Raw genomic sequence first — 57,671 nt, forward strand, 5'->3', positions numbered from 1 at the left:
TTGACATTGTCGCAGTTGGCGATTTATTTTGAAGGGCGGCTGAATAATGTGATGACGCTGTAGAATTTTTAACGTGACACAGAATTCTGAACGCTCTCGCTGTGTTAGACGTAAACTTTATCGCCGCATCGTATTGATACCGGATAAAAAACCACACAATCACGACATTGACTTGTCACCCTATCCAATATGCTTCCTGCCTGTGTATACCACTGTAACGTTCAGGCGGCATCTCTGAGTCAGATAATATGAAAAATCGTTATTTCCCTACCGCTGTAGGGTTGTATTTTAATTACTTTGTACATGGCATGGGGGTTATCCTGATGAGCCTGAACATGTCATCGCTTGAACAGCAATGGCATACCAGTGCCGCAGGCGTATCTATTGTGATCTCTTCGCTTGGTATTGGCCGGCTAAGCGTTTTGTTAATCGCCGGTATGCTTTCCGATCGCTTTGGTCGCCGTCCTTTTATCATTCTGGGGACCGCCTGTTACCTGATTTTTTTCATTGGCATTCTTTATGCTCAGACGATTTTTGTCGCTTATGCCTGTGGCTTTTTAGCGGGTATGGCCAACAGTTTTTTAGATGCAGGTACCTATCCCAGTTTGATGGAAGCCTTCCCTCGCTCCCCCAGTACGGCAAATATTCTGATCAAAGCATTTGTCTCTGGCGGGCAATTCTTGTTGCCCATTATTATCAGTTTATTAGTCTGGGCTAATATGTGGTTTGGCTGGTCCTTCCTGCTTGCCGGGGCGATCATGCTTATTAATGCTCTGTTTTTATTACGCTGCCCTTTTCCACCCTATCCTGGTCGGATATTGAAACCCAAAATCTCGCAAGCGCCTGCTGCAGGCGTACATCATTGCTCCCTCATCGATCTGATCAGCTACACCCTTTATGGCTATATCTCGATGGCAACCTTTTACCTTATCAGCCAGTGGCTGGCGCAGTATGGACAGTTCGTCGCAGGAATGTCGTATACCCAATCCATCAAACTGTTAAGTATTTATACCTGCGGCTCGCTACTGTGCGTTTTTATAACCGCCCCGCTGGTCAGAAAAACAATTCGCTCTACCACATTATTGATGTTTTATACCTTTATCTCTTTTATTGCGCTTCTGACGGTCTGCCTGCATCCTCAGGCCTATGTTGTTATGATCTTCGCATTCGTCATTGGATTCTCTTCCGCCGGTGGCGTAGTACAAATCGGCCTGACGCTGATGGCGGCCCGTTTTCCACAGGAGAAAGGTAAAGCGACCGGCATTTATTACAGCGCCGGCAGTATCGCGACGTTCACTATTCCGTTGATCACAGCGCGGATTTCAGAAATGAGCATTGCACATATTATGTGGTTTGATACCGGTATCGCCGCAGCGGGATTTCTCCTCGCACTGTTCATCGGTTACCGAAGTCGGGCTGAATCACAACATCACGCTGAAGCAGCGTCAACTGCGCAATAAATGTTAGCGTGCCAGTTGCAATATTATTGCCTTGCTATGCAAAATAAAACGTTAGCCATTATCACCGGGAAACAAAAAATGTAATTTTCGTGTTAATTATTATTCATTATCTTCACACTTATCAGAAAAATTGCGATGAGCATCACGAGTTATATGTGTTAAACAACAAATTCGCAGCAATTTTTATATTTCCCGGCTAACAAATGAAATGCTATCAATGCAATAAACCTGGCATTTTAAACGCCATGTTATGTACATATAACGACAATACCGACTTATAGTGTTACTGAACAATCGCTGCATGTAGTAAAGCAGTAATAAGCAGGACATTGAATCAAACCATCAGCAAGGAGCTGTGAACAAATGTCTCAGAACAAGGCTCGCAACATGCCATATTTGCTGGCTGTTATCTGCATTTATTTTAGTTACTTTCTCCACGGCATGAGTGTTATTACACTAGCCCAGAACATGACCTCCCTTGCACAGAAATTCTCCACGGATAGTGCCGGTATCGCCTATTTAATCTCTGGCATTGGTCTTGGCCGTCTGGTCAGTATTTTATTCTTTGGCGTACTGTCCGATAAATTTGGCCGTCGGGCAATAATACTGCTTGGCGCCGTACTATATATGCTGTTTTTCTTCGGTATTCCCGCCAGTCCTAACCTGATGATCGCTTTCATATTAGCGGTGTGTGTCGGCGTGGCGAACTCCGCGCTGGATACCGGCGGATACCCTGCATTAATGGAGTGTTTTCCCAAAGCATCGGGCTCGGCAGTTATTCTGGTTAAAGCGATGGTCTCTTTTGGGCAAATGATTTATCCCCTTATCGTCAGCGCCTTGTTAGTCAACCATATCTGGTACGGCTACGCGGTGGTAATCCCCGGTATCCTTTTCGTCCTCATCACGTTGATGCTGTTGAAAAGCCGTTTTCCCAGCCAACTTGTCGATGCCAGTATTGCGAAAGAATTACCCCAGATGAACAGTACTCCCCTCGTCTGGCTGGAAGGCGTAGCTTCCGTTTTATTTGGCGTCGCCGCGTTCTCAACCTTCTATGTGATTGTGGTCTGGATGCCTAAATATGCGATGGCCTTCGCCGGAATGGCGGAATCCGACGCGCTGAAAACCATCTCTTATTACAGTATGGGATCGTTGGTTTGCGTGTTTATTTTTGCCGCATTGCTGAAAAAAATGGTTCGCCCTATCTGGGCCAATGTTTTCAATGCCGGGCTGGCGACACTCACCGCTGCGGCAATTTACCTGTATCCCTCTCCACTGATCTGTAATGCTGGCGCCTTCGTGATTGGTTTTTCCGCTGCTGGAGGTATTTTACAATTAGGTGTATCGGTAATGTCGGAATTTTTCCCTAAGAGTAAAGCTAAAGTCACCAGTATATATATGATGATGGGGGGCGTAGCTAACTTTATTATTCCACTGATCACCGGTTATCTCTCTACTATTGGCCTGCAATATATCATTTTGTTAGATTTTGCCTTTGCACTACTGACATTTATCACCGCCATTATTGTATTTATTCGCTATTATCGCGTATTTAAGATCCCGCAAAACGATGTCCGATTTGGCGAGCGTTATTTCCAGTAAAAATGTTAACGATGCGCAACAGGCATGCGCCCTGCTCTGCACTGTCCACTTATTAAGGAGTATAAAATGGATGTTACCGCAAAATATGAATTAATTGGTCTTATGGCGTATCCTATCCGTCATAGCTTATCGCCCGAAATGCAAAACAAAGCGTTAGAAAAAGCGGGGCTACCGTATACCTATATGGCTTTCGAAGTGGATAACACGACGTTTGCCAGCGCCATTGAAGGACTGAAAGCATTAAAAATGCGCGGTACGGGCGTCTCCATGCCAAACAAACAGCTCGCGTGTGAGTATGTCGATGAATTAACGCCAGCAGCAAAACTGGTTGGCGCTATCAACACCATTGTTAACGATGACGGCTATCTACGCGGCTACAACACGGATGGTACGGGCCATATTCGGGCAATTAAAGAAAGCGGTTTCGATATTCGGGGAAAAACCATGGTGCTGCTCGGCGCGGGAGGCGCGGCTACCGCCATTGGCGCCCAGGCAGCCATTGAAGGCATTAAGGAAATTAAACTGTTTAACCGTAAAGATGACTTTTTCGAAAAAGCGGTTGCCTTTGCGAAGCGGGTGAATGAAAACACCGATTGCGTCGTTACCGTCACCGATCTTGCCGATCAGCACGCTTTTACTGAAGCGCTTGCCAGCGCAGATATTCTGACGAACGGCACCAAAGTTGGCATGAAACCATTGGAGAACGAATCCCTGATCGGCGATGTTTCCCTGCTCCGCCCTGAATTGCTGGTCACCGAATGTGTTTATAATCCGCATATGACAAAGTTATTGCAGCAGGCGCAACAAGCTGGTTGCAAAACAATTGATGGTTACGGCATGTTGTTATGGCAAGGAGCCGAACAGTTTGAACTGTGGACAGGAAAAGCATTTCCATTGGACTATGTGAAGCAGGTGATGGGATTCACAGCCTGACCGGTAAAATTATAATTGCGACGAATGACAATGAAGGGTACCAAATGAAAACCGTAACTGTAAGAGATCTCGTGGTTGGCGAAGGCGCGCCAAAGATCATTGTGTCGCTAATGGGAAAAACCATTACCGATGTGAAATCGGAAGCACTCGCCTACCGTGAAGCGGATTTCGATATTCTGGAGTGGCGCGTTGACCATTTTGCCAACGTGACAACGGCGGAAAGCGTACTTGAGGCCGCCGGCGCCATCCGGGAGATTATCACCGATAAACCCTTGCTATTTACCTTCCGCAGCGCGAAAGAAGGCGGCGAACAGGCACTAACCACCGAACAGTATATCGCTCTGAATCGTGCAGCGGTTGACAGCGGTCTGGTCGATATGATCGATCTTGAGCTTTTTACCGGCGACGATGAGGTGAAAGCCACCGTCGGCTATGCTCATCAACACAATGTTGCGGTGATCATGTCTAACCATGATTTTCATAAAACGCCCGCAGCGGAAGAGATTGTTCAGCGTCTGCGTAAAATGCAGGAACTGGGCGCCGATATTCCGAAGATCGCCGTCATGCCACAGACTAAAGCCGATGTCCTGACCTTACTTACCGCCACTGTAGAAATGCAGGAGCGCTATGCGGATCGTCCGATTATTACCATGTCGATGTCGAAAACCGGGGTAATATCTCGTCTTGCCGGCGAAGTGTTCGGTTCTGCAGCAACGTTTGGCGCGGTGAAAAAAGCATCTGCGCCGGGACAAATATCGGTAGCCGATCTGCGTACCGTATTAACTATATTGCACCAGGCGTAATACTTTATCGTGTGGCAGAATATTCTCTTTCTGCCACAATAAAAATAAATAGTTATCTGACATGAATATGTTCCATATTCATTGAAAGCCGCTGTCTTTATTACCTTAACACGGTTATATCGATATTGCTTTCAGGGATAATAGTGGAGTAAATATGAAACTCAATAAGCCATCACGCATTAATGGCCGCGTTCCCGTGCTCTCTGCACAAGAAGCAGTAAATTATATTCCAGATGAGGCCACTTTATGTATTCTGGGCGCTGGCGGCGGTATTCTCGAAGCGACAACATTAATTACCGCACTGGCAGATAAATATCAAACAACCCAGTCACCACGAGATTTATCTATTATTAGCCCTACCGGATTAGGTGACCGCGCCGATCGCGGCATCAGCCCGCTGGCGCAGGAGGGATTGGTAAAATGGGCGCTATGCGGACATTGGGGGCAATCTCCCCGTATTTCTGAACTGGCTGAACAAAATAAAATCGCCGCCTATAACTACCCACAAGGCGTATTAACCCAGACGCTGCGCGCCAGCGCCGCACACCAGCCGGGTATTCTGAGCGATATCGGTATTGGTACCTTTGTCGACCCTCGCCAACAGGGCGGAAAATTAAACGACGTGACTAAAGAAGATCTCATTAAGCTGGTAGAGATCGATAATAAAGAATATCTCTATTATAAAGCGATAGCGCCTAATGTGGCTTTTATCCGCGCCACCACCTGCGACAGCGAAGGCTATGCATCATTTGAAGATGAGGTGATGTATCTTGATGCGCTGGTGATCGCCCAGGCCGTTCACAATAATGGCGGTATTGTAATGATGCAGGTGCAGAAAATGGTAAAAAAAGCCACGCTGCATCCAAAATCCGTGCGTATTCCCGGCTATCTGGTGGATATTGTGGTTGTCGACGCCGACCAGACGCAACTGTATGGCGGCGCGCCGGTGAACCGATTTATCTCCGGGGATTTTACTCTTGATGATAGTACCCAGCTTACCCTGCCCCTTAATCAGCGCAAGCTGGTAGCCCGACGCGCGCTGTTTGAAATGCGTAAAGGCGCGGTAGGCAATGTGGGCGTAGGCATTGCCGACGGTATTGGTCTGGTCGCTCGCGAGGAAGGCTGCGCCGATGACTTCGTGCTGACCGTAGAAACTGGCCCGGTGGGCGGTATTACCTCTCAGGGCGTGGCCTTCGGCGCCAATGTCAATACCCGAGCGATCCTCGATATGACCTCACAATTTGATTTTTATCACGGCGGTGGGCTCGATGTCTGCTATTTAAGTTTTGCCGAAGTGGATCAACACGGTAATGTCGGTGTACATAAATTCAACGGCAAAATTATGGGCACCGGCGGGTTTATCGATATTAGCGCAACGTCGCAAAAAATTATTTTCTGCGGAACTCTGACGGCCGGAAGTTTAAAAACTGAAATTACCGATGGCAAATTAAATATTCTGCAGGAAGGTCGCGTGAAAAAATTCGTCAGCGAACTGCCGGAAATTACGTTCAGTGGAAAAATTGCGCTTGAGCGCGGGTTAGATGTGCGTTACATCACTGAACGTGCGGTTTTCACTCTCAAACAAGATGGCCTGCATTTAATTGAAATTGCGCCTGGCGTCGATCTGCAACGGGATATTCTTGACAAGATGGATTTTTCACCGGTTATCTCACCAGATTTAAAACTGATGGACACAAGATTATTTACCGATAGCACTATGGGATTCACGCTTCCTGACGCAACACATTAAAAGGAGTACAAATATGGATTTTTCATTAACTGAAGAACAAGAACTATTACTGGCCAGTATTCGCGAGTTAATCACCAGCAATTTTCCGGAAGAGTATTTCCGTACCTGCGATCAAACGGGCACCTATCCCAAAGAATTTATGCAGGCGCTGGCGGAAAACGGTATTTCGATGCTGGGCGTCCCGGAAGAATTCGGCGGCATTCCGGCTGACTATGTAACGCAAATGCTGGCGCTGATGGAAATCTCAAAATGCGGCGCTCCGGCCTTTTTGATTACCAACGGCCAATGCATTCACAGTATGCGCCGTTTTGGTTCCGCAGAACAACTGCGTAAAACAGCAGAAAGTACTCTGGCCACCGGCGATCCAGCATATGCGCTAGCCTTAACAGAACCTGGCGCGGGCTCTGATAATAATAGCGCCACAACAACCTGGACGCGTAAAAACGGCAAGGTTTATCTTAACGGCCAAAAAACATTTATCACCGGTGCAAAAGAATATCCTTACATGCTGGTTCTGGCGCGCGATACGGAGCCAAAAGATCCTAAAAAAGCGTTCACGCTTTGGTGGGTGGACTCAAATAAACCGGGCATAAAGATTAATCCGCTGCACAAAATTGGCTGGCACATGTTGAGTACATGCGAAGTTTATCTCGATAATGTCGAGGTGGACGAAAGCGACCGGGTCGGTGAAGAAGGCATGGGTTTCCTCAATGTCATGTACAATTTTGAAATGGAGCGTTTGATTAATGCGGCGCGCAGTACAGGTTTCGCCGAATGCGCATTTGAAGATGCCGCCCGTTACGCCAACCAGCGTATCGCCTTTGGTAAACCCATCGGCCATAACCAGATGATCCAGGAAAAGCTGGCGTTAATGGCCATCAAAATCGAAAACATGCGCAATATGGTGTTGAAAGTCGCCTGGCAGGCCGATCGGGAAGAGTCACTGCGTACCAGCGCCGCGCTGGCTAAGCTGTACTGCGCACGCACAGCGATGGAAGTGATTGACGATGCGATTCAGATTATGGGTGGGCTTGGTTATACTGACGAAGCCCGTGTCTCCCGCTTCTGGCGCGATGTTCGCTGCGAACGTATCGGTGGCGGCACGGATGAAATTATGATCTATGTGGCAGGACGCCAGATTCTGAAAGACTATCAGAACAAGTAAGGATCGTACCGGAACGTCTTATTCGGCCTGACTGCTTTACGGCATCAGGCCGAATAAATCAGATAAATTTCGCCGTCAGGTATTTGGCAGCAAATACGCCTGCTCAACCAGACTATTTTTAAATTGCTTACGATAATCGTTGGGAGAACATCCTACATGCCGCATAAACAATTTGGCAAAATGGTCCACATTTTCATATCCTACCCGCCATGAAATTTCTGCCAGTGGCGACTCAGTGTTTGTCAGCGCAAACTTGGCCTCGGTCATACGTCGTTGAATAACATAGTTGATAGGGGATATATGATATTCTTTGGCAAATTCATGGCATATATAACTGACGCTGGCACGAAATTTTTTCGATAGCTGGTCAAGCGTGATTTTTTCACGATAATTATTATTGAGATAAACAAGCACATCCTTAATTAATACATCTTTTTTAATGTAGCCTTGTTCAGAACGATAGGCATTTTTAAAATTTTCATAGTAAAGTGCGGTCAGAGTGTAAGCAAATGCATCGTATACAGAGGAAGCCAATACGTTTTTCCCCTGCGGAAGTAACACGCTTAATTCATTAAAGATACTTTTAATGACCTCTTTCCCCTGAACCACGGAAACCACCGGACAGGAATGACTCTGCAATAGTTGGTTTTCTTCCCAACCTGGAAAACAAAACCCATACAGCGCACAGGTATAGGTGGTAGCCGGCGAATTGCTGTCGGATGCTACAGCGTGTAGCCGCCCCCGCTCAACGACGACAATATCGTCCGCATGCGCGACGTAGAGTGAAGAGTCAATAATTAACCTGGCTATCCCTTTTTTGACGTAAATAAGCTCTGTTTCATTATCATGCATATGATGGCCAGACTCCCAGTTTGGATCATCGCTAATGACAAAACGTGAAAATCGAGGGGTCTTGTCCTGTTCAAAAATCGTCTCCGCGGCGGAGTCAAAACAGCGCTGATACATAATAACCTCTGTCAGGTTTAAAAAGATAACCAGGATAAAATAAAGCGAGCGTCAGTGTTGTACAACCGTGGAGATTACCAGCAAAACAAGATTATTCGTTCCGAATGCAAGATATTATGTTCTTTTGCAGACAGCTCAGATTACCTGTCGATAGCGTATTACCAGACAAAAATACATAGCCGACATATCTTTGATGTTTTCTTTTAACCTCACAGAAACAACATCGCACGTTTCATGTTAAAAAATGATGATATGCTTCGCACTTATTATTCTCACTACCGTATTTATATTTTTATGACGCCCTTTTCAGATGGTTGCTAACGATTCTCTGTTCGCAGATTTTTCGTGCAAGATTGTTGGCAAGGAAAACAGATTGACCCATCGAAAACCTCTTCAGACTGCCGCAGACTATTTTCAGTCAGATTTACGTTACTTATCCGCACGCGACTCACTGGAGATGCAATGAAAATAATAACCTGCTTTAAGTTGGTGCCTGAAGAACAGGACATTACCGTGACCCCGGAGCATTCGCTCAATTTTGATCGTGCCGAGGCCAAAATCAGCCAGTTTGATTTAAATGCAATTGAGGCCGCCGCGCAGTTAGCTGGCGATGGCGACGAGATCGCCGCGCTCACCGTCGGCGGCTCTCTGTTACAAAATTCAAAAGTCCGCAAAGATGTGTTATCCCGCGGGCCAGATGCGCTTTTTATGGTTCAGGATGCGCAACTGGAGCACGCCCTGCCCAAAGAAACCGCGCTGGCGCTAGCATCCACGGCGGAGAAAATCGGCTTTGACCTGCTGCTCTTTGGAGAGGGCTCCGGCGATATTTATGCCCAACAGGTGGGCCTGCTGACTGGCGAACTCCTGAAACTCCCCGTCATCAATGCAGTAAGCCATATTCAACGCGACGGCGACAAAATCATCGTTGAACGCACACTGGAAGAAGACGTTGAAATTATCGAGCTCACGCTGCCCGCGGTACTTTGCGTGACCTCAGATATTAACGTTCCACGCATCCCGTCAATGAAAGCCATTCTCGGCGCCGGGAAAAAAGCCGTTACGTCGTGGCTGGCGAGCGATATCCACTGGACCCCAACCACGCCAATGGCGGAACTGGTCGCCATCTCGGTACCGCCGCAGACAGAACGCAAGCATATCATTCTCGATAACGATTCGCCGGAAGCCATTACCGCACTGGCCGACCATTTGAAAAAATACCTGAACTAAACCCAACGGAGAAAAATTATCATGAATCATTTAGCTAACGTATGGGTATTTAGCGATAACGTAGAGCGTTATGCCGAATTAATGACCGGCGCGCGGCAGTGGGGAGAAAAAGTTTACGCCATCGTGCAAGGAAACACGGAGATCGACTACGTGAAAGCGCTTGGCGCTGATGAGATAGTCATTCTTGAATCGCATACGGATTTGCAGCGCGTGGAAAACTATGCCGAAACGCTGGCCTCGTTATTAGGCGACCAAAATGGGCTGCTGCTCATGGCGGCGACCAAGCGCTGTAAAGCGCTGGGCGCCCGGCTGAGCATCCAGCTTGACGCCGTGATGGTGAACGACGCGACGTCTATTGACCTCCTCGACGGGACGCTACACGCAGAGCATCGCATGTACGGCGGACTTGCTTTCGGCAAAGAGAAATTAAACAGCCCGCAGGCGATTATTACGCTGGCACCCGGCGTGCTGGAACCCGCCGCCCCTCTCCCCGGTCATACTTGCCCGCAGACCACGCTGGCATATATTGCCCCACGCCACGAGGTATTGTGCCAGCAGCGGCGCGCAAAATCGTTAAGCAGCGTCGATTTGAGCAAAGCCAAACGGGTCATCGGCGTAGGACGAGGCCTGGCGGCGCAAAGCGATCTGGATATGGTGCATAAACTGGCGACCGTCCTCGGCGCAGAAGTGGGCTGTTCCCGCCCCATTGCGGAAGGTGAAAACTGGATGGAACGCGAGCGTTATATTGGCGTATCCGGCGTTCTGTTGAAATCCGATCTCTATCTGACGCTGGGCATTTCCGGCCAAATTCAACATATGGTGGGTGGGAACGGCGCAAAAATTATTGTCGCAATTAACAAAGATAAAAACGCGCCCATTTTCAATTATGCCGATTATGGTCTGGTGGGCGATATCTATAAGGTTGTTCCTGCCCTCATCGACCAGTTAAGCCGCTAATTCCTTTTTCAACGCACATCTCCCGTCGTCGATACGGCGGGAAAGGAGCATAAAGCATGTCGGATGATAAATTTGACGCTATTGTGGTGGGCGCAGGCGTAGCAGGAACGGTCGCTGCGTATGTGATGGCAAAAGCGGGACTGGATGTACTGGTTATTGAACGCGGAAACAGCGCGGGCAGCAAAAATATGACCGGTGGGCGGCTCTACGCTCACAGTATCGAAAGTATTATGCCGGGATTCGCAACGTCCGCCCCCATCGAACGTGTCGTTACCCGTGAAAAAATCTCCTTTTTAACCGAAGAAAGCGCCGTCACACTTGATTTTCACCGCGCGCCCCCTACTCCGCCCCTTACGTCATATACCGTACTGCGCAACAAACTGGACCCGTGGCTAATGGCGCAGGCGGAACAGGCTGGCGCGCAGTTTATCCCAGGTGTACGGGTCGACGCTCTGGTACGTGAAGGCAATCGCGTCACTGGCGTTCAGGCCGGGGATGATATTCTGGATGCGAATATTGTGATTCTCGCGGACGGCGTGAATTCCATGCTGGGCCGTTCGCTGGACATGGTGCCTGTCTCTTCTGCGCATCACTATGCCGTCGGCGTAAAAGAGTTGATTGGGCTCTCTCCGGCACTTATTGAAGAGCGCTTTAATCTGGCGTCCCATGAAGGCGCCGCCTGGTTATTCGCTGGCGCGCCCTCCAACGGGCTCATGGGCGGCGGGTTTCTTTATACCAACCGCGATTCGGTTTCTCTGGGGCTGGTATGTGGCCTGGGCGACATTGCTCACGCGACCAAAAGCGTACCGCAAATGCTGGAAGATTTTAAACAGCATCCGGCAATACGCCCTTTGATTCAGGGGGGAACAATGCTTGAATACTCCGCTCATATGGTGCCCGAAGGCGGCATAGCAATGATGCCGGAGCTGGCAAATGACGGCGTGATGATTGTCGGCGACGCCGCCGGTCTTTGCCTGAATCTCGGTTATACCGTCCGCGGCATGGATTTAGCCATCGCGTCCGCGCAAGCGGCCGCTCAAACCGCCATTGACGCTAAAGCGCGGCAAGATTTTTCCGCCGCGAGTCTTGCCGGTTACAAACGCGCGCTGGAGAAAAACGGCGTGTTACGCGATATGCGGCATTTCCGCAAACTCCCCGGATTAATGGAAAACCCACGGCTTTTTACCGAGTACCCGCGAATGGCGGCAAACATTGTGGGCGATCTGTTCACCGTTGATGGCGGTCCAGTCCCACCGTTGCGTAAAACTATCCTGTCACATGCGAAAAAAATTGGACTGGTGAATCTATTAAAAGACGGCATAAAAGGGGCTACGGCATTATGAGTTCGGACAATAAGGTGAATGTTGACGTCAAATTGGGCGTAAATAAATTTTACGTAGATGAAGGACACCCACATATCATTTTGCGCTCCTCGCCTGACATGCAGGAGTTTAATAAATTAATAAAAGCCTGCCCTGCCGGACTCTATAAGCTGGACGATGCGGGAAATATTCATTTTGACTCCGCGGGCTGCCTGGAATGCGGGACCTGCAGGGTTCTCTGCGGCAATACTCTTCTCGAAAAATGGGAATACCCGGCGGGAACGTTCGGCGTTGAGTTTCGCTACGGCTGACGCTCTGAAACACCGGATAACGACGCTACGGCGTCTTATTCGGCTTGCCCCCGGAGATTACGTCATTTGTATTAATAGAGAACAAGTCAATGAGTGTTACATTAACGTTTGACGCCGCAAGGCGGAAAACCTATCGCGAGTCCGGCTACTGGGGCGATGCTTCACTGGGCGACTACTGGCGGCAAACCGCACGCGCCGTACCCGATAAAATCGCCGTGGTCGATAATCATGGCGCGTCCTGGACCTACGCCGCGCTCGACTACGCGGCAAGCCGCCTGGCAAACTGGTTACTGTCTCAGGGGATTCAACCGGGCGATCGCGTGGCCTTTCAGCTTCCGGGCTGGTGTGAGTTTACCCTCATTTATCTGGCCTGCCTGAAAACGGGCGCGGTATCTGTCCCGCTACTTCCCGCCTGGCGAGAAGCAGAGCTGGTTTGGGTGCTGAACAAATGTCAGGCTAAAATATTCTTCGCCCCCACCGTATTCAAACAGAATCGTCCGGTCGATCTTATCCTTCCGCTACAAAATCAACTGCGCCATCTGACGCATATTGTCGGCGTGGATAAACTGGCGCCTGCCACCACAGCGCTTGCGCTTAGTCAAATCATCGACCGCAGCGAACCGTTGCAGTCAGACATTAACATTCACGGTGATGAGCTGGCGGCAGTGCTGTTTACCTCCGGCACAGAAGGAATGCCGAAAGGGGTGATGTTGACCCACAATAATATTCTTGCCAGCGAACGGGCGTATTGCGCGCGGTTGAATTTAACCTGGCAAGATGTGTTCCTGATGCCTGCGCCACTGGGCCACGCCACCGGATTTTTACACGGCGTCACCGCGCCCTTTTTAATCGGGGCGCGTAGCGTATTGCTGGACATCTTTACCCCAGAAGCCTGCCTTACCTTATTAGCGCAGCAACGCTGTACCTGTATGTCAGGCGCGACGCCGTTTATTTACGATCTGCTTTGTGCCGTTGAGCAACAGCCTGCCGACCTCTCCTCACTACGATTCTTCTTATGCGGCGGCACGACTATTCCCAAAAAGGTTGCCCGCGACTGCCAGCAGCGCGGTATCAAATTATTGAGTATTTACGGTTCTACAGAAAGTTCTCCACACTCGATGGTTAATCTGGGTGATTCGACTTCACGCATGATGAATACCGATGGTTATGCCGCCACCGGTGTAGAAATTAAAATCGTGGATGAAGATCGCAATACGCTTCCAGCAGGCCACGAAGGCGAAGAAGCCTCGCGCGGGCCGAACGTTTTTATGGGATACCTGGACGAGCCGGAACTTACCGCCCGCGCACTGGATAATGAGGGCTGGTATTACAGCGGCGACCTCTGCCGCATGGATGAAGACGGTTATATCAAAATTACCGGGCGCAAAAAGGATATTATTATACGTGGAGGTGAAAATATCAGCAGTCGCGAGGTGGAGGATATTTTATTGCAACACCCCCGCATACACGATGCTTGCGTCGTTGCTATGCCTGATGAACGCTTAGGCGAACGTTCATGCGCGTATGTAGTCTTAAAACCGCCGCACCTTTCGCTGACGCTGGAAGAGGTGATCGCTTTTTTCAGTCGAAAACGGGTAGCGAAGTATAAATATCCGGAACGGATCGTCATCGTAGAAAAACTGCCCAGAACCGCCTCTGGCAAAGTGCAGAAGTTTCTGTTGCGGCAGGATATTATTGAGCGGCTGCGCCAGGAGCACACTGCGGTATAAATTGCCGGATGGCGACGTTAACGCCGCCATCCGGTATTACACTACTTCTTCAGTTCCGCCAGACTCAGCCAGGTCTGAACCACGGTGTCCGGGTTCAGCGACAGGCTGTCGATCCCCTCTTCCATCAGCCAGGCGGCAAAGTCTTCATGGTCGGACGGACCCTGACCACAAATTCCAACATATTTGCCCTGTTTTTTCGCCGCGCGGATCGCCATAGACAGCAGCGCTTTCACCGCGTCGTTACGCTCGTCAAACAGTTCAGACACCACGCCGGAATCGCGATCCAGCCCCAGCGCCAGCTGCGTCATGTCGTTAGAACCAATCGAGAATCCATCAAAATACTCGAGGAACTGTTCAGCCAGCAAGGCATTGGACGGGATCTCGCACATCATGATGATCTTCAGCCCGTTCTCGCCGCGTTTAAGCCCCTGGCGCGCCAGCTCTTCGATGACCGCTTTCGCCTGGTCGACCGTCCGCACGAACGGGATCATGATTTCGACGTTGGTAAGGCCCATATCGTTGCGCACGCGTTTCACCGCTTCGCATTCCAGCGCAAAACAATCGCGGAAACTTTCTGCGACGTAACGACCCGCGCCGCGGAAGCCCAGCATCGGGTTTTCTTCATGCGGCTCATAGCGTTCGCCGCCGACCAGGTTGGCGTATTCGTTGGACTTAAAGTCAGACAGGCGAACGATGACGCGTTTCGGGTAGAAGGCGGCGCCTAACGTCGCGATCCCTTCCGTCAGTCGACCAACGTAAAATTCACGCGGCGAGTCAAACCCTTTCATCATCTCACGAATGTCGTTTTGCAGCGCGGCATCCTGGTCGTCAAACTCCAGCAGCGCGCGTGGGTGAACGCCAATCATACGGTTAATGATGAATTCCAGTCGCGCCAGACCTACGCCTTCATTCGGCAGGCAGGCAAAGTCAAATGCCCTGTCCGGGTTGCCGACATTCATCATGACCTTCAGCGGTAGCTCTGGCATGGTGTCTACGCTGGAGCTTTTTACGCTGAAATCCAGCATGTCGGCATAAACATAACCGGTATCACCTTCTGCGCAGGAGACGGTTACTTTTTCGCCATCTTTCATGCGTTCGGTGGCGTCGCCGCAGCCGACTACCGCCGGAATGCCCAATTCGCGGGCGATAATCGCCGCGTGACAGGTGCGCCCGCCACGGTTAGTGACAATCGCCGCCGCTTTTTTCATGATCGGTTCCCAGTCCGGGTCGGTCATATCGGTGACAAGCACATCGCCAGGCTCAATACGGTTCATTTCGCCGATATCGTGAATAACTTTTACCGTACCTGCGCCGATACGATGCCCAATGGCGCGACCTTCGGCAATGATTTTCCCTTGCGCATGTAGCGTATAACGCTCCATCACCTGGCCACGGGAGCGCACGGTTTCCGGACGTGCCTGCACAATAAAGAGCTTACCGGTATGACCGTCTTTCGCCCATTCGATATCCATCGGACGACCATAGTGCTGCTCAATCTGCACCGCTTGTTTCGCCAGCTCCTGCACTTCTTCGTTGGTGAGCGAGAAAATGTCGCGCTGTTCCTGCGGCACATCCTCAATCTTCACTTGCTTGCCGTGCTCCTGGGTGGCGGCGTAAACCATGCGGATTTTTTTCGACCCCATGGTGCGGCGTACGATGGCCGGACGGCCTGCCGCCAGGGTTGGCTTATGGACATAAAATTCATCCGGGTTAACCGCGCCCTGCACCACCATTTCACCCAGTCCCCATGCCGAGGTGATAAAGACCACCTGGTCAAAGCCGGATTCGGTATCGATAGAGAACATCACCCCTGACGAGGCGAGATCGGAGCGAACCATCCGCTGCACGCCAGCGGAAAGCGCTACGCCGCGATGATCATATCCCTGGTGAACGCGATAAGAGATGGCGCGATCGTTAAACAGAGAAGCAAATACGTGTTTCACTGCCACCAGCACCGCGTCGAAGCCCTGAACGTTAAGAAACGTTTCCTGTTGACCCGCAAACGAAGCATCTGGCATATCTTCCGCCGTGGCGGAGGAACGCACGGCAAAAGAGGCATTTTCATCATCCGACGAAAGCTGTGCATAGGCATCGCGGATGGCGTTTTCCAGCTCCGGCTGGAAAGGAGTGTCGATAATCCACTGGCGGATCTGCGCGCCCGCTTTCGCCAGCTGGGAGACATCATCAATATCTGTCTTATCCAGCAGCTCATAAATGCGCTGGTTTACGCCGCTTTGATCCAAAAACTGGTTAAACGCATCGGCAGTGGTTGCAAAACCATTCGGAACGGATACGCCCATGCCGGAAAGGTTAGTAATCATTTCACCCAGGGAGGCATTTTTGCCCCCAACTCTGTCTACATCATTCATGCCGAGTTGGTTATACCAAAGCACCAGCGGTGACGAGCCATTGTTGGACATCGAACAATCCTTTTGTGATAAATGAACGAGTTTAAGAAACACATAGTTGCGTATTTATCCTGGCATACTTAAACCCGCGAAAAAAACGGTGAATCGTTCAAGCAAATTTATTTTTTCATTTTTTCAGATTGTTTACGTAGTTGCGCAAACCCGCGCATAGCACGGCATTCCCTGAATAACCCCCGGTATAAACTGCGTTTCCAGGAAATGAAACACACTTTTCATTAATTATAAAAAGCGCCTGTCATTTTATAAAATAAGCGACAAGTTATACGTTTCCCGTTACTTTTAATTTATGCTTTCAGATAATTATGTTTACTCTTCAGGATGAACAGAATGGATAATGTTGTTGATCGCCATGTTTTCTATATTTCTGATGGTACCGCCATCACCGCCGAGGTCCTGGGTCACGCGGTTATGTCGCAGTTTCCGGTGACGATCAGCAGCATCACGCTGCCATTCGTGGAGAACGAAAGTCGCGCCCGCGCCGTCAAAGACCAAATTGACGCCATTTATCAGCAAACCGGCGTTCGCCCGCTGGTGTTTTACTCGATTGTTTTACCTGAAATTCGCGCCATCATCTTACAGAGCGAAGGTTTCTGCCAGGATATCGTCCAGGCGCTGGTGGCGCCGCTTCAGCAGGAGATGAAACTGGATCCGACGCCGATCGCTCATCGTACTCATGGGCTTAATCCGGGTAACCTGAACAAGTATGACGCCCGTATTGCCGCTATCGATTATACCCTGGCGCATGATGATGGCATTTCATTGCGCAATCTCGATCAGGCCCAGGTCATTTTACTTGGCGTTTCGCGCTGTGGAAAAACGCCCACCAGCCTCTATCTGGCGATGCAATTCGGCATTCGTGCGGCTAACTATCCTTTCATCGCCGATGATATGGATAATTTGACGCTGCCCACATCGTTAAAACCGCTACAACATAAACTGTTCGGCCTGACAATTGACCCTGAACGCCTGGCGGCAATTCGCGAAGAACGCCGTGAAAACAGTCGCTATGCCTCGTTGCGTCAGTGCCGCATGGAAGTGGCGGAGGTCGAAGCGCTGTATCGTAAGAATCAGATCCCCTGCCTGAACAGCACTAATTATTCCGTTGAAGAGATAGCCACCAAGATTCTCGATATTATGGGGCTTAACCGCAGGATGTACTAGCAAACTAGTTTAATGGGTTAGTTTTTGTTATCATGCCGTTCTGCCTGCGAGGTGTGACACGCCTCGCACTTGAAATCAGCAGGGATTGGTTTATCGTGATGCCCATCACTTCCCGGTAGTCCTGCCGTTGAAGCAACAAATTTCTGAGACTTGTAATGAACAGAACCGACGAACTCCGTACTGCGCGTATCGACAGCCTGGTAACACCGACCGAACTCGCGCAGCGGTATCCTGTATCGTCCTCCGTCGCCAGTCACGTTACCGACTCCCGACGCCGGATAGAAAAGATTTTAAATGGTGAAGATCCACGGCTACTGGTCGTCATTGGCCCCTGTTCGATTCACGATCTGAATGCTGCCATGGAATACGCGACGCAGCTCCAGGCACAACGCCAAAAGCATCAGGCGCGTCTGGAAATCGTCATGCGCACCTATTTTGAAAAACCGCGCACCGTCGTGGGATGGAAAGGCCTGATTTCCGATCCCGACTTGAATGGAAGTTACCGCGTCAATTATGGGCTTGAACTGGCGCGTCGCTTGCTATTGCAGGTGAACGAACTGGGAGTACCGACCGCCACAGAGTTTCTTGATATGGTCACTGGCCAGTTTATTGCCGATCTGATCAGTTGGGGAGCGATTGGCGCGCGTACCACCGAAAGCCAAATCCATCGGGAAATGGCTTCTGCGCTCTCTTGTCCGGTCGGCTTTAAAAATGGTACGGATGGCAATACTCGCATTGCCGTTGACGCTATTCGCGCCTCCCGCGCCAGCCATATGTTTCTCTCGCCGGATAAAGACGGACAGATGACCATCTACCAGACGAGTGGCAACCCGTATGGGCACATCATCATGCGCGGCGGTAAAAAACCGAACTACCACGCTGAAGATATTGCCGCCGCCTGCGACACGTTGCATGAATTTGATCTGCCGGAACATCTGGTCGTCGACTTCAGCCACGGCAACTGTCAAAAACAGCATCGCCGCCAGTTGGAGGTATGTGATGATATTTGCCAGCAGATTCGTAATGGCTCCACGGCAATTGCCGGGATTATGGCCGAGAGTTTTTTACGGGAAGGCACGCAAAAAATTATCAGCGGTCAACCATTAATCTATGGTCAGTCCATTACCGATCCCTGCCTGAACTGGGAAGATACGGAAGTTTTGTTGGAAAAACTTGCCGCGGCGGTAGACAGCCGCTTTTAATAGCTCGCCCATCCTGCCGGGATGGGCGTTTCTTCGATGCGTTACCCGCCCTTTTCTCTCCGCGCGCGTATATCACTCCGCAGAATTAGCACTTGCTGTTATCGCATTAATTATTGATAATAATAATCATTGTGAGTTTGATTATTAATAAATAGCATGTCGCGTATGGATAACACCGAGCTGCCTCACCCTAAGGAAATAGACAATGAAACGCTTCTCCCTGCCGCTGAACGGCGCGTCAACAGTCAGGCGCTATTAGGTCCGGACGGCAAAGTCATTATCGATCACAACGGTCAGGAGTATCTGTTGCGCAAAACTCAGGCCGGGAAGCTACTGTTAACCAAATAGCGCTGCGCCAGCAGACGATGCTGCTGGCGTCAGGCTAACTTGAACAACTGACCTCCAGCCGCTTTCCCCACTCCGGTGGTCGGCTGGCATAGTCATCATCTCGATCGGTAAAAGGTTGACGTAAAACTTCATGCAACCGATGCAGTTCCGCCATGTCTCCCTGTTCAGCCGCATCTATCGCGCGTTGCGCCAGCCAGTTGCGCAACACAATCGCAGGATTCACGCGTTGCATCTGCTGCTGGCGCAGCGCGTCATCCACCGCCTCTGTGCGCAATCGCGCCCGGTAGCGGTCGAACCAGGCATCGAACGCCGCGCGATCGATAAACGTATCCCGCAACGGCGAGGAAGCGCTCTGTTGCTCCGTATGGCTTAACATCCGAAATGTACGGGTATAGTCACTCCCTTCGCGCGCCATCAGACTAAACAATTCATTCAGTAAAGCGTTATCGTCTTTTTGCTCGGTAAAGAAGCCCAGCTTCTGGCGCATTCGCTGCCCATAGTGCGTTAACAACGCGTCCTGGTAGCGATCCAGCGCTCTGTTTAACGCGTCGATCTCAATAAAAGGGGTTAACGTCTGCGCCAGACGTTGTAAATTCCACAGCGCCACCGACGGTTGATTATCAAAGCGGTAACGTCCCTGATGATCGGAATGGTTACCAATGAAGCCGGGATCGTAGTCGTCGAGAAAACCAAAGGGGCCATAGTCGATGGTCAGCCCCAGAATCGACATGTTATCCGTATTCATAACGCCGTGCGAAAAACCGACGGTTTGCCACTCGGCGATGAGTCTTCCGGTACGCGCCGCCACCTCTTCAAACCACAAAGCATATTTTTCCGGGACATCCTGCCATTGCGGCCAATAATGACGAATAGCGAAATCAGCCAGTTGCTGAACTTTTTCCGGCTCACGGCGGTAATAGAAATGTTCGAAATGACCAAAACGCATATGACTTTGTGCCAAACGCATTAACATCGCGCCCGTTTCCTGCGTCTCTCGCAGAACCGGCGTATCGCTGGCTACGATAGATAACGCGCGCGTCGTGGGAATACCCAGATAATGCATGGCTTCGCTGGCAAGACTTTCTCGTATGGTTGAACGCAGGACGGCGCGTCCATCCCCCATTCGCGAATAGGGTGTTAATCCGGCGCCTTTCAGATGCCAGTCGAGGGTCGAGCCATCCGCCAGGAGCTGTTCGCCCAGCAAAATACCGCGTCCGTCGCCGAGCTGTCCCGCCCAGACGCCGAACTGATGCCCGCTATATACCTGCGCGACAGGCGACATACCGGGTAATAAGGTTTCGCCGCCCCAAACGCCAGCGCCATTAGTAGCGTCAAATAACGACGCGGGAATGGCTAACTGCTGCGCCAGTTCGTCGTTATACCAAATCAGTCGCGCATTTTTTAACGGTGTGGGTAAAAGCGCGGTATACGTTGCTGGCAGTTCATCGCGCCAACGGGCAGTAAAAGACAGGGTCATAGGGCCTCCTGTCTTCAGTGTAGACGGTTAATCACCGGTTAAACACCGGCAAACAGAAAGGTTATCGCTGAACGAGTTTAATGAGCTGGCTTACCGGCACCGAAGGCCATAGTCCGCCCTGGAATGCGCTAAACCCCAATGGCGCTGCGCGCGCAAACATCGCCTCAGTATCAATACCGGCAATCATCAGCGACTCGCAGCTGGAGGAGATCTGGGCAACGATAGCGTGCATGAATGGTTCGAATGAGATCATTTCAGCTCGCTGCTGAATAAAATTTTTATCCAACATGACTCGTTTGAAAAGCCCATCGAAAATAGCTTTAGTCGACGCCTCGCCTGCCCCAAAATTTGCCAGCATTAATGGGAAATGCATTGCCAGATTAGCTAACGTTTCATTGTTTTTGCCCTGGTTTAACCCAGGATAATTCTCATTTATAGCTAATTCAAGAAACGGAAAGCGCGCTGCCCGGGAAAAAAGTTCGCTATCTAATAATAATAAGTCACTAATTGCAGGCGGTAAATTAAGCCATGCAATAAGTTTATGCTGAATAAAAAAGTGCTGACAGGTTTCTAACAACGCCAGTTTTTCAACAAACAGACAGTATTGTTCCTCCACCGAAAGGCGAGGCGCTACCAACTCAGTCGGCATCCGCACGGCGCCGTCTTCAGCGGCAAACGTTGCAATAATCTCTAAACCAACAAGCCGAGCGTTTTCATCCATGACGGGAAGGAAAAAGAGTTCGGAATGGTAAAGCTCATCAAGTGAAGCAATCATTACGCCAGTCCCATGGTTAGGGCGCTATTCGCCATCCAGTCACTACGGACGGAAACAGACGTAACTTCAGATACTAATTGAAGCGTCATCATTTTTCTTGTTTACCGGTGAACCGGTTCCTTTTTTTAACTTACTCTGATTATAAACCAATATCCAATGTTGTACTTTTAACAGGGCGTGAGCACGCCCGTTTTTAATAAAAGTACGTTTGTAAATGCTACGGTTATATCATTATATATGATGACAACAGATGTCATAAGTTCAACCGGCGATATGTTAAAAATAGACTATAAAATTTATATCGTCTGCGGGGTTAAATTCGCCGTGCCTGCCAGAAGTTTTTTCGCCAGTACACATTATCCAGCGATGAACGCATCACGCCACGACTGGTAGAGGCATGAATAAACTCATTATTTGTATCGTAAATACCAACATGTAAACCACTTTCGCCCGAACCGGTTTTAAAGAAAACCAAATCTCCGGGCATCAATTCATCTTTATCGATTCTGGTGCCGATTTTTGATTGTTCACGCGTATCACGAGGCAACTGCAAATCAAACTTGTCGCGCATAGTGACTACCACAAAGCCGGAACAGTCCACGCCTCTGCGACTCATGCCGCCGTAGCGGTATGGCGTACCGCGCCAGGACTGCAACTGATCGTTCAGACCCGCAATGACGGTAATGGAGTCTGATAATCTGGCATTTGGCGCCGGTGCCCGATGAGTACTGCATCCTGCCAGGAACAATGCTGTGATAACAAGAAGCCAAAAACGCATGCCGCAACAATCCTCTGTTTTTATTTTGGTATTAATTTAGCGTCGAAATTACCTGCTTTTCAAGAAACGATTTTACTTAAGTGGCCGAAATGAGCATTGGATGCCCCTCGACGTCGAGTCGTCGAAAGCGCAAACCGTAGGCTTGCGCCAGATAAGAGGGGGTGAGCACCTCTTCCCGGCGGCCGCAGGCAATGAGTTTACCGCGCTTTAGTAACCAGGCTTTATGCGCATGGCGCAGCGTGTGGTTCAGATCGTGGCTACTCATCACAATCGCAATTCCTGCCTGACATAAATGATGTAATACCCGATCCAGAGCGTTTTGTTGCGCAACATCGAGACTGTTCATCGGCTCATCAAGCAGCAATAATTGACCGACCGGATTAGCGTCGGGATGAATTTGTAGTACAACGGCAGCAAGACGAACACGTTGCCACTCGCCACCGGAAAGCTGATTCACGCTTCGCCCCAGTTTGTCGCCCAATCCAAGCATATCGGCCACCTCGTTAAGCTGCCCGGTTCGCGTTTTATCAGGTTGATGCAATGTCAGGTAATGCCAGACCGGCATAGCAAACGGCGGATTTTGCTGTTGCGCAAGATAAGCGCGATGTTGGGCAAGCGTTGCCGTCGCCCATGCCTCCAGCGGCGCTCCGCCAAACCTGATGCTCCCCTCGCCGGAGGTTAACCCCGCCATACGCGCCAGTAGCGTGCTTTTCCCGGCACCGTTCGGCCCGACAAGATGAAGGATCTCTCCTGCGCTTACTTCGCCGGAAAGCGGCCCCAGGCGGGTGCTCTCGGCGACATCCTTTAATTGCATCAATTGAGACATTATTTTGCCAACGCGATTTTTATGCTTTCCATCACAATAGGATCTTCAGGCGTCATATCCGGCGAAAAACGCTGTACCACCTGACCATCCCGGCCTACCAAAAATTTTTCAAAATTCCACAGAATATCATCCGGATAGAGTGGCGTACGGCCTTTGCTTACCATCCGTTCGTAAAAGCCGCTCTTCTCCGGCGCGACTGCCGTTGGCGCAGCGGCTATCAGTTTTTGATACAGCGGATGGCGCGCGTCGCCATTCACATCAATTTTACTGAACATCGGGAACGTGACGCCCCAGGTGCTGGCACAATAGGTTTTAATCTCCTCTTCGCTGCCTGGCTCCTGCCCCATAAACTGGTTGCAGGGAAAACCCAACACGACAAACCCCTGATCTGCCCACGCCTTCTGGATATTTTCCAACTGTTCATATTGCGGCGTCAGGCCACATCTGGAGGCGACGTTTACAATGAGCAGCACTTTTCCGGCGTATTTTTCAAGTGTAGTGACCTCTCCATCAATCGTCGTAACGTGAGTATTAAGAAGCGAGTTTTGCATGGTGTCTCCCTGATGTCGGTAGAATAGCGGGTTTCATCGCTAGCCTTTAATCATAGACTGCGAATGATGAAAGCAGTTGTTTACCGATGCGCTAACGCGCGGATTTGAGTAGCAGCCAGATAAACACTGGTGCCCCCAATGTGGCGGTGACCACCCCGATAGGCAGTTCAGCCGACGCCAGCGCCAGTCGGGCGACCACATCAGCCAATAGCAGGGCGATAGCCCCGGCCAGCGCGCAGCCGGGAAGTAAAACCCGGTGATCGGTTAAACCACATAAGCGCAGGATGTGCGGAATAACCAGACCGATAAAACCAATCGCCCCCGCCATCGCCACGCTGACGCCCACCATCCAGCCGGTGGCGACGACCAACAAATTGCGCCAGAACCACAGCGGCAGGCCAAGCTGCCGCGCCGAGGTTTCCCCTAGCGCCAGCATATTCAGCGGTTGCGACTGGCAACATATCCAGATCAGTACCGGGATGAGCGCAATCATTAGCCAGCTCTGCTGCCAGTCAACGCCGCCAAATCCTCCCATCATCCAGTACATTAATTGCCGCAGATCGAAAGAGGTGGAAAAATAGATAGCCCACGTCATCAGCGCGCTACAGATAATGCCTAGCGCGACGCCCGCCAACAACAAGCGGCTGGTAGAAAGATGGCGACGCGCAAAACGCAGCAGGATTAACGTAATAATGAGCGCGCCGGCTATAGCGCACAGCCCCAGCGCCCATCCTGGCAGTTGCCCCTGCCCCAGTAAGACGGCGGCAATAAGCCCAACACCGGCCCCATTCGAAACGCCGAGCAGACCCGGTTCAGCAAGTGGGTTTTCAAACAGCGCCTGCATCACAGCGCCAGATAGCGCCAGCGCAGCGCCAACCAGCAATACCGCAAGCGTGCGGGGAAGGCGAATTTGCCAGACAAACAGTTCCCCCCGGGCGCTTAACCAGTCACCGGGGGCAAGCCACTGTTCGCCTGCGCATAAGCTCAGAAGTGTAGCCAGTAGCACCAGCAGTGACAGGCTCAGAAGCCAGCGAACGTTTCGTCGCTGTTGTTGGCGGGCAAAAGTCAGCATGTTATCCATTCAGCTGAAAAGAGGTAGCGTGATTTTACGGTGGGTATCCTTTACTTGAAAGAAAAAAGGCCGCAATGCGGCCTTTTTAGTTATACGGGTCATCTTTCAGGCTGACAAATACGCTGTCATCCCGCTGATCTACTTTCGGGATGGCAGCGTATCTGCCGCAATACACCCTGATGGATGTTATGCCTGGATCTGATTACTCTTCTTTGGGCGAAGCGTTTTCGACCCGGCTCTTTAACTTCTGCCCGGGTCTGAAGGTCACCACGCGCCGTGCTGTAATAGGAATATCTTCACCCGTTTTCGGGTTACGCCCCGGACGTTGATTTTTATCACGCAGATCGAAGTTACCAAAACCAGAGAGTTTCACCTGCTCACCGTTTTCCAGAGCACGACGGATCTCTTCGAAAAACAGTTCAACCAGTTCTTTGGCATCCCGCTTGCTAAGCCCAAGCTTATCAAACAGATATTCTGACATTTCAGCTTTTGTAAGCGCCATAGGTTCAATCCCTCAATGATGCCTGGAATCGCTCTTTTAATGCCTCTACACATTTGGCGACGGTAGCGGCAATCTCCTCTTCTTCGAGTGTACGGTTGGTATCCTGAAGGATCAGGCTGATAGCGAGGCTCTTATAACCCTCCGCAACACCCTTACCGCGGTACACGTCAAATAAGTTTACGCCAACTACCTGATTTACGCCAACTTTCTTACATTCGGATAAAATATCCGCTGCGGGAACGTTTTCTGCAACAACAACCGCAATATCGCGACGGTTGGCCGGGAAGCGTGAAATCTCCCGCGCCTGCGGCACGATACGGTCTGCGAGCTTATTCCATTCCAGTTCAAACACCAGCGTACGACCATTCAGATCCAGTTTACGTTCCAGTTCAGGGTGAACAACCCCAATAAAACCAATACGTTCATCTTTCAGATAAATCGCCGCAGACTGTCCCGGATGCAGAGCCGGATTCATCTCCGCCTTAAACTGGATATCACCCAGTTTGCCGGTTAAATCCAGTACTGCTTCCAGATCGCCTTTCAAATCATAGAAATCAACGGTCTCTTTTGCCAGGTTCCAGTGCTCATCATAGCGGTTACCGCAAATCACGCCAGCCAGCATCAGATCCTGTCGAATACCCAGATTGGCTTGTGTATCCGGAACGAAACGTAAACCGGTTTCAAAAATACGCACGCGATTCTGCTGACGGTTTTGGTTATAGACCACCGTCGCCAACAATCCGCTCCACAGAGACAGACGCATCGCCGACATCTCAACGGAGATAGGGTTTGGCAGCAGCAGCGCTTCTGCGCCTGGATGGATGAGCTGTTGTACTTTAGGATCGACAAAGCTATAGGTAATCACTTCCTGATAGCCTTTGTCGTTCAGCATGGTTTTAACCCGCTTCAACGACAGATCGGCTTCACGGTGCGTCCCCATGATTAAACCGGCCTGGATTGGCTCGTCCGGAATATTGTTATAGCCGTAAACGCGGGCCACCTCTTCCACCAGATCTTCTTCAATTTCCATATCGAAACGCCAGGTCGGCGCTACGGCTTTCCACTCGTCCTGCCCTTCGGTCACTTCACAGCCCAGACGACGCAGAATATCACTGACCTGCTCATCCGCAATATGATGCCCGATCAGGCGATCCAGTTTACTGCGACGCAGCGTAATGGTGGCGCGTTTCGGCAACGTTGCTTCGTTGCTCACATCAATTATCGGACCCGCATCACCGCCACAGATATCAAGAAGCAGACGAGTAGCGCGCTCTATCGCTTTATATTGCAGCGCCGGGTCCACCCCGCGCTCGTAGCGGTGAGACGCATCGGTATGCAGACCGTGGCGGCGAGCGCGACCGGTGATAGACAGCGGATTAAAGTACGCACATTCCAGCAGCACATTTTGCGTTTCGCCGTTCACGCCGGAATGTTCGCCGCCAAAAATACCGGCTATCCCCAGCGCCTTATGGTGATCGGCGATCACCAGCGTGTCCGCATTTAACGTCGCTTCGCTACCGTCCAGCAGGACGACGGTTTCACCCTCTTTTGCCATCCGCACGACAATACCGCCATCAATGCGATCTTTATCGAAAGCATGCATTGGCTGACCCAGTTCGAGCAGCACATAGTTGGTGACGTCAACCACCGCATCGATGGAGCGAATACCGCAGCGACGCAGTTTCTCTTTCATCCACAGCGGCGTCGGCGCGTTAACATTGATGCCTTTTACCACCCGGCCAAGATAGCGTGGACACGCATCAGCGGCCTCTACTGTAATCGGCAGCGTATCGCTGATGGTTGCCGTAACCGGCGCCATTTCAGGCTCCTGGAGCGGCGCTTTGTTCAGTACCGCCACATCACGCGCAACGCCGATGATACCTAAGCAATCCGCACGGTTCGGCGTGACGCTAATTTCGATGGTATTGTCGTCAAGCTTCAGGTATTCACGGATATCGGTACCCAGCGGCGCATCCGCCGGCAGTTCGATAATGCCGCTGTGATCGTCGGAAATCCCCAGTTCGGAGAAGGAGCACAGCATCCCTTCAGACGGTTCGCCACGCAGTTTTGCCGCTTTAATTTTGAAATCGCCAGGCAGAATAGCGCCAATGGTGGCCACCGCTACTTTCAGCCCCTGACGACAGTTTGGCGCGCCGCAGACGATATCCAACAGGCGTTCTCCGCCGACGTTGACTTTCGTTACACGCAATTTGTCAGCGTTCGGATGCTGGGCGCACTCAACCACTTCCCCAACCACAACGCCATTGAAGCTTCCCGCGACCGGCTCAACGCCGTCTACTTCCAGGCCAGCCATCGTAATCTGGTTAGCCAACGCATCGCTATCAATTGCCGGGTTAACCCACTCGCGTAACCACAGTTCGCTGAATTTCATTGTTTTATCCTGCCTTTATTTAAACTGTTTAAGGAAACGCAGATCGTTTTCGAAGAATGAACGCAGGTCGGTGACGCCGTAACGCAACATGGTCAGACGTTCCATCCCCATACCAAAAGCGAAGCCAGAATAGATTTCCGGATCGATACCGACATTACGCAGCACATTCGGATGCACCATCCCGCAGCCCAGCACTTCCAGCCATTTGCCGTTTTTACCCATCACATCCACTTCCGCAGAAGGTTCGGTGAACGGAAAATAAGAAGGACGGAAGCGAATCTGCAGATCCTCCTCAAAGAAATTACGCAGGAAGTCGTGCAGCGTACCTTTGAGGTTGGTGAAGCTGATGTTGGTATCAACAATCAGACCTTCCATCTGATGGAACATCGGAGTATGCGTCTGGTCGTAGTCATTACGGTATACACGGCCCGGAGCAATAATACGGATCGGCGGTTGCTGCGCTTTCATCGTCCGGATCTGGACGCCAGACGTCTGGGTCCGCAGCAGACGGGTCGCGTCAAACCAGAAGGTATCATGATCGGCGCGGGCCGGATGATGACCCGGAATGTTTAACGCATCGAAGTTATGGTAGTCATCTTCGATTTCCGGGCCAGTCGCCACGGTAAAACCAAGCTCACCGAAGAAACTTTCAATACGGTCAATGGTACGCGTGACCGGATGCAGACCGCCGTTCTCAATACGGCGCCCCGGCAGGGAGATATCGATGGTTTCAGCGGCCAGACGGGCGTTAAGCGCTGCGCTTTCCAGCTCGGCTTTACGCGCGTTAAGAGCCTGTTGTACCTGCTCTTTCGCGGCGTTAATGACTGCCCCGGCTGCCGGACGCTCTTCCGGCGGCAGATCGCGTAGGGTCGTCATCTGAAGGGTTAAATGCCCTTTCTTGCCCAAATATTCGACGCGTACATTGTCTAACGCGGCAACATCTGACGCCTGGTTAATGGCGGCCGCTGCATTGGCAACCAGCTCTGCGAGATGTGACATGGTTTTCCTCATTGTGTCGGTGAAGACACCGGTTCATTGGACGTAATCTCTCGATTTCAGATACAAAAAAAGCCTCCATCAGGAGGCTTTTTTGCGCTGTTTTTCGTTTCGTTTTTCACGCGCTAGCCTCCTGGGATCAGGTGCTAAAGTAAAAAAAGAAACGGAAAATAGCAGCGTTCATGCTTGCGTTACCTTATGTGGTAAAACCGAATATCCTTTATTGAAAAGGGTTACAGGTCAATTGTCAACTCACTGAACAGTAAATAAAAGAGAGGGAGCCAGGCTCCCTCTTTTCACTGGCTTATGCCAGAGCTGCTTTCGCTTTTTCAACCAGCGCGGTGAACGCGACTTTGTCGAATACGGCGATATCAGCCAGGATCTTACGGTCGATTTCAACAGAGGCTTTTTTCAGGCCGTTGATGAATTTGCTGTAAGAAATACCGTTCTGACGTGCTGCTGCGTTGATACGCGCAATCCACAGTTGACGGAACTGACGCTTACGTTGACGACGGTCACGGTAAGCATACTGACCAGCTTTGATAACTGCCTGGAAGGCAACGCGGTATACGCGAGAACGCGCACCGTAGTAGCCTTTGGCTTGTTTCAAAATTTTCTTGTGACGTGCGCGTGCAATTACACCACGTTTTACGCGAGCCATATGTGCTCTCCTGTATCTATTCTAATTAAAAAGTTAAAAACGTTAACGGCTTATGCGTACGGCAGGCACGCGATAACCAGGCCCAGATCGCCTTTAGAAACCATGGCTTTCGGACGCAGGTGACGTTTACGTTTAGTCGCTTTTTTGGTCAGAATGTGACGCAGGTTAGCGTGCTTGTGCTTAAAACCACCTTTACCGGTTTTTTTGAAGCGCTTAGCAGCACCGCGTACGGTCTTAATTTTTGGCATTTTAATAACTTCCACTTCGCATTGTTAATAAACGAAACATAGGCGAACAAAACCTGTGAAGCCCGAAGGCTTCACAGAATTGTTACTTGAAGGCCTTACTGTTTCTTCTTAGGAGCAAGCACCATGATCATCTGACGGCCTTCGATCTTCGTTGGGAAGGATTCGACCACTGCCAGTTCTTGCAAATCGTCTTTCACGCGATTAAGCACTTCCATACCGATTTGCTGGTGGGCCATCTCACGACCGCGGAAACGCAGCGTGATTTTGGCCTTATCGCCCTCTTCGAGAAAGCGAATCAGGCTGCGGAGTTTTACCTGATAGTCGCCTTCATCTGTCCCAGGACGGAATTTAATTTCCTTCACCTGGATAACTTTTTGCTTTTTCTTCTGTTCCTTAGAAGACTTACTCTTTTCATAGAGGAATTTACCGTAATCCATTATACGACAAACCGGCGGCTCGGCGTTAGGGCTGATTTCGACTAAGTCTACTCCGGCTTCTTCAGCTTTTTCCAGAGCTTCTCTCAGACTCACAATACCAAGCTGCTCGCCTTCCAGACCTGTTAAGCGAACTTCTTGCGCGCGAATTTCGCTATTAATACGATTCGGACGCGCCGTTTGAACTCGTTTTCCGCCTTTAATACTTTATTCCTCCAGTTGTTGAAGACTGCGGCTGCGAATCTCTTGTTGCAGCTTCTCAATCACGTCATTTACGTCCAGACTGCCCAGGTCTTTACCGCGGCGGGTGCGAACGGCAACTTTGCCTGCTTCCACCTCTTTATCACCACAGACCAACATATAAGGGACACGACGTAAAGTGTGCTCGCGGATTTTAAAGCCAATCTTCTCATTTCTCAAGTCTGCTTTTACACGAATGCCCGCATTTTGTAGTTTCTGCGTCAATTCGTTAACGTATTCAGACTGCGAATCGGTAATATTCATCACGACTACCTGAACAGGCGCGAGCCATGTCGGGAAGAAACCAGCGAACTCTTCGGTCAGGATACCGATGAAGCGTTCCATCGACCCAAGAATCGCACGGTGAATCATTACCGGCACCTTACGCTCGTTGTCTTCGCCTACATAGGAGGCGCTCAGACGAGACGGTAAGGAGAAGTCCAGCTGTACTGTACCGCACTGCCATGCACGATCGAGGCAGTCATATAAGGTAAATTCAATTTTCGGACCGTAGAATGCGCCTTCACCCAGTTGATACTCAAACGGGATATTATTTTCTTCCAGCGCAACCGCCAGATCCGCCTCAGCACGATCCCACATCTCATCGCTGCCGATACGCTTGTCAGGACGAGTGGAAAGCTTGACGACGATCTTCTCGAAGCCAAAGGTGCTGTACATATCGTAGACCATACGAATACAAGCGTTAACTTCATCGCGGATCTGCTCTTCGGTGCAGAAGATATGCGCATCATCCTGCGTAAAGCCGCGTACGCGCATCAGACCATGCAGCGCGCCTGATGGCTCGTTACGGTGGCAGCTACCGAATTCCGCCATACGCAGCGGCAAATCACGATAGGATTTCAGACCCTGGTTAAAGATCTGAACGTGGCCCGGGCAGTTCATCGGCTTGATGCAATATTCGCGGTTTTCTGAGGATGTGGTGAACATCGCATCTTTATAGTTGTCCCAGTGCCCGGTTTTTTCCCACAGCACACGGTCCATCATGAACGGGCCTTTAACTTCTTGATACTGGTACTCTTTGAGTTTAGAACGAACAAAGACCTCCAGCTCGCGGAAGATAGTCCAGCCGTCGTTGTGCCAGAACACCATGCCCGGCGCTTCTTCCTGCATATGATACAGGTCGAGCTGCTTACCAATTTTACGGTGGTCGCGTTTTGCGGCCTCTTCCAGGCGCTGCAGATAAGCGTTCAGGGCTTTTTTATCTGCCCATGCCGTACCGTAAATACGCTGCAACATCTTATTATTGCTGTCACCGCGCCAGTATGCGCCGGCAGTTTTCATCAGTTTAAAGTGATGGCAGAAACGCATATTCGGCACGTGCGGACCACGACACATGTCGACATATTCTTCATGATGGTACAAGCCTGGCTTATCATCATGGGCAATGTTTTCATCAAGAATGGAAACTTTGTAGCTTTCACCACGCTTCACGAAGGTTTCACGCGCTTCGTGCCAGCTGACTTTCTTCTTGATAACGTCGTAATTTTTCTCGGCGAGCTCATGCATCCGCTTTTCGAGCGCTTCGACATCTTCCTGAGTTAGCGTGCGGTCAAGATCAACGTCATAGTAAAAACCGTTGTCGACAACCGGGCCGATCGCCATTTTCGTGTGCGGCCAAAGTTGCTTGATAGCGTGACCTAACAGATGCGCGCAAGAGTGACGAATGATCTCCAGACCCTCTTCATCTTTTGCGGTGATGATGGAAAGCGTCGCATCATTTTCAATCAGATCGGAAGCATCAACCAGCTCGCCATTCACACGGCCCGCAATGGTGGCTTTCGCCAGGCCAGGACCAATGTCCAGAGCAACATCCATCGGGCTTACAGGGTGGTCATAATGGCGTTGGCTGCCATCAGGAAGAGTAATAACAGGCATGTAATATCCTTATTTGCAGTGGTGACCCATACGCAAGATCACATACAAAGAGAAAATGAATTTATTGACAGTGAGTTGTGTATCCATCTAGCCAACCATTGCTAAATTGGCGCACAACCTTCGACACAGACGAAAATCGCTATTTTCGTCCGGCATGACGATGGTAACACTAAAAAAAGGGAGATTGCATCACTCTGTAGCAAATCAAGACCCTTGACAGGGTTTCTCCATTATCTTTCTACGCGCCGTATAGCGCTTCTCATCGACAACCTAACTTCTGCGCCAGACTCCCCTTTGTTGTTTTCACCTCGCTGGCTACCGCTTCAGGCAAGGCAGACCACAGCGTCAGCACTGGCTTCGTTTTATGTTCGATAGCCTCCACGGTAACCTGATAGTCGCAAAAATTCGCCGAACGGGGCGTATTCTGATCCATAATAAACGCAGCGTAATTTCCTTCACTTTTTGACGGCGTCGTTCCGGTGAATAAAACCTTCCAGTACCCGCTGGGAATTTCTACCGTCGCATCTTCTGGCAATGTGGCGATATGCCGCTCAAAAAGGGGGCCGGTCACTACGTGCACTACAGATACATCAGCCTGTTTGGCAAGTTCGCGCACCCGGTTTTCCAGTGCAGCCCATGCTCCCTGATTCAGTGCGGATTTCTGCGGCGTAATATTCGATAAATAATTTAACGACGGCCAGTCCGATACGCCGCCCAATCCTGCCAACGGCGCCTGGTGTCCCCTATCGACTTTTAATAGCGCATGGGCATTTTTATAGGCGGAAGGGGCCAACGTATCCGAGGGCGGTAAATCGGGGTCCTGCGCCCAGTTCCGCGGGCGACCGCTTGCCTGGCTGGTCTTTGTCACGCTATAGGCAACCCAGTTGGCAAATTTCGTGGCGCTATTATTATTGAGCGTATAGACATGGCGATAGATTGTTTGTTGACTTCCTCCTTGAGGACAGCCAACGCTACAGTTATCAGGTTGTTGAACGAGTACGTTACGATGGGGTAACTCGGGTGCCGATGTTGTATCCTGGGGAGGATACGATGTAGTACATGCGCTTAATAATACTACGGGCAGTAATTTTAGCAGATTAATGGTCTTATTCACTTTTGCTTCCTTAATAATAACTGCCCTAATAATTCAGATAGTAATAATTTGGTTATATTACCCTGACAGCCGTTAGATGCGCTCATCATTAAAGACAACACTATCACGGTAAAAATTAATAACAGATAAACATCGAAGCCATCAAAGAAAATGAGCTCAAAAGAATACAACGTGATATTCATATTGATACCAAAAAACATCGTATTATATGCATAATCGTGAAGCCAATAATTTCTCGCACTCAGATAGCGAATGAAAAATGGATATTCAATAATATCTGACGCATGTTTTTCAACACCATTTTTCAACATTAAGGCAACGTATCCTCTCAATGACTCGCTGCTGGCAGGAGTTTAGTTATATTTAAAGGTTTAATAAGCACCGCGCATCATGCTGCTGTGTTTATTACTTTGTAAAAATAAGAGTATTCACTTTCATATTCAGGGGTAAAAAGTGAACAAATACAGCTATTGCGCAACGATGATTGCCGCCATACTCAGTACGACCACAATGGCCAATGCCAGTAGCCTTGCTATTTCAGTGGCGAATGATGATGCAGGTATATTTCAACCATCCTTAAATGCCCTTTATGGGCACAAGGCTGCAGACCGGGGTGATTATACTGCCGGGCTCTTTTTAGGCTACAGCCACGATCTCACTGACGCCAGTCAACTCTCTTTTCATATCGCGCAAGATATTTATTCTCCATCAGGTGCCAATAAGAGAAAGCCTGAAGCCGTCAAAGGCGACCGCGCGTTCAGCGCCTTTCTTCATACCGGACTGGAGTGGAATTCATTAGCCACCAATTGGTTACGTTATCGTTTAGGTACCGATATCGGCGTTATTGGTCCTGACGCAGGCGGTCAGGAGGTTCAGAATCGGGCGCATCGAATAATAGGCGCAGAAAAATACCCTGCCTGGCAGGATCAAATTGAAAACCGTTATGGTTACACGGCAAAAGGAATGGTCTCCCTTACGCCAGCTATTGATATTCTGGGTGTCAATGTGGGCTTCTATCCAGAAGTCTCTGCTGTCGGCGGCAATCTCTTCCAGTATTTGGGGTACGGCGCAACCGTTGCGCTGGGAAATGATAAGACCTTCAACTCTGATAATGGGTTTGGGTTACTGTCCCGCCGAGGGTTAATACACACTCAAAAAGAGGGATTGATCTATAAAGTATTTGCTGGCGTTGAGCGCAGGGAAGTTGATAAAAACTACACGTTACAGGGGAAAACGCTGCAAACAAAAATGGAAACGGTGGATATTAATAAAACCGTGGATGAATATCGCGTCGGTGCCACCATCGGCTATTCTCCCGTCGCATTTTCTCTTTCTTTAAACAAAGTCACGTCGGAATTTCGCACCGGAGACGACTATTCTTATATCAACGGCGACATCACCTTCTTCTTCTGAGGCGTCACCACGGAATAACCGGGTTACGTAACGTAACCCGGCGCAATATTACATCTTATAGCCCAGCGTTACCGTAGTGCGGCGATCGGTATGTTCAGGCGCTGATTCAGGCGGCTGCGAGTTCCACGTTAAATTATACCCCACCTTTAGACCAAAATGTTCGTTAATGGCGACATTGAGGGCTGTTTCCGAATTTAGTGTGGTGTCTTCTGCGCCAAATACTGACACCCCCTGTGTAAACTTAGCATTGTCAGTTAACTGCCAGGCATAGCTGCCGGAAGCATAACCCAACGGCTGCGTTTCAGTAGTATCGTCCGTATGTTCGTCATAGCGAACCCCAGGACCGAATTCAAAACGGAAGCTGTGCACTGGACCATTAAGGAACTGCCGCCCGTAACCGGCGGTCAGTACGTCGCGCTGACGATAACCGTTGAAACGGTCTGTCAGCCAACTGGCCTGGCCAAAGGTATAATCATAATCCGTCATATTAAAACGGTTACGCGCGCCTACCGCATATTTTTCTGAAGAGCGTTCATCATTAGAGGAGGTATTGCTGGCATTGCCCCATAATGACCAGGCGGTACGTTGTCCATACCAAGTCATCGCCGTGTCAGCCGTTAAGGAAGAACTTTTAGTATTGCCTGACTGAGCAAGGTAGCCCGCATTCAGATTACCTTCAAAAGGTTTTTTCGCGGTGGAGGGATCATCCATGACAGTAAAAACGGAATCATCGGCGGCGGCATACAGAGACGCGAACACGCCACCCGCCAGCATAACTACAGCGGGTACTGCCTTCAAAAGCTTCATTTATATAGAGTCCGTACAACTAAAAAAGAGACCACGACGGTCCCGGAAACTTTCATAGGGGTCAATGACAAACGCCCCTGGAAAGGTAGCGAATTATAAGAAGCCCCGAATAACATAGCAATCAATTACTATTTCATTTTTTGAATAAGAACCCTCCCGAAGCATTCATTTATTTATATAACTTTACATCGCACTTCTTTAAATAAAGATCCGGAAAATCATATTGTTAATTCCTTCACTTTCCGGGGATTAAGTGCCAGACTGAAATCAGCCTAACAGGAGGTAACGATGGTACGTATCTATACGTTGACGCTTGCGCCCTCTCTCGATAGCGCAACAATCACGCCGCAAATTTATCCCGAAGGTAAACTGCGGTGCTCCGCGCCGGTATTCGAACCCGGCGGCGGGGGTATTAATGTCGCTCGCGCCATTGCGCATCTTGGCGGCACCGCGACCGCAATTTTCCCGGCTGGCGGCGCTACCGGCGAACATCTTGTCGCACTACTGGCTGACGAAAATGTCCCCGTGTCTACCGTCGATGCGAAGGACTGGACGCGTCAGAACCTGCACGTCCACGTCGAGTCCAGCGGCGAACAGTATCGTTTTGTTATGCCCGGCGCCACGCTGGACGATGACGAATTTCGCCAGCTTGAAGAACAGGTACTGGAAATTGAATCCGGGGCAATTCTGGTTATCAGCGGCAGCCTTCCGCCCGGCGTTAAGGTCGAGAAACTCACGCAACTGATTTCCGCCGCGCAGAAGCAAGGCATTCGCTGCATTATTGATAGCTCTGGCGACGCGCTCACCGCCGCGCTGGCGCTTGGCGATATCGAACTGGTGAAACCGAACCTGAAAGAATTGAGCGCGTTGGTTAATCGTGATCTGACGCAGCCTGATGATGTGCGTAAAGCGGCCCAGGAATTAGTGCAAAGCGGCAAGGCTCGCCGGGTAGTGGTCTCTCTGGGGCCGCAAGGGGCGCTGGGCATAGACAGTGAGAATTGCATCCAGGTTGTTCCTCCCCCGGTGAAAAGTCAAAGTACTGTTGGCGCAGGCGACAGTATGGTAGGCGCGATGACGTTAAAACTGGCGCAAGACGCGTCGCTGGAAGAGATGGTGCGCTTCGGTGTGGCGGCAGGCAGCGCTGCTACGCTCAATCAAGGTACGCGTCTGTGTTCTCGTGACGATACCCAAAAAATATACGCCTATCTTTCCGCGCAATAATCGTTTCCCCCTCGCCGAGGGGGATAACGGAAAATCGGTTAACGGGCGGCGCATCCGCCGCTGTTAAAAACACAGTTGCTCCCAACGAGGTGAACGATGGCCAGTGGCGATATTACCCGTTATGTTATTACCGTAACCTTCCATGAAGATTCCCTGACCGAGATTAACGAACTCAATAACCATCTGACGCGTAGCGGTTTTTTGCTGACATTAACGGACGATGAAGGGAATGTGCATGAGCTCGGCACCAATACGTTTGGCTTTGTTAGCGCTCAGAGCGCTGATGAAATCAAAGCGCTTGTCGCCGGACTTGCGAAAAGCGCGTTAGATAAGGATGTCGACATTACCGTGGCGACCTGGGAGGCGTGGAGTAAAAACGCACAATAAGTGCCATTCCCGCCGCGGCGCGTCCGCGATGTGCGTTAGTTCGTATTTTTCAACCGCATTTTTGCGCTAACCTTATGATCTGGCAGACAACGTGGGGAGAGACATTATGTGGCAAGCTATCAGTCGTCTTTTAAGCGAGCAAGTCGGTGAAGGCGAAATCGAACTGCGTAATGAACTGCCAGGCGGAGAAGTCCATGCCGCATGGCATTTACGTTATGCAGGCCATGATTTTTTCGTAAAGTGCGATGAACGAGAAATGCTCCGCGGTTTTACCGCAGAAGCCGATCAGCTGGAGCTGCTCTCCCGCAGTAAAACCGTTGTTGTGCCTAAGGTATGGGCGGTAGGTTCGGATCGGGATTACAGCTTTTTAGTCATGGACTACCTCTCGCCCCGCCCGCTGGATGCCCATAATGCGTTTATTCTTGGGCAACAGCTGGCGCGCCTGCACCAATGGAGCGACCAACCTCAATTCGGCCTCGATTTTGATAACGCGCTCTCTACCACGCCGCAGCCGAATACCTGGCAACGCCGTTGGTCGACTTTTTTCGCCGAACAGCGCATTGGCTGGCAGCTTGAACTCGCTGCGGAAAAAGGCATTACTTTTGGTAATATTGACGCCATTGTTGAACATGTTCAGCAACGTCTGGCGTCGCATCAACCGCAGCCTTCTCTTTTGCATGGCGATCTATGGTCGGCGAACTGCGCGCTTGGCCCTGACGGCCCCTATATCTTCGATCCAGCCTGCTATTGGGGCGACAGAGAATGCGATCTGGCGATGCTGCCGCTGCATACCGATCAGCCACCGCAGATTTATGACGGCTATCAGTCCGTTTCGCCGCTACCGCTGGATTTTCTCGACAGGCAGCCGATTTACCAGCTCTACACCCTGCTTAATCGGGCAAGGCTGTTTGGCGGTCAGCACCTGGCTACTGCGCAAAAAGCGATGGATCGGCTGCTTGCGGTATAGGTACAGCCCATGCCGGATACGCGCTATCCGGCATTTTTCAGTTTACATGAAGCCTAACAAGGAAAAGAAAAAGTAGCCGAGCACGATAATAATGACCGGCAAAATATAGAGCGGGAAAAACTGTAAAAAGATGGTATGGTGCGGCACCACGATACGTGACTCTATCTGCTCACGCGTTAGCCCTTCCGCGCCTTTTGCTTTTTCCAGAATCAACTGATCTTCCACGCCTTCACGCAAAAAACGTGACTGGCGGCTCATTCTGGCACCGGAATCCTGCATCGCCAGCCCGACAAAAATCAGAATAAAAATGAGCCAGAAACCGATATTCAGGCTTCCCTGAAAATTCGGCGTCGGCGAGTTGTACCAAAAAACATTCAGAAACGGCGTATTCACGCGCATCATGTCTATCATTACGTGGGTAAAATCCAGCATTACCGCATTTATCCCCTCCTGCTTTTCACTGTGCGCATACATAAATTTAAGGACTGAGATGAGCGTGGAAAGCAGTGCCGGAATAAAAATAACCCACCCAACAACTCTTTTTAGGATTGCAATGCGTCCAGCTTGTTGATACGTCATGAGTTCCCCTTGATAAAGACGCGTCGTTTTGGCCTAAGTCTACCTGTTGATTCCCGTTTTCGCCTGATCTTTAAGGGCGATATACTAAGAACATGGTCATAATGAACGCTTAATTCGTTATTTTTTAATCTCAACAGGAGAGGTTGTGATGTCAACCCCACGTCAAATTCTTGCTGCAATTTTCGATATGGATGGACTACTGATCGATTCCGAACCGCTCTGGGATCGCGCTGAACTGGACGTGATGGCAAGTTTAGGCGTAGATATTACTCGGCGCCATGAACTGCCAGACACGCTTGGGCTACGCATTGATATGGTTGTCGATCTCTGGTTTGCGCAGCAACCGTGGAGCGGCCCCGATCGCCAGGAAGTGACAAACCGTGTCATTGCCCGCGCGATTACGCTTATCGAAGAGACGCGCCCTCTTTTACCGGGTGTGCGCGAGGCCGTGGCGCTGTGTAAAGCGCAGGGGCTATTAGTGGGGCTTGCCTCGGCATCGCCGCTGCATATGCTGGAAAAAGTGCTCACCATGTTCGAACTGCGCGACAGTTTTGACGCGCTGGCTTCTGCAGAAAAATTGCCCTACAGCAAACCGCACCCGCAGGTCTATCTAGATTGTGCGGCCAAATTAGGCGTTGATCCATTAACCTGCGTGGCGCTGGAAGATTCGGTGAATGGTTTAATCGCGGCAAAGGCGGCGCGAATGCGCGCCATTGTGGTGCCAGCAGAAGAAAACCAGCATGATCCGCGCTTTGCGCTGGCGAATGTCAAACTTAACTCACTGACAGAGCTGACGGCGGCGCATCTACTCGGTTAAGATGTTTCCGAAACAAAGTCAACGGGCAATTAGCCGCTGAACCAGACGGCAAGCGGCTTTGACAGAGACAAAGAGTTACAACGTCACCACTTCCGCCTACTGTATAAAAACCCTATACTGTATGAATTGACAGTTTAATGGGTTTTATCATGACGGCGGAAGGACATCTTCTTTTTTCTATAGCCAGCGCGGTTTTCGCCAAGAATGCCGAGTTAACGCCCGTCCTTGCGCACGGCGACTGGTGGCATATTATTCCTTCGGCTATTTTGACCTGTCTGCTGCCGGATATCGACCACCCCAAATCTTTTCTTGGTCAGCGCCTGAAATGGGTATCGAAACCGATTGCCCGCGCGTTCGGTCACCGGGGGTTTACCCATAGTCTGCTGGCGGTCTTTGCCCTACTGGCGACCTTTTATCTCAAGGTTCCGGATACGTGGATTATCCCGGCGGATGCGCTGCAAGGCATGGTACTCGGCTATTTAAGCCATATCGTCGCGGATATGCTCACCCCCGCAGGCGTTCCCTTACTGTGGCCGTGCCGCTGGCGTTTCCGCCTGCCTATTCTGGCGCCGCGCAAAGGCAATCAGCTGGAGCGATTTTTATGTATGGCGTTGTTTGCCTGGGCGGTGTGGATGCCGCAGTCCATGCCGGAAAACAACGTCATACGCTGGTCTTCGCAGATGATCACTATCCTGCAAATGCAGTTCAATCGTTTTATAAATCACCAGATTGATTAGTAAATCAACGCCAAAGTCATTTTTGGTATAAACCATTCCATTTGAATATAAGAGCCAGCTCACAGTTCTGCTAATCTTGCGCGAACAGAATCGCTAAAACACAGCGCTTCATAATAAAAAAATCAGGAGAACGGGGATGAATTTTCCATTAATTGCGAACATTGCGGTGTTCGTCATTCTGCTGTTTGTACTGGCGCAGGCCCGTCATAAACAGTGGAGTCTGGCTAAAAAAGTGCTTGTCGGCCTTGTGATGGGCGTGATCTTTGGTCTGGCCCTGCACACCATTTATGGCGCTGACAGTCAGGTGTTAAAAGACTCCATTCAGTGGTTCAATATTGTCGGCAACGGCTATGTGCAATTGCTACAAATGATTGTGATGCCGCTGGTATTCGCCTCTATTTTAAGCGCCGTGGCACGACTGCATAACGCCTCTCAATTGGGGAAAATCAGTTTTCTGACTATCGGCACGCTGCTGTTTACTACCCTTATCGCAGCGCTGGTGGGCGTGCTGGTCACCAATCTGTTCGGACTGACGGCGGAAGGTCTGGTTCAGGGCGGCGCGGAAACCGCGCGTCTGAATGCCATTGAGACGAGCTATGTCGGCAAAGTGGCCGATCTCAGCGTGCCGCAACTGGTGCTGTCTTTTGTACCGAAAAATCCGTTTGCGGATCTGACTGGCGCAAATCCTACGTCTATTATCAGCGTGGTGATTTTCGCCGCATTCCTGGGCGTGGCCGCGCTTAAACTGCTGAAAGATGATGCGCCAAAAGGCGAGCGTGTGCTTGTTGCTATCGATACCCTGCAAAGCTGGGTGATGAAGCTGGTGCGTCTGGTGATGCAACTTACGCCTTACGGCGTACTGGCGCTGATGACGAAAGTGGTTGCTGGCTCCAATCTGCAGGACATCATTAAGCTTGGAAGCTTCGTGGTAGCGTCATATCTTGGTCTGGCGATAATGTTTGTGGTTCACGGCATACTATTGGGCGTGAACGGGATTAGCCCGCTGAAATATTTCCGCAAGGTGTGGCCGGTGCTGACATTTGCCTTTACCAGCCGCTCCAGCGCCGCCTCCATTCCACTTAATGTCGAAGCGCAAACCCGCCGCCTGGGCGTGCCGGAGTCCATCGCCAGCTTTGCTGCCTCTTTTGGCGCGACCATCGGCCAAAACGGTTGTGCCGGTCTTTATCCTGCGATGTTGGCGGTAATGGTTGCGCCGACGGTCGGCATCAACCCCTTAGACCCCGTATGGATAGCCACGCTGGTGGGTATCGTTACCGTAAGTTCGGCGGGTGTTGCCGGCGTTGGCGGCGGCGCGACCTTCGCCGCGCTGATTGTGCTGCCTGCCATGGGCTTACCGGTCACGCTGGTCGCGCTGTTAATCTCCGTCGAACCGTTGATTGATATGGGCCGTACCGCACTGAACGTGAGCGGCTCAATGACCGCGGGTACGCTGACCAGCCAGTGGCTGAAGCAGACCGATAAAACCATTCTCGATAGCGAAGAAGACGCTGAACTGGCGCATCGATAATACATTATCGGGAGTTCACATCGTCTGAGACACGACGATCGGCAACTCAAAATGTCTGTCACTAAAAACGCCGGTCTCCAGTACCGGCGTTTTGTTTTTTTCTTAGTCAGCGATTTCGTTTTCCTGGCGAACCTGATTCGCCCAACGTTGCGCCGATTCTGGCACGCTAAAGGCGGGCGACCGTTGAAATGACTCCCCCGTCAGAACAAAGGCAACATATTTACCGCGCAGTATCCAGACGTCGCGAAACGTATCCATTTTTATCGCATGTTCCGGCGGCGCGGGTTCAACACGCGGAATATAGCTAATAATCTGGCGATTTTGCTGGCGAAGAGGTTTCATCATTAATGCTTCACTAAAAGAGGCTAAGGCTAAAAATCAGAAAAACACTATTTTAGCCGATCTTCGCCCCCGACGTCCTGTTCCGCGCGTGCGATTTCCCTGTTATACCCTGTCTGCCGTTCCGCTCTCCCCCGGCATAATTGCTGAAATGTTCTATAGTTAGAGTGATTTTGACTACTACCACGCCCATTTCAGTGATGAAAGCAGGAGACGAGTTCAATGTCGCATAATGAGAAATCCCCCCATCAGTCCCCCGTGCATGATACCCGTGAATCACAGCCCGGCCTGGACTCCCTGGCGCCGTCAGACGGTTCACATCGCCCCACGCCAGAACCGACGCCGCCGGGCGCGCAACCGACGGCCCCCGGCAGCTTAAAAGCGCCCGAGACCGCGAATGATAAGCTCACCGCCCTCGACGCCTTTCGTAAAGGCAGCGAAAATTATGCGCTGACCACCAATCAGGGCGTGCGCATCGCCGACGATCAAAATTCTCTTCGCGCCGGCAGCCGTGGCCCTACGCTGTTGGAAGATTTTATCCTACGCGAGAAAATTACCCACTTTGACCATGAGCGTATCCCGGAGAGGATCGTTCACGCCCGCGGATCTGCAGCGCACGGCTATTTCCAGCCATATAAAGACCTGAGCGACATCACGAAAGCCGCGTTTCTGTGCGATCCACAGAAAATTACCCCGGTCTTTGTTCGCTTTTCGACAGTACAGGGCGGCGCGGGATCTGCTGATACCGTACGTGATATCCGCGGTTTTGCGACCAAATTTTATACCGAAGAGGGAATTTTCGATCTCGTCGGTAATAACACGCCGATCTTTTTTATCCAGGATGCGCATAAGTTTCCGGATTTTGTGCACGCCGTTAAGCCCGAACCACATTGGGCTATTCCGCAAGGACAGAGCGCGCACGACACCTTCTGGGACTATGTTTCCTTACAGCCTGAGACGCTGCACAACGTCATGTGGGCAATGTCGGATCGCGGTATTCCACGGAGTTATCGGACGATGGAAGGGTTCGGCATTCACACCTTCCGTCTGATCAATGCGCAAGGGAAAGCGACCTTTGTCCGTTTCCACTGGAAACCGTTGGCAGGTAAAGCCTCGCTGGTGTGGGATGAGTCACAAAAACTGACCGGTCGCGATCCGGATTTTCACCGCAGGGATCTGTGGGAGGCCATCGAAGCGGGCGATTTCCCGGAATACGAGCTGGGCCTACAACTCATTGCCGAAGAGGATGAATTTAAATTCGATTTTGATCTGCTCGATCCGACCAAACTGATTCCGGAAGAGTTGGTGCCAGTACAACGCGTCGGCAAAATGGTGTTAAACCGTAATCCGGATAACTTTTTCGCTGAAAACGAACAGGCGGCATTTCATCCAGGACATATTGTTCCCGGCATTGATTTTACCAACGATCCGCTGTTACAGGGGCGTCTGTTCTCTTATACCGACACGCAAATCAGTCGCCTGGGCGGGCCAAACTTCCACGAAATTCCGATTAACCGCCCTACCTGCCCCTACCATAACTTCCAGCGTGACGGTATGCACCGGATGGATATCGACACCAATCCGGCGAACTATGAACCGAACTCCATTAATGACAACTGGCCGCGCGAAACGCCGCCAGCGCCAAAACGCGGCGGCTTCGAATCATACCAGGAACGCGTTGATGGCAATAAAATCCGCGAACGCAGCCCCTCTTTCGGTGAATATTACTCGCATCCTCGCCTGTTCTGGCTCAGTCAGACGCCGATAGAACAGCAGCATATTATTGACGCGTTCCGCTTTGAACTGGGTAAAGTCGCCCGCGCGTATATTCGGGAGCGGGTGGTCGATCAGTTAGCGCATATTGATGTCACGCTGGCTGAGGGCGTCGCGCATAATCTCGGTTTTGCACTCACCCATGAGCAAACGCAAATTGCCCCGCCTCCTGATGTCAACGGTCTGAAAAAAGATCCGGCGCTCAGCCTGTATGCGGTGCCGGACGGCGATGTTAAAGGCCGCGTGGTCGCTATCCTGCTGAACGACAAGGTTAACGCCGCCGATCTGCTGACCATTTTGCAGGCTTTAAAAGCTAAAGGCGTCCACGCAAAACTGCTCTATTCACGGATGGGTGAAGTAACGGCTGATGACGGTTCAACATTAACTATTGCGGCAACCTTTGCCGGCGCGCCGTCGCTAACGGTCGATGCGGTAATAGTACCGTGCGGCAATATTGCCGATATCGAGAGTTGCGGCGATGCTCGTTACTACCTTCTGGAAGCCTACAAACATCTGAAGCCCATCGCACTGGCAGGCGACGCCCGACGGTTTAAGGCGCTTTTAAACATTGATAGCCAGGGGGAAGAAGGACTTGTTGAGGCAGATAACGTTGACCACCACTTTATGGACACTCTGCTGACGCTGATGGCGGCACACCGTGTCTGGTCGCGTGCGGGGAAAATTAACGCGATTCCTGCATAAACGGCAAAAAATGCGGCGCATTCTTGCGCCGCAAACTCAGGAGCTAAATATCAAGAAAACTGCCAGGACGATATCCACGTTCCGCAATCGCTGCCTTGAGTGACGCAGACGTCAACACCTCCAGTTCAGTTAAGCGGGGGTAACAATAGGCGCTCTGGCGAATAATGTTGTCCACAAACGCCGGATGACACATCACCTCCAGAGAGGCCTCTCCTCGATGCGCCGAGGCATCCAGAATGCGTAAAAAGCACGCTTCGGTGATCTCCTCGCCGTAAAATTCACTACTAAATCCTTGAGTGCTGCGCAAATCCGACGGCAGATCGTCTTCGTTCAACACCGTCTGGCGGTCAATACGTAACGCAATCCCGCGCTGCGCCGCAAAGCGGGCGACGATGGGGAAAATTTGCGGGAACATATGCACATGATGGTGACTGTCGAGATGCGTTGGCTCGCGGCCAAATACGTCGATGAAACGCTGATACTGACACGCCAGTTCATGCGCAATTTCATCCAGCGGAAGCGTATCCTCCTCCGCCATTTGCCAGATCCATTTCCCCAACAGGCCATCTCGCGTCAGGCCCGGCATCTCTGACACCGGTTTGCCTAACGTCAAAACAAAATGCATTCCCACCCCAAGCGCAGGCAGCTCGCGGCTAAGCTGCGCCGCATGGTCAATAGCCTCGCCATTGACCAGCGCCGTCGTGGAGGTCACAACGCCGTTGCGATATGCTTCAACAATGCCGTAATTTTGCCCTTTACTCAGGCCAAAATCATCGGCATTCACAATCAACACGCGTTCCATAGCCTACCTCTGTCAGTGGTGCTTACCTTTAAGCGCTTCGATGCAAGCGGCAAAATTAGGCAGCCATTTTTCATGCGCCAGGATGAGCTCACGCGCCAGGACTTCTGCGTCGCGGTCGGAATGCACCAGCGGACTCAGGTTAAGCGCCAGCAGCACATCATTAAAGTTTCCGCTCAGCGCCGCATTGCTGGCCGCGACCTCAAATCCTTTAATAGTGTGGATAAGCCCCAGCACTTTTTCGTCAAAACGGGTGATACGCGGGTGCGGCGTCGCGCCATTGCGTCCCAGAATGCAGGTCATTTCCACCGCCCAGTCCGCCGGGATATTCTCGACATGCCCATGATGTGGAATATTAACGTAATGCTCAGTCTGCTTGTCATTATAAATAGCGTTAATGACTTCACAAGCGGCATCGGAATAATAAGCGCCGCCGCGTTGCTCAAGCTCTTTCGGCTTCACGTTTAGCTCAGGATTTTTGTACAAGTCGAAGAGTTGTTTCTCCACTTTTTGTACGACCTGAGCGCGCGCGCCGCCTTTGTAATATTCGCCCATTTCAATCGCCAGCATCTCTTTTTGCTTGAAGTAATACAACAAATAAGAGCACGGCAGCATGTTCAGCGAGCGAATCAATCCTTCACTAAACGGCAGATCAAAGATATTTTTTACGGTTGACGCTTTCAACTGACCGGACGCCACGCCATCCAGTAATTCTGCGAACCGTGAGGTGCCATTCACCAGCACATCTTTAATAAAGACCATATGGTTTAGACCAAACAGGTCAATGGAAAGATCGTCATTCTCATTCAGCGCCAGCACGTCATGAATAAACATTTTCATGCCGACAGGAATATTACATACGCCGATGAATTTTTTAAAGTTGGTATGACGATAAACCGCTTCCGTCACCATCCCCGCCGGGTTAGTAAAGTTAATGACCCACGCATTCGGACATAATTCTTCAACATCCTTAATGATGTCAAAAATAACCGGAATGGTACGCAACCCTTTAAATAAACCGCCAGCGCCGTTGGTTTCTTGCCCCAGATAGCCGTGGCTAAGCGGGATACGCTCGTCCAGTTCACGGGCTTTGAGTTGACCAACGCGTAGCTGGGTAGTAACAAAATTAGCGTCTTTCAGCGCTTCCCGGCGATCCAGCGTTTTATACAATTTTAGCGGAACGCCTGCTTTATCAATCATTCGCTGGCAGAGATCATAAATAATGCCCAGCTTCTCTTTCCCGTCTTCAACGTCAACCAGCCATAATTCGGTGACAGGTAATTCATGGTAGCGCTTAATAAAGCCTTCAAGTAATTCAGGGGTGTAGCTGCTCCCGCCACCAATAGTGACGACTTTTAATTTCTGGCTCATAATATCTCCCTTCAGTGTATGACACTGATATGTATTACGCTATGCCCGCTCGTAAGAAATAGCGTGACGTTCCCCGCGCTATTGGGGCAAGCGTGAAATGTAATTAATCGAGCAATGCAAACCGTTACTCATTAATTTCCGTCAATCGCTTCCGATAACTATTCGGCGTAAATGAGGTCATCTTCTTAAACGTTTTAATAAACAGACTTGGACTGCTATACCCGGCTTCATAAGCAATATCCGTAACCGAATAGTTGGTCATTTCCAACTGTTTCTTGGCAAAATTAATGCGAATCTCATTAATGATTTGCATCGGCGTTTTGCTGTAATAACGTCGGGTGGCGCGCGTCAGATACTCCTGGGATTTTGCCGACAGGCGCACCATATTTTCCAGCGCATGTTCGCCAAACTGCGTTTTATCATGCATTATCTCCACGGTTGCTTTCAGCCATTGTGGAATATCATCATAAACCTGCTCTTCGCGGTAATGGCGTAAGCGGTTTATAATATAAAATGTCACCACTTCGATAAATTCGTCGAGCCCATTGCCGCGAAAATTCAACGACGCAATCACCGTTTCAATATAGGTAAGGAAGGTGCTATTCGCCCTGTATACCTGCGATGCCACAAAACAAAACGGCAGTAACGGAAGATAATGCTGTTCAAAAAAACGTTTACTAATTCCTACGTTCAGAATACGTGTTGCGCCAAACTCATAGAAACTTTGGTGATTCGACCCCACCGGGATAAAAACAAAATCTCCACGTTCCAGCAGCACACGCTTCCCGTTAATCTCCTGGTAATAACGTCCGGTTAATACCAGGGTAAATTCATAATAGTCGTGCTGATGCAGCCCGGTGACGCTTTCCGTCTTGTTATAGATAAACACATGGAAATTTTTGCCATTGAAGAGCTGCTGCTCATAAACCGTTTTGATTTCCGTTGCGTTAACCTGTAGCTGCATCATCCGCCCCCTGTTATTTCAGTTTCTCATGGAGCTCAATTAACTCAGCGATCAGTTCACGAGCCAGCATTGAGGTCATCAAATGATCCTGAGCGTGAACCAGGACCAGACTGACTTTCATTTTGCCTTCGCCCTGATCGCCTTCGATGAGTTTTGTCTGCACAAGATGCGCTTCATTGAGCGCTATGCGCGACTGGTCCATCATCGCTTTCGCCGCCTCAAAGTCGCCTTCTTTCGCTTTTCTGAGCGCGCCATATGCCAGGCTGCGCGCCTGACCAGAATTGATGATAAGCCCCATAACGACTTCTTCGAGTTCCTCAGCCGCTGTCTGGTTATCTACAACATTTTCAAGATCAAACATAGTCTTTCCTCTGATTCAGCCCGGCATGGCATCCCATGCCGGCGCGGAGTTTAGAATTTCAGTGCGTTAGCGATATCTTCTTCGCTTTCTTCCTGCTCGATGGCGTTCTGCGCTTTGTTAGCCACCACCACGAAGGGGAGATAAATCAGGGTAGCGACCGCCAGGTTAAATAGCGCAACCAGCAACGCGGCGACACTGCCGTTGGTGTTAAAGAACGCCCCCAACCCGGTTGGCATGGTCCACGGCGCAATATTGGTAATCGGCGGAATAATACCCAAATAGTAAGCCACCAGCGTAATCGCCGCCAGAATCGGCTGAACCAGAATGAAGGGGATAAACATCACCGGGTTCATAATAATCGGCAGGCCAAACAGGATGGGTTCGTTAATCTGGAAGATACCTGACGGCAGCGCCAGTTTTGCCACCTGGCGATAGTCCGCGCGACGGGATGCCAGGAAGATAGCGATGATCAGACCCAGCGTTGCGCCGCTACCACCGAGGAAGATATAAGAATCCAGCATCGGTTTCGCCCAGATATGGAACGTTTTACCGGCTTCCAGCGCCGCATCGACGGAGCCATACTGTTGGTAAATAGAGATGTTTTCCAGCGCCCAGGGCGTCATGATGCCGCTGTCCAGCGCGGTCAGCGCCAGCGAACCATGAATACCAAAGAACCACAGCAGCGGTACAAAAATGACATATGCCCACCCTACCACGCTACCCAGCGATGCCAGCGGCGTAGAGATAGTGTCCATAATAATCTGATGGAAGTTAGAACCGTAATTAGACAGCGCCCAGGCAATAATCCCCATAATAGAGAGAATAATAAAGCCGGGAATTAATGCTGAGAATGAACGAGACACCGAAGCCGGTACGCTGTCCGGTAGTTTAATCACCCAGTTGCGCCGGACAACAAATGTAAACATCTCCGCGACCACCAGGCCAATAATAATACCGGAGATAATATTCGCGCCGCCCAGCCAGTTAGCGCCTACGGCATAGGCCTCGCCGACACTATACGGCGTTACGGTCATAAATGCCGCCACGGAGAGCAGTCCGGCGGCCAGCGCATCAACCTTGCGCTCTTCCGCCAGCGCCATGCCGATAAAAAATGGCGCCATGAGCGACATAATGCCCAATGTGCCGTTATAGACGTTCCCGCCGATGCCTTTCAATCCATTAAGAGTTTCAATGGTTGAGGCATCAAGCCGAATACCCATGGAATAAAAAAACGACCCCTCCCCAAAGCTCAGGAAAACGTTATTAATTAATACAAACATCGCCCCCGCAAGGGTTAATGGCATTAAACGAATAAAGCCGTTCTTGATTGCATTAACGTGTGGCTGCTTTCCTATTTTTACAGCAAAAGGAAGGAGTACCTTTTCAAGTGAAGCAATGACGTTACTCATAGAAAAATACCCTTAAATACCGCAATAAAATATTGCGGTTAGTGTATGAAATAACTCTTTGACGGGAAAAATTAAAAAATAATTAATTCGCGGCGGCTTTTTTAATTGCCGCTACCGCAGCTTTAAGCACGCCTAAGCCATCTACCTTGCCGTACAACATTGAATCAATGACTTCTACCGGTTTACCGGGTAATAAACGCTGAATTTCGGGGAGCATATAAGCAATTTGCGGGCCTAATAACACGACGTCCGCTGCCGGGCCTTTTTCACCGGCCAGGGTTTCAGGGAATGCTTCAATAATCACCGGCACTTCATATTTTTCAGCCTGAGCGCGCATTTTTGATACCAGTAACGATGTTGACATGCCCGCAGAACAAAACAGATAAATGTGTTTCTTTTCCATAAAAACCTTCCTCATGTGCGATTATCTGTCAACCAGATACGCCGCAAGCCTCAACCTGCATCCATACTCTGGGCGACTTGCGTAACCGGATTTACTTTTTTAGGTGGCTGAAATGAGTATACGGGATCGGACCGCCGGATGGTATTTCCTTGACCCACTAAATTGTCTCTCATTGACCTGGCGTTATGACCCCCCTCACATTTCGGGCAAATAATTCGCGATAATAAATAAGGTTATGGCAGGCACAAAAAAACCGGCTCGCAGGCCGGTTTCCTTGAATGTTCAGGCAATGTACAGTTGTTACTGCTTCGGCGCCTGTGGGTCAGTGTCGTACTCCGCACAGGTCTGATAGCCGGAGTTAATCACGTGCCCGGTATCATCCAGCGCAACAAAGTAGGTTTCCGCTTTACCATCACGTTGACCCAGGATGTAGGTCTGACAGGTACCGCGCGCATGAATCATGCTCACTTCAGATGACGGTTTGCCCGCAATCTGCGCAACTTGCGCCCTGCTCATTCCTTTTTTAACATCTTTAACGACAGGCTCAACAAATTGGTCTTTTGTACGATCATACGCCGTACAGCCTGCCAGCATAGTCATTACCGCCGCTGCGCTTAAAATTCCTGCTACGTTCTTGTTCATTTTCCGTCCTCTTGTTTATCAGCGTGTTATGTAAGCCTGGAATACATCAGAACATTTTTCAAGCCGCGCCTCGCCACAAAAAGTCTTTCGGAAAATTCTCTAACGCAGCGATATGTTGTTTTAAACACCGCTTAGCCCGCCAAACCTTGTCGTTTCAGCGGCGAAGGGTTAGCTTTAACAGGGTAAAGATTCATTTTTTTAATGTCGAAGGGGGTTAAATGACTCTGCAGCAAGAGATAATCCAGGCGCTTGGCGCGAAACCGCATATCAACCCTGAAGAAGAAATTCGCCGCAGCGTGGATTTTCTTAAAGCGTACCTGAAAACCTATCCCTTTTTGAAATCGCTGGTGTTAGGCATCAGCGGCGGGCAGGATTCGACGCTGGCCGGGAAACTCAGCCAGATGGCTATCGCCGAATTGCGGGAAGAGACCGGTGATAATGCGCTGCAGTTTATCGCCGTTCGTCTGCCTTATGGCGTACAGGCCGATGAACAGGATTGCCAGGACGCCATTGCTTTTATTCAGCCGGACAGAGTACTCACCGTCAATATTAAAGGCGCCGTCCTCGCCAGCGAGCAGGCGCTGCGCGAAGCAGGAATTGAGCTGAGCGATTTTGTTCGCGGCAATGAAAAAGCGCGTGAGCGAATGAAAGCGCAATATAGCATCGCCGGTATGACTCACGGCGTCGTGGTGGGCACCGACCATGCGGCGGAAGCGATAACCGGGTTCTTCACTAAATATGGCGATGGCGGTACCGATATTAACCCGCTTCATCGCCTTAACAAACGCCAGGGCAAACAGCTTCTCGCAGCGCTGGGCTGTCCTGAGCATCTGTATAAAAAAGTCCCCACCGCCGATTTGGAAGACGACCGCCCTTCACTGCCTGATGAAGCCGCGCTGGGCGTAACGTATGACAATATTGACGATTACCTGGAGGGCAAAACGCTGGACTCCGCCATCGCTAAAACTATCGAAGGCTGGTATGTAAAAACTGAACATAAGCGCCGTTTGCCGATTACGGTATTCGACGACTTTTGGAAAAAGTAAGCGTACTTCTACTGTTGTGCCGGATATCGCTCGTCTATCCGGCCTCCTCTCTTCCCAGCCTCTTTTTTAATCACCCATCCGCTGTTATACTGGATGAATAACCAGTTAACGGAGATCACTGTGGTACGGCGTCAATCAGCCCCCCGCCTTGAGTTTGAAGCAGCGGCCATTTACGAATATCCAGAACATTTACGTCCTTTCCTCAGCGAAGCGCCAGCCTTACCGGGCGTCTATATATTTCATAGCGAAAGCGAGACGCTGCCGCTTTATATCGGTAAAAGCGTAAATATTCGCAGCCGGGTGCTCTCACATCTGCGAACGCCTGACGAGGCCGCTATGCTGCGACAGGCGCGGCGGATAAGCTGGATCTGCACCGCTGGGGAAATGGGCGCGTTGCTGCTGGAGGCGCGGCTGATCAAAGAACAACAGCCGCTGTTTAACAAGCGGTTACGGCGTAATCGCCAGCTTTGCTCTCTACAGTTGAGCGAACAAAAGATTGAGGTCGTTTCCGCCCGCAGCGTCGATTTTTCCCATGAGCCGAACCTGTTTGGGCTCTTCGCCAACCGTCGGGCAGCGCTGCAAAGCTTACAGAACCTCGCCGATGAACAAAAATTGTGTTATGGCCTGCTGGGGCTTGAACCGGTAAGCCGTGGGCGCGCCTGTTTTCGTTTCGCGCTGAAGCGCTGCGCTGGCGCGTGTTGTGGGCAAGAAACCCCGCAGGCGCATTTTCTTCGTCTGCAGGCCTCACTGGAACGGTTACGTGTGGTTTGCTGGCCCTGGAAAGGCGCTATCGCGTTAAAAGAGAGCCGCCCACAAATGACCCAGTTCCACATTATCAACAACTGGTTATGGCTGGGGGCGGTACCCTCGCTGGATGAGGCCGCCACCCTGGTGCGCACCCCTGCGGGCTTTGATCAGGATGGCTATAAAATTCTCTGTAAGCCACTAATGTCAGGTCAATATGAGATCATTGAACTGCACACCGACTGTCGCCAGTCATAAAGAAAACCGCCGATCCTGTCCACCTCAACGATTGTGTTGTCGACAAGACCGGCGGTCTTAAATTATGCGGAAAGTTATTCTGCCGCAGCAGGCATTTTACCTTCTTGCGCCGGGCGTTCTGTCAGACGCTTCTCAAAATTAGCGTTATATTGCTTTTTCTGCTCCGGTGTCAGAACGTTATAAATTTTATTCTGGGTTTCCATATGCGCCAGCATATTGGCCTTGCGCTGCGCTTCCATTTTCGTAATTTGCGCTTCGGCTTTGGCTTTATCGAAGGTATCGCTGGCGATAATATCATGCATGGCGCGACGCTCTTCCAGCAGCGGACGTTTCATTTGCTCGCGCTGCGCTTTCATAATATCGCGAATTTGTTGCTTCTGTGCGTCTGTCAGGTTCAGGTTTTTAAACATCATATCGTGATGTGGGCCAAATTTACCTTTATGCTGCATCATTGGCTTCGCATCCGCTGGCGCGGCGGTGGTAGTCTCGGCGGCATGAGCCAGATTCGCAGCGCCCATCGCCAGGGTAGAGGCAACAAATAGAGCAGTCAGTTTACGCATATTTCCATCCTTCCTTTCAGTTATTTTTACGGCATATTTAAAACAGCGCCGTGTTGTCGTGATTAACTTTAACCGTCTTAGCGTCAATTAGTCAGAACAACGGTAAAACAATGAAAGTATAAAAAACACTTTTTCGCCAATTGTGAAGAAAAAAAGAATAAATTGCGCAGAGTTGAAAGAGAAATATACAACAGCATGATATAGCAGAAATTATGCAGAACTATAACGCAGCAACGCTTATTAATAAAGCAACTCTCCAGGAATAATCCGTAATAGCATGAAACTGTGTCCCAAATCATCCCTGTAATCCTAACGTGAGCTTACAGGGACATTTATCAGGGCAGTCTTTCCAGCATTAATCCAGCCCGCAATCCGCAGGCGACAGAGGGATTAGGAAAGAGAACATATTCAACGTCATGCGTCACCGTCACGCGCTTATCCCCCTCCTCGGCCAGCAACGTTCCCTTCGCAAAGGCAGTAAAATTCAGCGTTTGCGCATCCATATAAAGCGCGAACTTGTCGCTGTGACGCGTGATTTGCGACACCACCCGATAGCGTAGCGGCGGCGAAAACGAGGTTGACGTTTCGACACCGCTCAGCAACGCCGACAACGCCTGCGAGGTTACGCTGAACTGCGTCAGATCGTTTTGCCCAAACGGCAACGCCTTTCCCAACTCCAGCGTACAGGAAAGCGCGCCGAAATGTTCAGAGCTAAAGTGCGTAAACGTACCGCCGGGCGCCTGATGAAATACCAACGCCTCCAGTCCTGCCGCGCCCAGCCACGCCAGAAAATCGGTCTCCCACGGGCGGTCGCGCTGCGGCAATACGCCAAAACGCAAATGATGCGAGCCACGAATGGCGGTATGCAGATCCAGATGCCAGCGTACCCGCGTCTGGCCAGATGAAAAGAAGGTTTCCAGACTTAGCTCCAACTCACGCGCCCGCCGCGTTTCATCGCTTTCGGCAAAGGACTGCCAACGCCCGCCAAACATACGGTTCATATCGCTGTGACAATAGCGTATTCCCGCCGCCAGCGCCTGCGGATTGCCGAGTACCACCAGCACTCGCCACGTTAACGTCAAGCTGCCTGAAAACAGCGCCGACAGCAGCCTATCCAGCATCTCGACCGGCGCGGTTTCATTACCGTGTATCCCCGCAGAAAGAATTAACGCGCGGTCGACCGGCGCATCGGGCGTGAGTTCAAGCAGACCATGACCTAACCAGCGCCAGCGAAAACCCGCGCCCTTCCCCTGCGTCACCCGTGGTGTCGTGCCGCTTAGCGTCAACGCCAGAAAGTTATCCATCAGCCGCCCCCGTTTGCTGGAAAGGATAAACCGACCCCAAATCCAGCAGACGCGTTAACACATCCAGCGCCTCCCGGCCTTCTCGCAATAATAACGGATCGGCCAGATCGGCAGCGGTCAGGCGATCGCGATAATAACGATCCGCCCACGCGTTAAGGGCCGTAAACAGAGCGTCATTCATCATTACCGCTGGATTCACCGCCCGTCGTTCTTCTTCTGTTAACACCACGCGTAATCGCAGACAGGCCGGGCCGCCGCCGTTGGCCATACTTTCTCGCAAATCAAACACCTGCATCGCGCTGATGGGGTTATCCTCCGCCACCAGCTTATTCAGATAGCGCCAGACGCCGGCATGGTCCTGACATTCCCGCGGCAACACTAACAGCATTGAGCCGTCGTCACGGCTTAACAACTGACTATTAAACAGGTAGGTCGCCACAGCATCTGATACAGAAACCTCGCCGGCGGGCACCTCTATCGCCATAAAACCGTCAACGCGCGTACGCAACTGATTAATGAGCACTTTCTGACGGGCAAACGCCGCTTCGTGACAAAACAATACCTGTCGATTCGAAACGGCGATGACATCATTATGGAATACGCCTTGATCGATGACCTCCGGGTTTTGCTGAGCGAAGATAACCTGTTGCGGATTCACCTGATTAAGACGCGCCACGGCCTCGCTGGCTTCGCGGCTCTGGCGCGCCGGATAACGAGCGGGTCGTATTTCATTCTCCTCTTCGCGCCCATAGACAAAAAGCTGCACGCCTGCCGAACCATACTCGCCGCCAAGACGGTTATGATTCGCCGCGCCTTCATCTCCCAATAATGCGACCTGCGGTAACGCGCTATGCACTGAAAACTGACTTTCATCGCGAAATATGGCGCGTAGCAGCGCTTCGGTAACAGGCGCCTCAAGAGCGCGATGAAATTTATTGTTTAAATTCGCCACCGTCAGGTGAACTTTCCCGTCCAGCGCGTCTGCCGATGGGCAAACCGTCGCCGCATTCGCAACCCACATTGGCGACGCGGAACTCACGCTAGAAAGCCAGCGTGGCGCCTGACGCGCAACCTTATCCAGAATCTGCTCATCGCTACCCGTGAAGCCGAGCTGACGCAACGCCGGAATAAAAGGTCGCTCATGCGGCGGGATCACCGCCTGGGGAAAGCCGGCATCCGCCAGAGCTTTCATCTTTAGCAGCCCCTGTTTTACCGCCAGACGAGGATTCGACACCTGAAAACGGTGGCGGGTCGATGCCTCATTGCCGAAGGATAGCCCGGCATAATGGTGCGTAAGCCCCACCAGCCCGTCAAAATTAACTTCATGCGCCGTCATACCGCCTCCCTGCGAGAAAAGTCGAGGCCGGGGCTTAATGTCGCAGGCAACGTTAGTTCGGGAGATTCCAGACTGGCCATCGGCCAGGCGCAATAATCGGCGGCATACCAGGCGCTGGGCCGATGGTTGCCAGACGCGCCGACACCACCAAACGGCGCAGTACTCGCTGCCCCGGTGAGCGGTTTATTCCAGTTAACGATCCCTGCCCGCGCCTCCAGCAAGAGCTGTTCGAACTGCGCGCGATCCGTCGACACCAGCCCACACGACAGACCAAAACGGGTATTATTCGCCAGACGAATCGCCTCATCGAAATGCGCATAACGCCAGACGCTCAGCAGCGGACCAAACACCTCTTCATCCGGCACATCCGCGACGCCCGTCAGCTCAATGATGCCAGGCGTCAGCAGAGAGGTTCCCTCTTTGACCTTCCGCGGCGCCAGTAGCGTGCGACCGCCTAATGCCTCTCGTTGACGCCAGGCCTCCATCACATGCTGTGCCGCCTGCGCTGAAATCAGTCCGCCGATAAACGGCTGCGGATCGTCGTCCCATCTGCCGGGCTGCAGACGTCCGGCGACGTCAACCAGCCGCGCCAGAAATGCATCTCCCTGCGCACCCTGTTTTACCAGAAGGCGTCGCGCGCAGGTACAGCGCTGTCCGGCGGTAATAAACGCCGATTGCAGCGTCAGATGTACCGCCGCATCTATATTTGCCACATCCTCAATAATGAGCGGATTGTTTCCGCCCATTTCAAGGGCCAGTATTTTTTCCGGCTGGCCGGATAGCTGGCGATGAAGCTGATATCCGGTACTGGCGCTGCCGGTAAACAGCAGTCCGTCGAGATCGTCGAGCGAACTCAGCGCTTGTCCGGTCTCCCGGCCGCCCTGCACCAGATTAAGAACGCCTGCCGGTAGCCCGGCCCGTTCCCAGAGTTTTATTACCGTTTCCCCGGTCCATGGCGTTAGCTCGCTAGGTTTGAAGATCAGCGTATTGCCTGCCAGCAACGCGGGCACAATATGGCCATTCGGTAAATGGCCGGGAAAGTTATAAGGGCCGAATACCGCCAGCACACCGTGAGGACGATGGCGCAACGTCGCGGCGCCATCGACAAGTTCGCTTTTTTGTTCGCCTGTTCTGGCGTGGTAAGCCTTAATCGAGATGGCAATCTTATTGATCATCGCCGTCACTTCCGTTGCCGCCTCCCAGCGCGGTTTACCGGTTTCACGCGCGATGACCTCCGTGAGATCGGCTTTATGCGCCTCCAGCAGGGCGGCAAATTTCTCTACGATAGCCTGTCGTGCCGTAAAAGGCTGTCTGGCCCAACGAGGAAACGCCGCACGCGCCGCCTGACAGGCCTCGGCGACCTGTGCCGCATTAGCGTCATTCCCCTGCCAAAGTATCTCCGCGCTCACCGGGTTCGTTTTGCGGCGGCGTTCGCCCTGACCGGTTATCCAGTCGCCGTTTATCCATAGCGTCATACGGTTTTCTCCTCAGCGCAAAGGCGTACCAGCCGAACGTGGTCGCCCGCGCGACATTTCAGCGCATCCAACTGCGCGGCGGTAAGTACAAGTCGTGAAGTCTGCGGATCGGCACGCACCAGCGCGGCCCGAAAGTGGTGATAGTTTTCATTGGCGACCAGACATGCCGGATAGTCGCCAGGCGCGGGTTGCCCTTCCGCGACTTCCACCAGTCGGCTTTTACGAATGGCCCGCACGCGGTCAATATCACACTCCAGCGTCGGCCCACCGTCGAAGATGTCGATATAGTGGCGATAGCGAAAACCTTCCTTTTCCAGCACCGCGCGGGCTGGCGCCGTTTGCGGGTGGACTTCGCCAATCACGGCCTGTGCCTCTTCAGATAAGAAGTGGGTATAAATAGGATG

57 protein-coding genes and 1 other annotated feature (1 of these 58 running past the window's edge) are annotated in these 57,671 nt (G+C 51.0%); of the genes, 24 read left to right on the forward strand and 33 right to left on the reverse strand.

Going from position 1 to position 57,671, the window contains the following annotated elements; all coding sequences use genetic code 11:
• Positions 1–248 precede the first annotated feature (248 nt).
• The 6 genes from ACLJR2_RS17030 to ACLJR2_RS17055 all read left to right on the forward strand — a co-directional run bounded on the left by ACLJR2_RS17030 (position 249) and on the right by ACLJR2_RS17055 (position 7,710).
• A complete protein-coding gene (locus ACLJR2_RS17030) occupies positions 249–1,460 on the forward strand; it encodes an MFS transporter (RefSeq protein ID WP_000797664.1) in 1,212 nt (403 codons plus the stop codon).
• Positions 1,461–1,823: 363 nt separating this feature from the next.
• A complete protein-coding gene (locus ACLJR2_RS17035; protein WP_000081209.1) occupies positions 1,824–3,059 on the forward strand; it encodes an MFS transporter in 1,236 nt (411 codons plus the stop codon).
• 66 nt (positions 3,060–3,125) lie between these two features.
• Positions 3,126–3,992, forward strand: coding sequence for a quinate/shikimate dehydrogenase (ydiB, locus tag ACLJR2_RS17040; RefSeq protein ID WP_000383488.1), 867 nt, complete (start codon positions 3,126–3,128; stop codon positions 3,990–3,992).
• Positions 3,993–4,036: 44 nt separating this feature from the next.
• Positions 4,037–4,795, forward strand: a complete 759-nt coding sequence (gene aroD / locus ACLJR2_RS17045) for a type I 3-dehydroquinate dehydratase (protein ID WP_000860221.1) — start codon at positions 4,037–4,039, stop codon at positions 4,793–4,795.
• A 154-nt stretch (positions 4,796–4,949) separates the two neighbouring features.
• Positions 4,950–6,545, forward strand: coding sequence for an acyl CoA:acetate/3-ketoacid CoA transferase (locus tag ACLJR2_RS17050; RefSeq protein ID WP_000773598.1), 1,596 nt, complete (start codon positions 4,950–4,952; stop codon positions 6,543–6,545).
• A 13-nt stretch (positions 6,546–6,558) separates the two neighbouring features.
• Positions 6,559–7,710: an acyl-CoA dehydrogenase gene (locus ACLJR2_RS17055; RefSeq protein ID WP_000347819.1), complete on the forward strand. Its 1,152-nt coding sequence runs from the start codon at positions 6,559–6,561 to the stop codon at positions 7,708–7,710.
• A gap of 75 nt (positions 7,711–7,785) precedes the next feature.
• On the opposite strand, the gene ACLJR2_RS17060 is transcribed toward ACLJR2_RS17055, so the two are convergent.
• Entirely contained in the window at positions 7,786–8,676 is an 891-nt protein-coding gene (locus ACLJR2_RS17060; RefSeq protein ID WP_000284832.1) for an AraC family transcriptional regulator, read from the reverse strand.
• A 462-nt stretch (positions 8,677–9,138) separates the two neighbouring features.
• On the opposite strand from ACLJR2_RS17060, the gene ACLJR2_RS17065 reads away from it, so the two are divergent.
• The 5 genes from ACLJR2_RS17065 to fadK all read left to right on the forward strand — a co-directional run bounded on the left by ACLJR2_RS17065 (position 9,139) and on the right by fadK (position 14,223).
• Positions 9,139–9,903: an electron transfer flavoprotein gene (locus tag ACLJR2_RS17065; RefSeq protein WP_000692098.1), complete on the forward strand. Its 765-nt coding sequence runs from the start codon at positions 9,139–9,141 to the stop codon at positions 9,901–9,903.
• 21 nt (positions 9,904–9,924) lie between these two features.
• Positions 9,925–10,860, forward strand: a complete 936-nt coding sequence (locus ACLJR2_RS17070; protein ID WP_001015880.1) for an electron transfer flavoprotein subunit alpha — start codon at positions 9,925–9,927, stop codon at positions 10,858–10,860.
• A gap of 56 nt (positions 10,861–10,916) precedes the next feature.
• Positions 10,917–12,203 carry an FAD-dependent oxidoreductase gene (locus ACLJR2_RS17075; RefSeq protein WP_001278566.1) on the forward strand — a complete coding sequence of 429 codons (1,287 nt, stop codon included), beginning with the start codon at positions 10,917–10,919 and terminating at the stop codon, positions 12,201–12,203.
• On the forward strand, positions 12,200–12,493 hold the full coding sequence (locus tag ACLJR2_RS17080) for a ferredoxin family protein (RefSeq protein WP_000093362.1): 294 nt from the start codon (positions 12,200–12,202) through the stop codon (positions 12,491–12,493). The genes ACLJR2_RS17075 and ACLJR2_RS17080 overlap by 4 nt, the downstream gene beginning before the upstream one ends.
• An 89-nt stretch (positions 12,494–12,582) precedes the next feature.
• Entirely contained in the window at positions 12,583–14,223 is a 1,641-nt protein-coding gene (fadK, locus tag ACLJR2_RS17085) for a medium-chain fatty-acid--CoA ligase (RefSeq protein WP_000117500.1), read from the forward strand.
• 41 nt (positions 14,224–14,264) lie between these two features.
• Here fadK and ppsA read toward each other — a convergent pair whose 3' ends face one another.
• Complete coding sequence (gene ppsA, locus ACLJR2_RS17090; protein WP_000069340.1) at positions 14,265–16,643, reverse strand: phosphoenolpyruvate synthase; 2,379 nt, start codon at positions 16,641–16,643, stop codon at positions 14,265–14,267.
• A gap of 336 nt (positions 16,644–16,979) precedes the next feature.
• On the opposite strand from ppsA, the gene ppsR reads away from it, so the two are divergent.
• The 3 genes from ppsR (at position 16,980) to hemP (ending at position 19,363) form a co-directional block, all read left to right on the forward strand.
• Entirely contained in the window at positions 16,980–17,813 is an 834-nt protein-coding gene (gene ppsR, locus ACLJR2_RS17095; RefSeq protein ID WP_000370992.1) for a posphoenolpyruvate synthetase regulatory kinase/phosphorylase PpsR, read from the forward strand.
• Between the two features lie 155 nt (positions 17,814–17,968).
• Entirely contained in the window at positions 17,969–19,015 is a 1,047-nt protein-coding gene (gene aroH / locus ACLJR2_RS17100; protein WP_001082196.1) for a 3-deoxy-7-phosphoheptulonate synthase AroH, read from the forward strand.
• Positions 19,016–19,171: 156 nt separating this feature from the next.
• Positions 19,172–19,363: a hemin uptake protein HemP gene (gene hemP / locus ACLJR2_RS17105; protein WP_000089115.1), complete on the forward strand. Its 192-nt coding sequence runs from the start codon at positions 19,172–19,174 to the stop codon at positions 19,361–19,363.
• Between the two features lie 34 nt (positions 19,364–19,397).
• On the opposite strand, the gene selO is transcribed toward hemP, so the two are convergent.
• The 16 genes from selO to ACLJR2_RS17185 form a co-directional block, all read right to left on the reverse strand.
• Complete coding sequence (gene selO, locus ACLJR2_RS17110) at positions 19,398–20,840, reverse strand: protein adenylyltransferase SelO (RefSeq protein ID WP_000175660.1); 1,443 nt, start codon at positions 20,838–20,840, stop codon at positions 19,398–19,400.
• Between the two features lie 61 nt (positions 20,841–20,901).
• A complete protein-coding gene (gene ydiV / locus ACLJR2_RS17115; protein WP_000562006.1) occupies positions 20,902–21,615 on the reverse strand; it encodes an anti-FlhDC factor YdiV in 714 nt (237 codons plus the stop codon).
• Between the two features lie 313 nt (positions 21,616–21,928).
• A complete protein-coding gene (locus ACLJR2_RS17120; protein ID WP_001213258.1) occupies positions 21,929–22,393 on the reverse strand; it encodes a C40 family peptidase in 465 nt (154 codons plus the stop codon).
• Between the two features lie 76 nt (positions 22,394–22,469).
• A complete protein-coding gene (gene btuD / locus ACLJR2_RS17125; protein WP_000080607.1) occupies positions 22,470–23,219 on the reverse strand; it encodes a vitamin B12 ABC transporter ATP-binding protein BtuD in 750 nt (249 codons plus the stop codon).
• Entirely contained in the window at positions 23,219–23,770 is a 552-nt protein-coding gene (locus tag ACLJR2_RS17130; RefSeq protein WP_001181565.1) for a glutathione peroxidase, read from the reverse strand. The genes btuD and ACLJR2_RS17130 overlap by 1 nt, the downstream gene beginning before the upstream one ends.
• Before the next feature lie 91 nt (positions 23,771–23,861).
• Positions 23,862–24,842, reverse strand: a complete 981-nt coding sequence (btuC, locus tag ACLJR2_RS17135; RefSeq protein ID WP_000954989.1) for a vitamin B12 ABC transporter permease BtuC — start codon at positions 24,840–24,842, stop codon at positions 23,862–23,864.
• Positions 24,843–25,044: 202 nt separating this feature from the next.
• On the reverse strand, positions 25,045–25,344 hold the full coding sequence (ihfA, locus tag ACLJR2_RS17140; RefSeq protein WP_001229266.1) for an integration host factor subunit alpha: 300 nt from the start codon (positions 25,342–25,344) through the stop codon (positions 25,045–25,047).
• A 4-nt stretch (positions 25,345–25,348) separates the two neighbouring features.
• A complete protein-coding gene (gene pheT, locus ACLJR2_RS17145) occupies positions 25,349–27,736 on the reverse strand; it encodes a phenylalanine--tRNA ligase subunit beta (RefSeq protein ID WP_000672402.1) in 2,388 nt (795 codons plus the stop codon).
• Positions 27,737–27,751: 15 nt separating this feature from the next.
• Positions 27,752–28,735, reverse strand: coding sequence for a phenylalanine--tRNA ligase subunit alpha (gene pheS, locus ACLJR2_RS17150; RefSeq protein WP_000018570.1), 984 nt, complete (start codon positions 28,733–28,735; stop codon positions 27,752–27,754).
• A gap of 62 nt (positions 28,736–28,797) precedes the next feature.
• Positions 28,798–28,921, reverse strand: a sequence feature (Phe leader region).
• Positions 28,872–28,916 (reverse strand): pheST operon leader peptide PheM, encoded by a 45-nt coding sequence (pheM, locus tag ACLJR2_RS17155; RefSeq protein ID WP_001386830.1) that lies wholly within the window; start codon positions 28,914–28,916, stop codon positions 28,872–28,874. Its footprint overlaps the feature before it by 45 nt.
• Positions 28,922–29,036: 115 nt before the next feature.
• A complete protein-coding gene (rplT, locus tag ACLJR2_RS17160) occupies positions 29,037–29,393 on the reverse strand; it encodes a 50S ribosomal protein L20 (protein ID WP_000124850.1) in 357 nt (118 codons plus the stop codon).
• Positions 29,394–29,443: 50 nt separating this feature from the next.
• The gene (gene rpmI, locus ACLJR2_RS17165; protein WP_001124225.1) at positions 29,444–29,641 is read right to left on the reverse strand and encodes a 50S ribosomal protein L35; all 198 of its coding nucleotides are present in this window, start codon (positions 29,639–29,641) and stop codon (positions 29,444–29,446) included.
• Positions 29,642–29,736: 95 nt separating this feature from the next.
• A complete protein-coding gene (gene infC, locus ACLJR2_RS17170; RefSeq protein WP_001574431.1) occupies positions 29,737–30,279 on the reverse strand; it encodes a translation initiation factor IF-3 in 543 nt (180 codons plus the stop codon).
• A 3-nt stretch (positions 30,280–30,282) separates the two neighbouring features.
• Positions 30,283–32,211, reverse strand: coding sequence for a threonine--tRNA ligase (gene thrS / locus ACLJR2_RS17175; RefSeq protein WP_001144226.1), 1,929 nt, complete (start codon positions 32,209–32,211; stop codon positions 30,283–30,285).
• A 259-nt stretch (positions 32,212–32,470) separates the two neighbouring features.
• On the reverse strand, positions 32,471–33,325 hold the full coding sequence (locus ACLJR2_RS17180) for a DNA/RNA non-specific endonuclease (protein ID WP_001044090.1): 855 nt from the start codon (positions 33,323–33,325) through the stop codon (positions 32,471–32,473).
• Positions 33,322–33,636 carry a hypothetical protein gene (locus ACLJR2_RS17185; protein WP_000916599.1) on the reverse strand — a complete coding sequence of 105 codons (315 nt, stop codon included), beginning with the start codon at positions 33,634–33,636 and terminating at the stop codon, positions 33,322–33,324. The genes ACLJR2_RS17180 and ACLJR2_RS17185 overlap by 4 nt, the downstream gene beginning before the upstream one ends.
• Before the next feature lie 142 nt (positions 33,637–33,778).
• Between ACLJR2_RS17185 and ACLJR2_RS17190 the strand changes: the two genes are divergently transcribed.
• Complete coding sequence (locus tag ACLJR2_RS17190) at positions 33,779–34,738, forward strand: lipid A deacylase LpxR family protein (RefSeq protein WP_001046434.1); 960 nt, start codon at positions 33,779–33,781, stop codon at positions 34,736–34,738.
• Positions 34,739–34,786: 48 nt separating this feature from the next.
• Here the strand turns inward: ACLJR2_RS17190 and ACLJR2_RS17195 are convergent, their stop codons facing one another.
• Positions 34,787–35,545, reverse strand: a complete 759-nt coding sequence (locus ACLJR2_RS17195; protein WP_000770981.1) for a YdiY family protein — start codon at positions 35,543–35,545, stop codon at positions 34,787–34,789.
• A 288-nt stretch (positions 35,546–35,833) separates the two neighbouring features.
• Here ACLJR2_RS17195 and pfkB point away from each other — a divergent pair, with 288 nt between their 5' ends.
• The 3 genes from pfkB to ACLJR2_RS17210 all read left to right on the forward strand — a co-directional run bounded on the left by pfkB (position 35,834) and on the right by ACLJR2_RS17210 (position 38,120).
• Positions 35,834–36,766, forward strand: a complete 933-nt coding sequence (gene pfkB, locus ACLJR2_RS17200) for a 6-phosphofructokinase II (protein WP_000251707.1) — start codon at positions 35,834–35,836, stop codon at positions 36,764–36,766.
• Positions 36,767–36,862: 96 nt separating this feature from the next.
• Positions 36,863–37,153, forward strand: a complete 291-nt coding sequence (gene ghoS / locus ACLJR2_RS17205; protein WP_000146133.1) for a type V toxin-antitoxin system endoribonuclease antitoxin GhoS — start codon at positions 36,863–36,865, stop codon at positions 37,151–37,153.
• Positions 37,154–37,259: 106 nt separating this feature from the next.
• Positions 37,260–38,120, forward strand: coding sequence for a fructosamine kinase family protein (locus ACLJR2_RS17210; protein ID WP_000267686.1), 861 nt, complete (start codon positions 37,260–37,262; stop codon positions 38,118–38,120).
• A gap of 42 nt (positions 38,121–38,162) precedes the next feature.
• Here ACLJR2_RS17210 and ACLJR2_RS17215 read toward each other — a convergent pair whose 3' ends face one another.
• Positions 38,163–38,699: a YniB family protein gene (locus ACLJR2_RS17215; RefSeq protein ID WP_000222158.1), complete on the reverse strand. Its 537-nt coding sequence runs from the start codon at positions 38,697–38,699 to the stop codon at positions 38,163–38,165.
• Positions 38,700–38,847: 148 nt separating this feature from the next.
• Here ACLJR2_RS17215 and hxpB point away from each other — a divergent pair, with 148 nt between their 5' ends.
• From hxpB to tcyP, 3 genes are all read left to right on the forward strand, one after another.
• Positions 38,848–39,516: a hexitol phosphatase HxpB gene (hxpB, locus tag ACLJR2_RS17220; RefSeq protein WP_000106854.1), complete on the forward strand. Its 669-nt coding sequence runs from the start codon at positions 38,848–38,850 to the stop codon at positions 39,514–39,516.
• Between the two features lie 137 nt (positions 39,517–39,653).
• The gene (locus ACLJR2_RS17225) at positions 39,654–40,253 is read left to right on the forward strand and encodes a metal-dependent hydrolase (RefSeq protein WP_000505804.1); all 600 of its coding nucleotides are present in this window, start codon (positions 39,654–39,656) and stop codon (positions 40,251–40,253) included.
• A gap of 136 nt (positions 40,254–40,389) precedes the next feature.
• The gene (gene tcyP / locus ACLJR2_RS17230) at positions 40,390–41,781 is read left to right on the forward strand and encodes a cystine/sulfocysteine:cation symporter (protein ID WP_001010654.1); all 1,392 of its coding nucleotides are present in this window, start codon (positions 40,390–40,392) and stop codon (positions 41,779–41,781) included.
• 102 nt (positions 41,782–41,883) lie between these two features.
• Here the strand turns inward: tcyP and cedA are convergent, their stop codons facing one another.
• Positions 41,884–42,126 carry a cell division activator CedA gene (cedA, locus tag ACLJR2_RS17235; RefSeq protein WP_000977510.1) on the reverse strand — a complete coding sequence of 81 codons (243 nt, stop codon included), beginning with the start codon at positions 42,124–42,126 and terminating at the stop codon, positions 41,884–41,886.
• A 216-nt stretch (positions 42,127–42,342) separates the two neighbouring features.
• On the opposite strand from cedA, the gene katE reads away from it, so the two are divergent.
• Positions 42,343–44,595: a catalase HPII gene (gene katE, locus ACLJR2_RS17240; RefSeq protein ID WP_001534654.1), complete on the forward strand. Its 2,253-nt coding sequence runs from the start codon at positions 42,343–42,345 to the stop codon at positions 44,593–44,595.
• Positions 44,596–44,638: 43 nt separating this feature from the next.
• Here the strand turns inward: katE and chbG are convergent, their stop codons facing one another.
• The 7 genes from chbG to osmE form a co-directional block, all read right to left on the reverse strand.
• Positions 44,639–45,397 carry a chitin disaccharide deacetylase gene (gene chbG, locus ACLJR2_RS17245; RefSeq protein WP_000442737.1) on the reverse strand — a complete coding sequence of 253 codons (759 nt, stop codon included), beginning with the start codon at positions 45,395–45,397 and terminating at the stop codon, positions 44,639–44,641.
• Between the two features lie 12 nt (positions 45,398–45,409).
• Positions 45,410–46,765, reverse strand: a complete 1,356-nt coding sequence (locus ACLJR2_RS17250) for a 6-phospho-beta-glucosidase (RefSeq protein ID WP_000078778.1) — start codon at positions 46,763–46,765, stop codon at positions 45,410–45,412.
• 124 nt (positions 46,766–46,889) lie between these two features.
• Positions 46,890–47,732, reverse strand: a complete 843-nt coding sequence (gene chbR / locus ACLJR2_RS17255) for a transcriptional regulator ChbR (RefSeq protein WP_000983393.1) — start codon at positions 47,730–47,732, stop codon at positions 46,890–46,892.
• A gap of 10 nt (positions 47,733–47,742) precedes the next feature.
• Positions 47,743–48,090, reverse strand: coding sequence for a PTS N,N'-diacetylchitobiose transporter subunit IIA (gene chbA, locus ACLJR2_RS17260; RefSeq protein WP_000459883.1), 348 nt, complete (start codon positions 48,088–48,090; stop codon positions 47,743–47,745).
• Positions 48,091–48,140: 50 nt separating this feature from the next.
• Positions 48,141–49,499 (reverse strand): PTS N,N'-diacetylchitobiose transporter subunit IIC, encoded by a 1,359-nt coding sequence (chbC, locus tag ACLJR2_RS17265; protein ID WP_000073067.1) that lies wholly within the window; start codon positions 49,497–49,499, stop codon positions 48,141–48,143.
• Positions 49,500–49,581: 82 nt separating this feature from the next.
• On the reverse strand, positions 49,582–49,902 hold the full coding sequence (gene chbB / locus ACLJR2_RS17270) for a PTS N,N'-diacetylchitobiose transporter subunit IIB (RefSeq protein ID WP_000412161.1): 321 nt from the start codon (positions 49,900–49,902) through the stop codon (positions 49,582–49,584).
• 300 nt (positions 49,903–50,202) lie between these two features.
• Positions 50,203–50,544 (reverse strand): osmotically-inducible lipoprotein OsmE, encoded by a 342-nt coding sequence (osmE, locus tag ACLJR2_RS17275; RefSeq protein WP_001039301.1) that lies wholly within the window; start codon positions 50,542–50,544, stop codon positions 50,203–50,205.
• A 218-nt stretch (positions 50,545–50,762) separates the two neighbouring features.
• Here osmE and nadE point away from each other — a divergent pair, with 218 nt between their 5' ends.
• Together nadE and cho are read left to right on the forward strand one after the other, a co-directional pair.
• Positions 50,763–51,590: an ammonia-dependent NAD(+) synthetase gene (gene nadE, locus ACLJR2_RS17280; protein ID WP_000174982.1), complete on the forward strand. Its 828-nt coding sequence runs from the start codon at positions 50,763–50,765 to the stop codon at positions 51,588–51,590.
• Positions 51,591–51,710: 120 nt separating this feature from the next.
• The gene (gene cho / locus ACLJR2_RS17285) at positions 51,711–52,592 is read left to right on the forward strand and encodes an excinuclease Cho (RefSeq protein WP_001805139.1); all 882 of its coding nucleotides are present in this window, start codon (positions 51,711–51,713) and stop codon (positions 52,590–52,592) included.
• A 74-nt stretch (positions 52,593–52,666) separates the two neighbouring features.
• On the opposite strand, the gene spy is transcribed toward cho, so the two are convergent.
• From spy to astA, 5 genes are all read right to left on the reverse strand, one after another.
• Entirely contained in the window at positions 52,667–53,152 is a 486-nt protein-coding gene (spy, locus tag ACLJR2_RS17290) for an ATP-independent periplasmic protein-refolding chaperone Spy (protein ID WP_001228998.1), read from the reverse strand.
• Between the two features lie 335 nt (positions 53,153–53,487).
• Positions 53,488–54,456: a succinylglutamate desuccinylase gene (gene astE, locus ACLJR2_RS17295; protein WP_000368457.1), complete on the reverse strand. Its 969-nt coding sequence runs from the start codon at positions 54,454–54,456 to the stop codon at positions 53,488–53,490.
• Positions 54,449–55,792: an N-succinylarginine dihydrolase gene (astB, locus tag ACLJR2_RS17300; protein ID WP_000123947.1), complete on the reverse strand. Its 1,344-nt coding sequence runs from the start codon at positions 55,790–55,792 to the stop codon at positions 54,449–54,451. The genes astE and astB overlap by 8 nt, the downstream gene beginning before the upstream one ends.
• Positions 55,789–57,267, reverse strand: coding sequence for a succinylglutamate-semialdehyde dehydrogenase (gene astD, locus ACLJR2_RS17305; protein WP_001534661.1), 1,479 nt, complete (start codon positions 57,265–57,267; stop codon positions 55,789–55,791). Before astD ends, astB begins: the two co-directional genes overlap by 4 nt.
• Positions 57,264–57,671, reverse strand: partial view of an arginine N-succinyltransferase gene (gene astA, locus ACLJR2_RS17310; protein ID WP_001263889.1) — the end only. 627 nt of this gene lie beyond the right edge of the window; only the last 408 of its 1,035 coding nucleotides appear in the window; its start codon lies off the right edge, out of view; it ends in the stop codon at positions 57,264–57,266. Before astA ends, astD begins: the two co-directional genes overlap by 4 nt.

This window comes from Salmonella sp. SAL03688 (assembly GCF_046551895.1).
In the GTDB taxonomy this organism is placed as follows: domain Bacteria; phylum Pseudomonadota; class Gammaproteobacteria; order Enterobacterales; family Enterobacteriaceae; genus Salmonella; species Salmonella enterica.

Coding starts and splice junctions, on each gene's coding strand:
- ACLJR2_RS17065 (WP_000692098.1), top strand. CDS start 9,139: ATGAAAATAATAACCTGCTTTAAGTTGGTGCCTGAAGAACAGGACATT.
- chbR (WP_000983393.1), bottom strand. CDS start 47,732: ATGATGCAGCTACAGGTTAACGCAACGGAAATCAAAACGGTTTATGAG.
- aroH (WP_001082196.1), top strand. CDS start 17,969: ATGAACAGAACCGACGAACTCCGTACTGCGCGTATCGACAGCCTGGTA.
- ACLJR2_RS17075 (WP_001278566.1), top strand. CDS start 10,917: ATGTCGGATGATAAATTTGACGCTATTGTGGTGGGCGCAGGCGTAGCA.
- chbA (WP_000459883.1), bottom strand. CDS start 48,090: ATGTTTGATCTTGAAAATGTTGTAGATAACCAGACAGCGGCTGAGGAA.
- ghoS (WP_000146133.1), top strand. CDS start 36,863: ATGGCCAGTGGCGATATTACCCGTTATGTTATTACCGTAACCTTCCAT.
- ACLJR2_RS17210 (WP_000267686.1), top strand. CDS start 37,260: ATGTGGCAAGCTATCAGTCGTCTTTTAAGCGAGCAAGTCGGTGAAGGC.
- ACLJR2_RS17120 (WP_001213258.1), bottom strand. CDS start 22,393: ATGCGTTTTTGGCTTCTTGTTATCACAGCATTGTTCCTGGCAGGATGC.
- ACLJR2_RS17250 (WP_000078778.1), bottom strand. CDS start 46,765: ATGAGCCAGAAATTAAAAGTCGTCACTATTGGTGGCGGGAGCAGCTAC.
- katE (WP_001534654.1), top strand. CDS start 42,343: ATGTCGCATAATGAGAAATCCCCCCATCAGTCCCCCGTGCATGATACC.
- chbC (WP_000073067.1), bottom strand. CDS start 49,499: ATGAGTAACGTCATTGCTTCACTTGAAAAGGTACTCCTTCCTTTTGCT.
- ACLJR2_RS17055 (WP_000347819.1), top strand. CDS start 6,559: ATGGATTTTTCATTAACTGAAGAACAAGAACTATTACTGGCCAGTATT.
- ACLJR2_RS17215 (WP_000222158.1), bottom strand. CDS start 38,699: ATGACGTATCAACAAGCTGGACGCATTGCAATCCTAAAAAGAGTTGTT.
- ACLJR2_RS17070 (WP_001015880.1), top strand. CDS start 9,925: ATGAATCATTTAGCTAACGTATGGGTATTTAGCGATAACGTAGAGCGT.
- selO (WP_000175660.1), bottom strand. CDS start 20,840: ATGACCCTGTCTTTTACTGCCCGTTGGCGCGATGAACTGCCAGCAACG.
- btuC (WP_000954989.1), bottom strand. CDS start 24,842: ATGCTGACTTTTGCCCGCCAACAACAGCGACGAAACGTTCGCTGGCTT.
- astD (WP_001534661.1), bottom strand. CDS start 57,267: ATGACGCTATGGATAAACGGCGACTGGATAACCGGTCAGGGCGAACGC.
- ACLJR2_RS17060 (WP_000284832.1), bottom strand. CDS start 8,676: ATGTATCAGCGCTGTTTTGACTCCGCCGCGGAGACGATTTTTGAACAG.
- hxpB (WP_000106854.1), top strand. CDS start 38,848: ATGTCAACCCCACGTCAAATTCTTGCTGCAATTTTCGATATGGATGGA.
- spy (WP_001228998.1), bottom strand. CDS start 53,152: ATGCGTAAACTGACTGCTCTATTTGTTGCCTCTACCCTGGCGATGGGC.
- astB (WP_000123947.1), bottom strand. CDS start 55,792: ATGACGGCGCATGAAGTTAATTTTGACGGGCTGGTGGGGCTTACGCAC.
- chbB (WP_000412161.1), bottom strand. CDS start 49,902: ATGGAAAAGAAACACATTTATCTGTTTTGTTCTGCGGGCATGTCAACA.
- pheS (WP_000018570.1), bottom strand. CDS start 28,735: ATGTCACATCTCGCAGAGCTGGTTGCCAATGCAGCGGCCGCCATTAAC.
- ACLJR2_RS17130 (WP_001181565.1), bottom strand. CDS start 23,770: ATGCAAAACTCGCTTCTTAATACTCACGTTACGACGATTGATGGAGAG.
- ACLJR2_RS17225 (WP_000505804.1), top strand. CDS start 39,654: ATGGGTTTTATCATGACGGCGGAAGGACATCTTCTTTTTTCTATAGCC.
- rpmI (WP_001124225.1), bottom strand. CDS start 29,641: ATGCCAAAAATTAAGACCGTACGCGGTGCTGCTAAGCGCTTCAAAAAA.
- ACLJR2_RS17185 (WP_000916599.1), bottom strand. CDS start 33,636: ATGTTGAAAAATGGTGTTGAAAAACATGCGTCAGATATTATTGAATAT.
- nadE (WP_000174982.1), top strand. CDS start 50,763: ATGACTCTGCAGCAAGAGATAATCCAGGCGCTTGGCGCGAAACCGCAT.
- fadK (WP_000117500.1), top strand. CDS start 12,583: ATGAGTGTTACATTAACGTTTGACGCCGCAAGGCGGAAAACCTATCGC.
- ACLJR2_RS17035 (WP_000081209.1), top strand. CDS start 1,824: ATGTCTCAGAACAAGGCTCGCAACATGCCATATTTGCTGGCTGTTATC.
- astE (WP_000368457.1), bottom strand. CDS start 54,456: ATGGATAACTTTCTGGCGTTGACGCTAAGCGGCACGACACCACGGGTG.
- thrS (WP_001144226.1), bottom strand. CDS start 32,211: ATGCCTGTTATTACTCTTCCTGATGGCAGCCAACGCCATTATGACCAC.
- pheT (WP_000672402.1), bottom strand. CDS start 27,736: ATGAAATTCAGCGAACTGTGGTTACGCGAGTGGGTTAACCCGGCAATT.
- aroD (WP_000860221.1), top strand. CDS start 4,037: ATGAAAACCGTAACTGTAAGAGATCTCGTGGTTGGCGAAGGCGCGCCA.
- ACLJR2_RS17195 (WP_000770981.1), bottom strand. CDS start 35,545: ATGAAGCTTTTGAAGGCAGTACCCGCTGTAGTTATGCTGGCGGGTGGC.
- rplT (WP_000124850.1), bottom strand. CDS start 29,393: ATGGCTCGCGTAAAACGTGGTGTAATTGCACGCGCACGTCACAAGAAA.
- osmE (WP_001039301.1), bottom strand. CDS start 50,544: ATGAACAAGAACGTAGCAGGAATTTTAAGCGCAGCGGCGGTAATGACT.
- hemP (WP_000089115.1), top strand. CDS start 19,172: ATGTCGCGTATGGATAACACCGAGCTGCCTCACCCTAAGGAAATAGAC.
- pfkB (WP_000251707.1), top strand. CDS start 35,834: ATGGTACGTATCTATACGTTGACGCTTGCGCCCTCTCTCGATAGCGCA.
- ydiB (WP_000383488.1), top strand. CDS start 3,126: ATGGATGTTACCGCAAAATATGAATTAATTGGTCTTATGGCGTATCCT.
- ACLJR2_RS17030 (WP_000797664.1), top strand. CDS start 249: ATGAAAAATCGTTATTTCCCTACCGCTGTAGGGTTGTATTTTAATTAC.
- cedA (WP_000977510.1), bottom strand. CDS start 42,126: ATGATGAAACCTCTTCGCCAGCAAAATCGCCAGATTATTAGCTATATT.
- tcyP (WP_001010654.1), top strand. CDS start 40,390: ATGAATTTTCCATTAATTGCGAACATTGCGGTGTTCGTCATTCTGCTG.
- ppsA (WP_000069340.1), bottom strand. CDS start 16,643: ATGTCCAACAATGGCTCGTCACCGCTGGTGCTTTGGTATAACCAACTC.
- ihfA (WP_001229266.1), bottom strand. CDS start 25,344: ATGGCGCTTACAAAAGCTGAAATGTCAGAATATCTGTTTGATAAGCTT.
- btuD (WP_000080607.1), bottom strand. CDS start 23,219: ATGTCTCAATTGATGCAATTAAAGGATGTCGCCGAGAGCACCCGCCTG.
- ydiV (WP_000562006.1), bottom strand. CDS start 21,615: ATGATTGCTTCACTTGATGAGCTTTACCATTCCGAACTCTTTTTCCTT.
- ACLJR2_RS17080 (WP_000093362.1), top strand. CDS start 12,200: ATGAGTTCGGACAATAAGGTGAATGTTGACGTCAAATTGGGCGTAAAT.
- ppsR (WP_000370992.1), top strand. CDS start 16,980: ATGGATAATGTTGTTGATCGCCATGTTTTCTATATTTCTGATGGTACC.
- ACLJR2_RS17050 (WP_000773598.1), top strand. CDS start 4,950: ATGAAACTCAATAAGCCATCACGCATTAATGGCCGCGTTCCCGTGCTC.
- chbG (WP_000442737.1), bottom strand. CDS start 45,397: ATGGAACGCGTGTTGATTGTGAATGCCGATGATTTTGGCCTGAGTAAA.